Source organism: Mesorhizobium sp. 01N446 (genome assembly GCF_056399285.1).
The window spans coordinates 54,394-109,666 of sequence record NZ_JBFTRA010000014.1 but is presented as its reverse complement, the minus strand read 5'-3'; the positions used below and the strand labels follow the sequence as shown (position 1 = coordinate 109,666).

57 protein-coding genes (2 of these 57 running past the window's edge) are annotated in these 55,273 nt (G+C 63.5%); 32 read left to right on the top strand and 25 right to left on the bottom strand.

Annotation, left to right across the window (positions count from 1 at the left end; genetic code table 11):
* Together rnc and era are read left to right on the top strand one after the other, a co-directional pair.
* Positions 1–599 carry the 3' portion of a ribonuclease III gene (gene rnc / locus AC1DPX_RS32910; protein WP_202355112.1) on the top strand. It extends 115 nt beyond the left edge of the window, so the window shows 599 of its 714 coding nt (coding positions 116–714); its start codon lies off the left edge, out of view; it ends in the stop codon at positions 597–599.
* The gene (era, locus tag AC1DPX_RS32905) at positions 584–1,516 is read left to right on the top strand and encodes a GTPase Era (RefSeq protein ID WP_202355111.1); all 933 of its coding nucleotides are present in this window, start codon (positions 584–586) and stop codon (positions 1,514–1,516) included. Before rnc ends, era begins: the two co-directional genes overlap by 16 nt.
* A gap of 68 nt (positions 1,517–1,584) precedes the next feature.
* On the opposite strand, the gene AC1DPX_RS32900 is transcribed toward era, so the two are convergent.
* Positions 1,585–2,376 carry a CPBP family intramembrane glutamic endopeptidase gene (locus AC1DPX_RS32900; RefSeq protein WP_477242036.1) on the bottom strand — a complete coding sequence of 264 codons (792 nt, stop codon included), beginning with the start codon at positions 2,374–2,376 and terminating at the stop codon, positions 1,585–1,587.
* Between the two features lie 90 nt (positions 2,377–2,466).
* Positions 2,467–2,670: a hypothetical protein gene (locus AC1DPX_RS32895; protein WP_477242034.1), complete on the bottom strand. Its 204-nt coding sequence runs from the start codon at positions 2,668–2,670 to the stop codon at positions 2,467–2,469.
* Positions 2,671–3,081: 411 nt separating this feature from the next.
* Between AC1DPX_RS32895 and AC1DPX_RS32890 the strand changes: the two genes are divergently transcribed.
* The 8 genes from AC1DPX_RS32890 to AC1DPX_RS32855 all read left to right on the top strand — a co-directional run bounded on the left by AC1DPX_RS32890 (position 3,082) and on the right by AC1DPX_RS32855 (position 12,622).
* The gene (locus tag AC1DPX_RS32890; protein ID WP_477242032.1) at positions 3,082–4,248 is read left to right on the top strand and encodes a porin; all 1,167 of its coding nucleotides are present in this window, start codon (positions 3,082–3,084) and stop codon (positions 4,246–4,248) included.
* A 135-nt stretch (positions 4,249–4,383) separates the two neighbouring features.
* Positions 4,384–5,145: a DNA repair protein RecO gene (recO, locus tag AC1DPX_RS32885; RefSeq protein ID WP_477242030.1), complete on the top strand. Its 762-nt coding sequence runs from the start codon at positions 4,384–4,386 to the stop codon at positions 5,143–5,145.
* Between the two features lie 193 nt (positions 5,146–5,338).
* Complete coding sequence (locus AC1DPX_RS32880; protein ID WP_477242028.1) at positions 5,339–8,074, top strand: DUF2339 domain-containing protein; 2,736 nt, start codon at positions 5,339–5,341, stop codon at positions 8,072–8,074.
* A gap of 174 nt (positions 8,075–8,248) precedes the next feature.
* On the top strand, positions 8,249–8,767 hold the full coding sequence (locus tag AC1DPX_RS32875; protein ID WP_202355105.1) for an RNA polymerase sigma factor: 519 nt from the start codon (positions 8,249–8,251) through the stop codon (positions 8,765–8,767).
* On the top strand, positions 8,764–9,555 hold the full coding sequence (locus AC1DPX_RS32870) for an anti-sigma factor family protein (protein WP_477242026.1): 792 nt from the start codon (positions 8,764–8,766) through the stop codon (positions 9,553–9,555). The genes AC1DPX_RS32875 and AC1DPX_RS32870 overlap by 4 nt, the downstream gene beginning before the upstream one ends.
* A gap of 206 nt (positions 9,556–9,761) precedes the next feature.
* Positions 9,762–10,868, top strand: a complete 1,107-nt coding sequence (locus AC1DPX_RS32865; RefSeq protein WP_477242024.1) for a peptidase C39 family protein — start codon at positions 9,762–9,764, stop codon at positions 10,866–10,868.
* Entirely contained in the window at positions 10,865–12,331 is a 1,467-nt protein-coding gene (locus AC1DPX_RS32860; protein WP_202355102.1) for a RimK family protein, read from the top strand. The genes AC1DPX_RS32865 and AC1DPX_RS32860 overlap by 4 nt, the downstream gene beginning before the upstream one ends.
* A gap of 18 nt (positions 12,332–12,349) precedes the next feature.
* Complete coding sequence (locus AC1DPX_RS32855; RefSeq protein WP_202355101.1) at positions 12,350–12,622, top strand: DUF3303 domain-containing protein; 273 nt, start codon at positions 12,350–12,352, stop codon at positions 12,620–12,622.
* 12 nt (positions 12,623–12,634) lie between these two features.
* Here the strand turns inward: AC1DPX_RS32855 and AC1DPX_RS32850 are convergent, their stop codons facing one another.
* Complete coding sequence (locus tag AC1DPX_RS32850) at positions 12,635–13,552, bottom strand: LysR substrate-binding domain-containing protein (protein ID WP_477242022.1); 918 nt, start codon at positions 13,550–13,552, stop codon at positions 12,635–12,637.
* 112 nt (positions 13,553–13,664) lie between these two features.
* Between AC1DPX_RS32850 and AC1DPX_RS32845 the strand changes: the two genes are divergently transcribed.
* Positions 13,665–14,555, top strand: a complete 891-nt coding sequence (locus tag AC1DPX_RS32845) for a fatty acid desaturase family protein (protein WP_477242020.1) — start codon at positions 13,665–13,667, stop codon at positions 14,553–14,555.
* A 12-nt stretch (positions 14,556–14,567) separates the two neighbouring features.
* Here AC1DPX_RS32845 and AC1DPX_RS32840 read toward each other — a convergent pair whose 3' ends face one another.
* From AC1DPX_RS32840 to ygfZ, 3 genes are all read right to left on the bottom strand, one after another.
* Positions 14,568–16,709 (bottom strand): putative bifunctional diguanylate cyclase/phosphodiesterase, encoded by a 2,142-nt coding sequence (locus AC1DPX_RS32840; RefSeq protein WP_477242018.1) that lies wholly within the window; start codon positions 16,707–16,709, stop codon positions 14,568–14,570.
* A 65-nt stretch (positions 16,710–16,774) separates the two neighbouring features.
* Positions 16,775–17,410, bottom strand: a complete 636-nt coding sequence (locus tag AC1DPX_RS32835; RefSeq protein ID WP_477242016.1) for an HD domain-containing protein — start codon at positions 17,408–17,410, stop codon at positions 16,775–16,777.
* On the bottom strand, positions 17,410–18,270 hold the full coding sequence (gene ygfZ / locus AC1DPX_RS32830) for a CAF17-like 4Fe-4S cluster assembly/insertion protein YgfZ (RefSeq protein ID WP_477242014.1): 861 nt from the start codon (positions 18,268–18,270) through the stop codon (positions 17,410–17,412). The genes AC1DPX_RS32835 and ygfZ overlap by 1 nt, the downstream gene beginning before the upstream one ends.
* A 75-nt stretch (positions 18,271–18,345) precedes the next feature.
* Here ygfZ and AC1DPX_RS32825 point away from each other — a divergent pair, with 75 nt between their 5' ends.
* A complete protein-coding gene (locus AC1DPX_RS32825; protein WP_477242012.1) occupies positions 18,346–19,677 on the top strand; it encodes a dihydroorotase in 1,332 nt (443 codons plus the stop codon).
* Positions 19,678–19,790: 113 nt separating this feature from the next.
* Here the strand turns inward: AC1DPX_RS32825 and AC1DPX_RS32820 are convergent, their stop codons facing one another.
* The 4 genes from AC1DPX_RS32820 to AC1DPX_RS32805 form a co-directional block, all read right to left on the bottom strand.
* Positions 19,791–20,582 (bottom strand): hypothetical protein, encoded by a 792-nt coding sequence (locus AC1DPX_RS32820; protein ID WP_477242010.1) that lies wholly within the window; start codon positions 20,580–20,582, stop codon positions 19,791–19,793.
* A 71-nt stretch (positions 20,583–20,653) separates the two neighbouring features.
* Entirely contained in the window at positions 20,654–20,911 is a 258-nt protein-coding gene (locus AC1DPX_RS32815) for a hypothetical protein (protein WP_008874920.1), read from the bottom strand.
* Between the two features lie 355 nt (positions 20,912–21,266).
* Positions 21,267–21,644, bottom strand: a complete 378-nt coding sequence (locus AC1DPX_RS32810; protein WP_202355093.1) for a TIGR02301 family protein — start codon at positions 21,642–21,644, stop codon at positions 21,267–21,269.
* A 62-nt stretch (positions 21,645–21,706) separates the two neighbouring features.
* A complete protein-coding gene (locus AC1DPX_RS32805; protein ID WP_202355092.1) occupies positions 21,707–22,141 on the bottom strand; it encodes an NUDIX hydrolase in 435 nt (144 codons plus the stop codon).
* A gap of 126 nt (positions 22,142–22,267) precedes the next feature.
* Between AC1DPX_RS32805 and AC1DPX_RS32800 the strand changes: the two genes are divergently transcribed.
* Positions 22,268–23,029: an SOS response-associated peptidase gene (locus AC1DPX_RS32800; protein WP_202355091.1), complete on the top strand. Its 762-nt coding sequence runs from the start codon at positions 22,268–22,270 to the stop codon at positions 23,027–23,029.
* A gap of 63 nt (positions 23,030–23,092) precedes the next feature.
* Here the strand turns inward: AC1DPX_RS32800 and AC1DPX_RS32795 are convergent, their stop codons facing one another.
* Positions 23,093–23,248 (bottom strand): hypothetical protein, encoded by a 156-nt coding sequence (locus tag AC1DPX_RS32795; protein WP_202355090.1) that lies wholly within the window; start codon positions 23,246–23,248, stop codon positions 23,093–23,095.
* Positions 23,249–23,665: 417 nt separating this feature from the next.
* Between AC1DPX_RS32795 and cysS the strand changes: the two genes are divergently transcribed.
* The 7 genes from cysS to rarD all read left to right on the top strand — a co-directional run bounded on the left by cysS (position 23,666) and on the right by rarD (position 30,050).
* Positions 23,666–25,099: a cysteine--tRNA ligase gene (gene cysS, locus AC1DPX_RS32790; protein WP_477242008.1), complete on the top strand. Its 1,434-nt coding sequence runs from the start codon at positions 23,666–23,668 to the stop codon at positions 25,097–25,099.
* Positions 25,096–25,482 carry a VOC family protein gene (locus tag AC1DPX_RS32785; protein ID WP_202355088.1) on the top strand — a complete coding sequence of 129 codons (387 nt, stop codon included), beginning with the start codon at positions 25,096–25,098 and terminating at the stop codon, positions 25,480–25,482. Before cysS ends, AC1DPX_RS32785 begins: the two co-directional genes overlap by 4 nt.
* A 6-nt stretch (positions 25,483–25,488) precedes the next feature.
* Positions 25,489–25,980, top strand: coding sequence for a GFA family protein (locus tag AC1DPX_RS32780; protein WP_096459066.1), 492 nt, complete (start codon positions 25,489–25,491; stop codon positions 25,978–25,980).
* On the top strand, positions 25,977–26,453 hold the full coding sequence (locus AC1DPX_RS32775) for a GFA family protein (RefSeq protein WP_477242006.1): 477 nt from the start codon (positions 25,977–25,979) through the stop codon (positions 26,451–26,453). Before AC1DPX_RS32780 ends, AC1DPX_RS32775 begins: the two co-directional genes overlap by 4 nt.
* Positions 26,450–27,415, top strand: a complete 966-nt coding sequence (pip, locus tag AC1DPX_RS32770; protein WP_477242004.1) for a prolyl aminopeptidase — start codon at positions 26,450–26,452, stop codon at positions 27,413–27,415. The genes AC1DPX_RS32775 and pip overlap by 4 nt, the downstream gene beginning before the upstream one ends.
* Positions 27,412–29,034, top strand: coding sequence for a citramalate synthase (gene cimA, locus AC1DPX_RS32765; RefSeq protein ID WP_477242002.1), 1,623 nt, complete (start codon positions 27,412–27,414; stop codon positions 29,032–29,034). Before pip ends, cimA begins: the two co-directional genes overlap by 4 nt.
* An 83-nt stretch (positions 29,035–29,117) precedes the next feature.
* Positions 29,118–30,050, top strand: a complete 933-nt coding sequence (gene rarD / locus AC1DPX_RS32760; protein WP_477242000.1) for an EamA family transporter RarD — start codon at positions 29,118–29,120, stop codon at positions 30,048–30,050.
* On the opposite strand, the gene AC1DPX_RS32755 is transcribed toward rarD, so the two are convergent.
* The 4 genes from AC1DPX_RS32755 to AC1DPX_RS32740 form a co-directional block, all read right to left on the bottom strand.
* The gene (locus tag AC1DPX_RS32755) at positions 30,028–31,023 is read right to left on the bottom strand and encodes a transporter (protein WP_477241998.1); all 996 of its coding nucleotides are present in this window, start codon (positions 31,021–31,023) and stop codon (positions 30,028–30,030) included. The two genes, rarD and AC1DPX_RS32755, sit on opposite strands and share 23 nt — an antisense overlap.
* 151 nt (positions 31,024–31,174) lie before the next feature.
* Positions 31,175–33,880: a class I SAM-dependent methyltransferase gene (locus AC1DPX_RS32750; RefSeq protein ID WP_477241996.1), complete on the bottom strand. Its 2,706-nt coding sequence runs from the start codon at positions 33,878–33,880 to the stop codon at positions 31,175–31,177.
* Between the two features lie 57 nt (positions 33,881–33,937).
* A complete protein-coding gene (locus AC1DPX_RS32745; RefSeq protein ID WP_477241994.1) occupies positions 33,938–35,026 on the bottom strand; it encodes a glycosyltransferase in 1,089 nt (362 codons plus the stop codon).
* 145 nt (positions 35,027–35,171) lie between these two features.
* Entirely contained in the window at positions 35,172–35,462 is a 291-nt protein-coding gene (locus AC1DPX_RS32740) for a muconolactone Delta-isomerase family protein (protein ID WP_202355080.1), read from the bottom strand.
* A gap of 108 nt (positions 35,463–35,570) precedes the next feature.
* Between AC1DPX_RS32740 and AC1DPX_RS32735 the strand changes: the two genes are divergently transcribed.
* Positions 35,571–36,455, top strand: coding sequence for a LysR substrate-binding domain-containing protein (locus AC1DPX_RS32735; protein WP_477241992.1), 885 nt, complete (start codon positions 35,571–35,573; stop codon positions 36,453–36,455).
* A gap of 101 nt (positions 36,456–36,556) precedes the next feature.
* Here AC1DPX_RS32735 and AC1DPX_RS32730 read toward each other — a convergent pair whose 3' ends face one another.
* Complete coding sequence (locus AC1DPX_RS32730) at positions 36,557–37,168, bottom strand: LOG family protein (RefSeq protein WP_202355079.1); 612 nt, start codon at positions 37,166–37,168, stop codon at positions 36,557–36,559.
* Between the two features lie 115 nt (positions 37,169–37,283).
* Here AC1DPX_RS32730 and AC1DPX_RS32725 point away from each other — a divergent pair, with 115 nt between their 5' ends.
* A complete protein-coding gene (locus tag AC1DPX_RS32725; protein ID WP_477241990.1) occupies positions 37,284–38,834 on the top strand; it encodes a LysM peptidoglycan-binding domain-containing protein in 1,551 nt (516 codons plus the stop codon).
* Positions 38,835–38,847: 13 nt separating this feature from the next.
* Here AC1DPX_RS32725 and AC1DPX_RS32720 read toward each other — a convergent pair whose 3' ends face one another.
* Complete coding sequence (locus AC1DPX_RS32720; RefSeq protein WP_477241988.1) at positions 38,848–39,645, bottom strand: NAD(P)H-dependent oxidoreductase; 798 nt, start codon at positions 39,643–39,645, stop codon at positions 38,848–38,850.
* Between the two features lie 93 nt (positions 39,646–39,738).
* Between AC1DPX_RS32720 and AC1DPX_RS32715 the strand changes: the two genes are divergently transcribed.
* The 4 genes from AC1DPX_RS32715 (at position 39,739) to AC1DPX_RS32700 (ending at position 43,430) form a co-directional block, all read left to right on the top strand.
* Positions 39,739–40,653 (top strand): LysR family transcriptional regulator, encoded by a 915-nt coding sequence (locus AC1DPX_RS32715; protein WP_477241986.1) that lies wholly within the window; start codon positions 39,739–39,741, stop codon positions 40,651–40,653.
* An 85-nt stretch (positions 40,654–40,738) separates the two neighbouring features.
* On the top strand, positions 40,739–41,086 hold the full coding sequence (locus tag AC1DPX_RS32710) for an ArsR/SmtB family transcription factor (RefSeq protein ID WP_477241984.1): 348 nt from the start codon (positions 40,739–40,741) through the stop codon (positions 41,084–41,086).
* A gap of 25 nt (positions 41,087–41,111) precedes the next feature.
* Positions 41,112–42,995, top strand: a complete 1,884-nt coding sequence (locus tag AC1DPX_RS32705; protein ID WP_477241982.1) for an ABCB family ABC transporter ATP-binding protein/permease — start codon at positions 41,112–41,114, stop codon at positions 42,993–42,995.
* A gap of 87 nt (positions 42,996–43,082) precedes the next feature.
* The gene (locus AC1DPX_RS32700; protein ID WP_202355073.1) at positions 43,083–43,430 is read left to right on the top strand and encodes an antibiotic biosynthesis monooxygenase family protein; all 348 of its coding nucleotides are present in this window, start codon (positions 43,083–43,085) and stop codon (positions 43,428–43,430) included.
* Positions 43,431–43,502: 72 nt separating this feature from the next.
* On the opposite strand, the gene AC1DPX_RS32695 is transcribed toward AC1DPX_RS32700, so the two are convergent.
* Positions 43,503–44,369, bottom strand: coding sequence for an SMP-30/gluconolactonase/LRE family protein (locus AC1DPX_RS32695; protein ID WP_477241980.1), 867 nt, complete (start codon positions 44,367–44,369; stop codon positions 43,503–43,505).
* A 235-nt stretch (positions 44,370–44,604) separates the two neighbouring features.
* On the opposite strand from AC1DPX_RS32695, the gene AC1DPX_RS32690 reads away from it, so the two are divergent.
* Both AC1DPX_RS32690 and AC1DPX_RS32685 read left to right on the top strand, forming a co-directional pair.
* On the top strand, positions 44,605–45,303 hold the full coding sequence (locus tag AC1DPX_RS32690; protein WP_202355070.1) for a phosphatidylserine decarboxylase: 699 nt from the start codon (positions 44,605–44,607) through the stop codon (positions 45,301–45,303).
* A 3-nt stretch (positions 45,304–45,306) separates the two neighbouring features.
* Positions 45,307–46,125 (top strand): CDP-alcohol phosphatidyltransferase family protein, encoded by an 819-nt coding sequence (locus AC1DPX_RS32685; RefSeq protein WP_202355069.1) that lies wholly within the window; start codon positions 45,307–45,309, stop codon positions 46,123–46,125.
* Positions 46,126–46,152: 27 nt separating this feature from the next.
* Here the strand turns inward: AC1DPX_RS32685 and AC1DPX_RS32680 are convergent, their stop codons facing one another.
* Complete coding sequence (locus AC1DPX_RS32680; protein ID WP_477241978.1) at positions 46,153–48,375, bottom strand: AMP-binding protein; 2,223 nt, start codon at positions 48,373–48,375, stop codon at positions 46,153–46,155.
* Between the two features lie 170 nt (positions 48,376–48,545).
* Here AC1DPX_RS32680 and parS point away from each other — a divergent pair, with 170 nt between their 5' ends.
* Positions 48,546–49,031 carry a type II RES/Xre toxin-antitoxin system antitoxin gene (gene parS / locus AC1DPX_RS32675; protein ID WP_477241976.1) on the top strand — a complete coding sequence of 162 codons (486 nt, stop codon included), beginning with the start codon at positions 48,546–48,548 and terminating at the stop codon, positions 49,029–49,031.
* The gene (locus tag AC1DPX_RS32670) at positions 49,028–49,534 is read left to right on the top strand and encodes an RES family NAD+ phosphorylase (protein WP_202355066.1); all 507 of its coding nucleotides are present in this window, start codon (positions 49,028–49,030) and stop codon (positions 49,532–49,534) included. The genes parS and AC1DPX_RS32670 overlap by 4 nt, the downstream gene beginning before the upstream one ends.
* A 6-nt stretch (positions 49,535–49,540) precedes the next feature.
* Here the strand turns inward: AC1DPX_RS32670 and AC1DPX_RS32665 are convergent, their stop codons facing one another.
* On the bottom strand, positions 49,541–49,948 hold the full coding sequence (locus tag AC1DPX_RS32665; RefSeq protein ID WP_202355065.1) for a tautomerase family protein: 408 nt from the start codon (positions 49,946–49,948) through the stop codon (positions 49,541–49,543).
* A gap of 112 nt (positions 49,949–50,060) precedes the next feature.
* Here AC1DPX_RS32665 and AC1DPX_RS32660 point away from each other — a divergent pair, with 112 nt between their 5' ends.
* The gene (locus AC1DPX_RS32660) at positions 50,061–50,924 is read left to right on the top strand and encodes a LysR substrate-binding domain-containing protein (RefSeq protein ID WP_477241974.1); all 864 of its coding nucleotides are present in this window, start codon (positions 50,061–50,063) and stop codon (positions 50,922–50,924) included.
* Between the two features lie 199 nt (positions 50,925–51,123).
* Here AC1DPX_RS32660 and AC1DPX_RS32655 read toward each other — a convergent pair whose 3' ends face one another.
* On the bottom strand, positions 51,124–52,032 hold the full coding sequence (locus tag AC1DPX_RS32655) for a DMT family transporter (protein WP_477241972.1): 909 nt from the start codon (positions 52,030–52,032) through the stop codon (positions 51,124–51,126).
* Positions 52,033–52,093: 61 nt separating this feature from the next.
* Positions 52,094–52,981: a DMT family transporter gene (locus AC1DPX_RS32650; RefSeq protein WP_477241970.1), complete on the bottom strand. Its 888-nt coding sequence runs from the start codon at positions 52,979–52,981 to the stop codon at positions 52,094–52,096.
* 219 nt (positions 52,982–53,200) lie between these two features.
* Here AC1DPX_RS32650 and AC1DPX_RS32645 point away from each other — a divergent pair, with 219 nt between their 5' ends.
* Positions 53,201–53,707 carry an OsmC family protein gene (locus tag AC1DPX_RS32645; protein ID WP_202355062.1) on the top strand — a complete coding sequence of 169 codons (507 nt, stop codon included), beginning with the start codon at positions 53,201–53,203 and terminating at the stop codon, positions 53,705–53,707.
* A 50-nt stretch (positions 53,708–53,757) separates the two neighbouring features.
* On the opposite strand, the gene AC1DPX_RS32640 is transcribed toward AC1DPX_RS32645, so the two are convergent.
* From AC1DPX_RS32640 to AC1DPX_RS32630, 3 genes are all read right to left on the bottom strand, one after another.
* Complete coding sequence (locus tag AC1DPX_RS32640) at positions 53,758–53,976, bottom strand: hypothetical protein (protein WP_027045347.1); 219 nt, start codon at positions 53,974–53,976, stop codon at positions 53,758–53,760.
* Positions 53,977–54,147: 171 nt separating this feature from the next.
* The gene (locus AC1DPX_RS32635; protein WP_477241968.1) at positions 54,148–54,789 is read right to left on the bottom strand and encodes a hypothetical protein; all 642 of its coding nucleotides are present in this window, start codon (positions 54,787–54,789) and stop codon (positions 54,148–54,150) included.
* Positions 54,790–54,906: 117 nt separating this feature from the next.
* A protein-coding gene (locus AC1DPX_RS32630; protein WP_284278328.1) for an SDR family NAD(P)-dependent oxidoreductase crosses the window boundary here: on the bottom strand, positions 54,907–55,273 show its end. 374 nt of this gene lie beyond the right edge of the window; 367 of the gene's 741 nt are visible here — the last part of the coding sequence; its start codon lies off the right edge, out of view — the gene reads right to left on this strand; it ends in the stop codon at positions 54,907–54,909.

Sequence of the window (55,273 nt, the reverse complement as noted above, 5' to 3'; positions counted from 1 at the left end):
CCCGCGGCGCCAATGCCGGCACCGACTACGAACGTTTCGAATTTCTCGGCGACCGGGTTCTCGGCCTGGTCGTTGCCGACATGCTGCTGGCCGCGTTTCCCGATGCGGCCGAAGGCGAATTGTCGCTGCGGCTCAATGCGCTGGTCAATGCCGAGGCGCTTTCCGAGATCGCCGAACATATCGGGCTGCCGGACCTGATCCGCGCCGGATCGGATGTGCGAGGGCTGGAAGGGCGCAAGCGCGTCAATCTGCGCGCCGACGCGTTGGAATCGCTGATCGCCGTGCTCTATCTCGACGGTGGGCTGGAGGCGGCGCGCGCCTTCATCCACAAATATTGGCAGCCGCGTTCGCAGGCTTCCGGCGCGGCGCGCCGCGACGCCAAGACCGAATTGCAGGAATGGGCGCATCAGGCGGCGAGTGCCGTTCCGGCCTACCAGATCGACAGCCGCGAGGGGCCGGACCACGATCCGTTGTTCACCGTCAGCGTCAAGGTTGGCGCATTTCAGCCGGCGACCGGCAGCGGCCGTTCCAAACGTGAAGCGGAGCAGGCAGCCGCGGCTGCCCTTCTGCTGCGCGAAGGTGTATGGAACGCGGCATGACCGATATTGAAACTGCAGAAACCCCCGCCACGCATTCCGGCTTCGTCGCGCTGATCGGCGCGCCGAACGCTGGCAAGTCGACGCTGGTCAACCAATTGGTCGGCGCCAAGGTGTCGATCGTCACCCATAAGGTGCAGACGACGCGCGCCATCGTGCGCGGCATCGCCACACATGACAATGCGCAGATCGTCTTCGTCGACACGCCGGGCATCTTCAAGCCCAAGCGGCGCCTCGACACCGCGATGGTTACCACCGCGTGGGGCGGCGCCAAGGATGCCGATATCGTTTTGCTGCTGATCGATGCCGAGCGTGGCATAAGGGGTGATGCCGATGCCATCCTCGAACGGCTGAAGGATGTGCGCCAGCCGATGGCGCTGATCCTCAACAAGGTCGATCGGGTCAAGCACGAGACGCTTCTGGCCCTGTCCGCGGCAGCCAATGAAAGAGTGCCGTTCAAGCGCACCTTCATGGTTTCCGCACTGACCGGTTCCGGCTGCAAGGACTTGCTCGAATATCTGGCGCAGGCGCTGCCGGCCGGCCCCTGGTACTATCCGGAAGATCAGATTTCCGACCTGCCGATGCGCCAACTGGCGGCCGAGATCACCCGCGAAAAACTCTATCTGCGGCTGCATCAGGAACTGCCCTATTCCTCGCATATCGAGACCGAGAAATGGGAAGAGAAGCCGGACGGCTCGGTGCGTATCGACCAGACCATCTATGTCGAGCGCGACAGCCAGAAGAAGATCGTGCTCGGGCACAAGGGCGAGACCATTCGCGCCATCGGCCAGGCGGCGCGCATGGAGATCGCGGGTATCCTCGAGCAGAAGGTGCACCTGTTCCTGTTCGTCAAGGTGCGCGAGAACTGGGGCGACGATCCCGAGCGCTATCGCGAGATGGGGCTGGAGTTTCCCCACTAGGATAGTTCACCGTTTTGGTGCTCGCCGATCACAAGCATCGGGCGTGATCGGCGAATCCAGCACATGGCTCAGGCGGCGAGCGCAGCCATCCGCCGCCGGGCGAAGTTCTCCGCTCCGTAATAGACGACGATGGCGACCGCGATGATTGCCCAGATCGCCACGGCGATCCACTGCTGCTGCACATAGTCACCGCCGGTGAACACCTTGCCCAGGAAGCGGACGCTGTTCTGGTGCGTGACGTGCATGATGATGGCGAGAAGCACGCTGCCGGTGTTCTGATAGAGCCAGGTGAACACGACGCCCGCCAGTACGACGTTCAGGGTGCTGTACAAGCTGAGGTCGCCGACAAGGCCGAGCGGAAAATGCCAGATGGCCCAGATCACGCCGAGAATCAGGCTGCCGGTGAGTGCCGGCTGACTGGCAAGCAGACGTGGCGTCGCAAAACCGCGCCACCCCGGCTCTTCGCCGAGCGGGCCGCTGAAGACGGCATAGAGCGCGATGATCGGCAGCATCTCGGAGAGAGCCGGGATGTTGCTCCAGGCCGGTGCCGCGGTGCCAAACAGCGGATTGATCAGGATAGAGGCCAATTGCGTTGCGAACGGCAGGCCGAACGCCACCAGGTACCATATCGGACGAACCCGCCACCTCACCATCGCGCTGAGAATGGCCTTGACCGAACTCCAGCCGCCGGAGACAGCCGCGACGATAAAGCCGGAGACCATCGGACCGAACGTGAACCAGGGAATGCTGTCACCATGCGACTGGTAGAACGGAATGAAGGCCAGCCAGGTAAGGCCAATCGTCAATGAAAAGAAGGCGGTCAGCTGGTGCCTTCGCACCAGGCTCAACAAGGAAGTCATCTCAAGTCCTCTCAACGGGCAGCGTCTATGAGAGGTCGCCGGACTGCCCGATCGGTCGACATGCCTCAGGAAACGAGCCGGCCGAATTGTTCAGCGGGCTGTGTCGACCACATCGGCCGACCCCGGGACTTTTGGCGTCTTTGCGGCCAGAAATCCCGAGCGCTTTCTGAAGGATTTCTGATTTTCTTGCGGCCGATTCTGTTTTCCGTGCCCGGTCTGCTCCATCACGCAATCATCGATGCGGCCCAGGCGAGTTTGGCTTGCCCCGGCAAAGCCGATCGGCTGCGCGGGCATCGTCGCAGCATTGGCGTACTCTCAAAAGAGGATGAGCTGCAACTGTCATTTCCGCGAAAATAGTAAGGATATCTTCGAAAAATCAGAGTTATATTACCGGTTTCAGCGAATCTTTCGAAATATAGAGCCTTGAAAATATAGTTAGTCGGGAAATTTCCAAGATATGTATTTATTTTGTGACGTTGTGCCGATTGTGCCGTCTCGAGTGTTATTTGTGCAACACAGCATAAAACTGTTCGAGGAATCGCTGTTATTTCCAAAACCGTCATTGAAGGCGGAAGATTGATGGGTATGTTCGCCGCGAAAAGGGGACGCGGTGCGCGCCTTTTCGTTGTGGGGGTGAGGCGGGACAACATATCCGCCAGCCACAAATCCGAAGCCATTTAAAACTATGACTGGAGAGGTCAGAAAATGAACATCAAGAGCCTCCTTCTCGGCTCAGCCGCGGCCCTGATCGCGGTCTCCGGCGCTCGCGCCGCGGACGCTGTCGTCGTCGCCGAACCGGAACCGGCCGAATACGTCAAGATCTGCGACGTCTACGGCGCCGGCTACTTCTACATCCCGGGCACCGAAACCTGCCTGCGCATCGGCGGCTATGTCCGTTATGACATTGGTGCCGGCGATGTCGGCTCTTTCGATGGCGTCAACCATGTTACTGACAGCATGGGCGATGGCGATCACTCGACCTGGTACAAGAACACGCGCTTCACGCTGAAGACGTGGACTGGCCAGGAAACCGAACTCGGCACTTTGAAGACCTATACCGAGACTCGATTCAATTTCGGCAACAAGTCTGGCGACTACTCGGATCCTGATGGTGCAGGCCCCAAGACTGCGAGCACCGATTGGCAGGCGGTTAACAAGGCTCTCTCGCTGCGTTACGCCTGGATTCAGCTTGGCGGCTTGCGCGTCGGCAAGGACGATACGGCTTTCGATACGTTCACCGGCTATGCCGGTAGCGTCATCCAGGACACGCTGGTTCCTTATGGCGGGCAGGAGAGCAACGTCGTTCAGTACAACTTCGACGCAGGCAATGGCTTCTCGGGGGTTGTCTCGCTCGAAGAAGGCGCGGGCGCCAATACAATCGACAGCTACATCCCGCATGTCGTCGGCGGCTTGAAGTACAAGGCCGACTGGGGTGCGATCACCGGCGTCGTCGCTTATGACAGCAACTACGAAGAAGTCGCTGGCAAGGTTCGCCTTGACGTTAAGGCAACCAGCGAATTGTCGCTGTTCTTGATGGCCGGCTACGGCACGGACGACAACCTCAACGACTCCGCCATCGCCAAGGGTCGCGGCTACTACAAGCAGTGGGGCGGCAGCTGGGCAGTCTGGGGCGGCGGTACCTACAAGTTCAACGACAAGACCGCGTTCAACGCCCAGGTCTCTTATGACGACTGGAAGAACCTCGGCATCGCCGCCAACGTTGCCTATACCCTTGTGCCCGGCTTCACGGTCACCGCTGAAGTTGACTACCTCAATGCCGGTAAGTTCGGCGACCCCGACTTCAACAACTGGACCAAGGCTACCAAGAAGAGCAGCCTCGGCGGCATCCTCCGCTTCCAGCGCTCGTTCTAATAGATCGACAGATACCACCGAGCCGCCCGCAGCATATTGCTGCGGGCGGTTTTTTTTGTGCGTTGGTGCGAGGGCCGGCCCAGGCGCCAGGCCCATACCTTGATTTCGCCACCCGATCGGTGAAAAGCTCTAGGCATGGAATGGCGCGACGAGGGAATCATTCTCGGCACCCGCAAGCATGGCGAAACCAGCGCCATCCTCGAGGTGATGACCCGCGCGCATGGCCGCCATCTCGGTCTCGTGCGCGGCGGTCGTTCGCGCAAGCAGCAGCCCGTTCTCCAGCCCGGCAATCGCGTCGACCTGTTGTGGCGGGCCCGGCTTGACGAGCATCTTGGCACATTCCAGGCCGAGGCGATCGAGATGAATGCCGCCAGGCTTATGGACAGCGCCGTCGCCGTCTACGGCCTGCAGACGATGGCCGCGCATTTGCGCCTCTTGCCAGAGCGTGACGCCCATGGCGGCCTCTACGAGGCACTTTCCGTGATGATCATCCATCTCGACGATGCCGATGCCGCCGGCGAACTGGTGGCGCGCTTCGAGCTCCTGATCCTCGATGAACTCGGTTTCGGCCTCGATCTCAGCCATTGCGCCGCCACCGGCACAAGGCAGGATCTGGCCTATGTCTCGCCGAAGTCGGGCCGCGCGGTGTCGCGCGAAGCAGGCTTGCCATGGCGCGACAAGATGCTGGCGCTGCCGGCCTTTTTGCAGCGCGGCTCCGGCCTGCGCGGAGATCCGGCCGCGATCGAGGATGCCTTCCGGCTCACCGGTTTCTTCTTTACCCGCCACGTCTACGAGCCGCGTGCCATCGAACAGCCCGATGCTCGCGCCGGCTTCCTCGCCGCCTTGCGCAAGCATCACGCGACGCGCAAGGCCATTGCCGGAGACAATGCCGCATGAGAGAGGTCGAACCTTATTCACGCTGGGTTCGTCGTTTGGAGCCAAGCACTTGGCTTTCGGTGCCAAGACATGTTCGATATTTCCAGCCGCCAGTCTGGTGGCACGTTGAGTTTTTCCAGCCGTTTAGCCGCCGTATTTGGATGTCAGTGAGATAAAACGTCAGTGAAAACTGGCCTGGTTTGGGGGAACCGCCATGTTTGAAAGCCTGATCGGCCTTGTCGCCATCATCGCCTTGTTCGTCATCATTTCGCGTCAGCAGAGCCGCATCGGCCTTGTCGAGCGTGAGCTTGGCGCGCTGCGCAGTCTCGTCCTTTCAGGCGCGGTGCCGCCGGCAGCGAAGCCGGCAGAACAGATGGCGGCCGATGGCAAGGCGGAAGCGGCGCCTTTCGCTGCGGCAGCGGCCGATATCGCCTCGCCAACGGTGAGCGAACCGGTCGCGCAGGCGCCGGCTACAGAAACGGAAGCTCCGGCCGGCGAGGCTGTGTCCGGCCCCTGGTCCGCGGTCGAGGCTCCCAAGGCAGCAGAACCTGCCGAGCCGGCTGCGGCCCCCAAGACTCCCGGCAAGCCGGACATCGAAACTGCGCTCGGCACCCGCTGGGCGGTCTGGGTCGGCGGTATCGCGCTGGCGCTGGGTGGCCTGTTCCTGATCCGCTACACCATCGAGGCGGGCATTTTTGGCCCCGGCGTGCGGCTTACCATGGCGGCGGTACTCGGGCTGGTGCTGGTCGCCGGCGGCGAGTTCATTCGCCGCACCGGGTTCAAGGTGCCCGTGCAAGGCGTTGCCGGTGCCTATATTCCGGCGATCCTGACGGCGGCTGGTGCCTTCATCCTGTTCGGCACCGTCTATGCCGCGCATGGAATTTACGGCTTGATCGGCCCGGCGCTTGCCTTCACGTTGCTCGGTGCCATCGGCGTGGCGACGATCGCAGCCGCCCTGGTCCATGGCCAGGCGCTGGCCGGCATCGGTCTGGTTGGCGCCATGGTGACGCCGGTGCTGATCGCCTCGCAGGCGCCCAACCCCTGGGCGCTGTTCGGCTATCTCGCCATCGTGCTCGCCGCCGCCGGCGTCATCGCTCGCATGCGCGACTGGAAGGCGCTGATGGCGGCGGCCTTTTTCGGCACCGGCATCTGGACAATCCTCTACATGAGCGACGCGCCGGGCGCTAACCTGTCTGCCATCTTGTTCATCGACGCCGTCACCCTGGCTGTGCTCGCTTTGGTCTGGCTAGGCGGCCATCGCGACGAAACCGCCAGGGTCTTCGACTGGCCGTCCATCGTGCCTGGCCTGTTCGTTGCCTTCTCGGCGCTGGGCCTGTCGGTCGACCCGGCCTTCGCCACGGCCGGCTACGCCTTGCATGGCGCCGCGATCCTGGCCGTAATGGTGGCCGTCGCGCTCTATCGCCCGCTGGCGCTGCCGCTGCTTTATGCCGCCGGACTGGCGACGGTCATGATCTATCTCGGCATCATCCCGCCAGCTTCGATCGCGTCCGACTTTTCGGCCGGTGCTCTCGGTGTCGATGGCTTGCCCGTGGCCACGTCCAATGCCTTGACCTTGCGCATCGGCATCGCACTCGGCCTCGTCTTCATCGGCGCGGGCCTGTGGGGCGCCCGCAAGTTCGCGGCGTCGTCCCGGCCGCGATCCGCCTCTTGGGCGGCATGGGGTGTCGCCGTGCCGCTGGTCATCCTGCTGGCGCTCTGGTTCACCTTCGGCAATCTCGACCGCGACTTTGTCTATGCCGCCGTCGCCGCGCTGCTGGTCATGGTTTTCGCCGCCGGCGGCGATTGGATCGCGCGCGCCGAAGAGCCGCCGCTCAAGGGCGGGGTGGCCGTGTCGTTTGCCCTCAGCGGTGCGGCGCTCGCCGGCCTTTTGATGCTGCACATGGCTTTCAACTCCGGCTGGACCACCATTCTGCTCGGTGCGGCAGTCATCGTGCCGGCGCTGGCCACGCGCTGGCGCTCTTATCCCGTGCTTGGCTGGATTTCGGTTGGTGCCGTGATCGCCGTGCTTGGCCGTGTCGCCTTCGATCCGACCATCGTCGGCGCCGAGTTCCTGTCGACGACACCGGTGTTCAACTGGCTGCTCCCGGGCTATGGCGTTCCGGCGCTCGCCTTCGGCTTCGCCGCCTGGCAGCTCGCCCGCACCACCAATGGCCGGCCGCGCCTCGTCATGGAAGCGGCGGCGGCGCTGTTTGCGCTGCTGACACTTGCCATGCTGGTGCGCCACGCCATGCATGGCGGCGTCATCGACACTGGTCCGATGACGCTCGCCGAGCAGGCGATCTACACGCTGATCGCCATCGGTGCCGGCGCCATCCTTGTCGCCATCGACATGCGCTCGCCAAGTTCGGTGCTGCGCTATGGTTCGATGGCGGTGGGCGTGGTTTCGGTCGCCTTGATCGTCATCCGGCATTTCGTGGTGCTCAATCCGCTGTTTACGGACGAATCGACCGGCCGAATCCCGGTCTTCAACCTGTTGTTCCTTGCCTATCTCCTGCCGGCCGTCGCCGCCGGCGGACTGGCGCTCTATGTCAGAGGCAAGCGGCCAAAATGGTATTCGGCAATGCTGGCACTGGTCGCGGCGCTGCTTGCCTTTGCCTATGCCACTTTGTCGGTCAGGCGCCTGTTCAAGGGCGAGTTCATCGGCCTGTGGAGCGGGCTTGGCCAGTTGGAGACCTACTCCTATTCGGCGCTCTGGCTGGTGATCGGCGTGGCGCTGCTCACCGCCGGCGTCTGGCTGAAGTCGCAGGTGCTGCGCATTGCCTCGGCCGCGTTGATAGCGATCGCCGTGCTGAAGGTCTTCCTCTTCGACATGTCGGAGCTGGAAGGCGTGCTCAGGGCGCTGTCCTTCATCGGCCTCGGTGCGGTGCTGATCGGCATCGGGCTGTTCTACCAGCGGCTTTTGACGAGGGCGGCGAGGGAAAACGGATAAAGGCAAGCAAGAACAACAAGATTTCAGTCTGGTCGGGAATAATTTGACCAATCCTCTCGTTATCTCATTGCTTGGGTGACCGGGGCGGCGGACCGCTTCGCGCTGGCCGCTTGCGTCGCGCTCGGAAGGCGCGTTGAATCGGGTTCAATAAGGGCGATTTCAGAACCAGCGGTCATGGACGAAAAGAAGGCAGCAATCCTCGGCGAAATACCGCGCCTGCGCCGCTACGCACGCTCGCTGTTGCGCGACCGCGATTCTGCCGACGACCTCGTTCAGGACTGCCTCGAGCGCGCACTGATGCGGCTCGACAACTGGCAGACGGGAGAAAGCCCCAGGAGGTGGCTGTTTACGATCATGCATCATTTGTTCATCGACCAGATGCGCAAGGTGAACCGTCGCGGCGAAGCGGCGATGCTGCCCCTGGAAGCAGGCGAGGCGGTTGCCCAGCCAGCCGAGCAGTTGGAGGGCATCGCCTCGCGTGAGATCATCGACGCGCTGCATGCGATCAGCCCCGATCGCCGCGCGGCCCTTGTCCTGGTCGCCATCGAAGGCTTCTCCTATGCCGAGGCCGCCAACATGCTGGGCGTGCCCGCCGGCACGCTGATGTCGCGCATCGCACGCGGACGTGAGGAACTGCGCGGCTTGCTGGATGACACGGCGCGCCGCCGCGCCATAAGGATCGTCGAGAAATGATCCGCCGCGATTTTTCAGAACGTGACATCCACATGGCGCTCGACGGCGAACTGCCGGCCGACGAGCGTGCCGCCTATGATGCCTGGCTCGACGCCAACCCCGAGATGAGGGCCAGGAGCGCCCGCTTCACAGCCGACCGGGAGGCATTGCGCTCGGCCTTTGCCGGCGTGCCGGATGAGCCTGTTCCCGCGCGCTTGCGCAAGGTGGTGCTCGGCGAGGCGCCCGTTAAGGCTGCGGCGCCGCGCTCGCGCTGGTGGCTTGCCGCCGCAGCGGCCGTGCTTTTGGCCACGGGCGGTTTTGGCGGTTATTTTGCCGGCATCGACGGCACCGCACAGGAGGATCCGGCGGAGGATCGGCTTGCCGAACAGGCGATTGCCGCCCATGTCATCTACGCCGCCGAGAAGCGGCATGCTGTGGAAGTGCCGGCCAGCGACAAAGATCATTTGCAGACCTGGCTGTCCAATAGAGTCGGGCTGAAGCTGGTGGCGCCGGACCTGACCGCGAACGGCTTCCAACTGATTGGCGGCCGGTTGCTGCCCGCCGGCGACAGCAAGGCCGCGATGCTGCTCTACGAGGACGACAAGGGTGAGCGCGTATCGCTCTTCGTCACCGCGGAATCAACGGAGAACGCCAAGGGCACCTATGCTTCGGCGCAGGACGGTCCGCAGGCGGTCTACTGGCTGGACAAGGGCTATGGCTGCGCCGTCGTCGGCTCGCTGCCGCGCGAGCAATTGGCGGCCGTGGCCAAGAGTGCCTATGGCCAGCTTCTGGCTGGCCTCGCAAGCTGAGCGGCCGCAATTATTCGCGGCCGGTGGTCCGTCAAAACAGCGATCCTGTTCAAAGCTCGCGGGCTTCCTTGCCGCCGCGGAAACTGTCACAATTCGGCCCTAATCAAGGAGCGATAGCGCTTGATGAATACCGGCGCTTCGGCCGGTGTTTGCGACGCTTTTGACCGGGCCGTTTCCGCAACGCAATCGAGGTTTTCTCAAGTCGCATGCCTGCCGAGATCCGTACGGCCCGCGYGTCTGACGTCGATGATCTCGCCGCCATCGAGAAAGCCGTTTTCTCGAGCGATCGCATCTCCCGTCGCTCCTTTCGCCTGTTCATCGAGCGCGAGACCGCCGAGACGCTGGTCGCCGAAGTCGATGGCCGCGTCGCCGGCTACGCGATCGTGCTGTTTCGCAAGGGCAGTGGCGTGGCGCGGCTCTACTCCATAGCCGTCGGTCCTTTTTTCGGCGCGCTCGGCATCGGGCGCCAGCTTTTGACGGCGGCGGAGGAGGCGGCCTTCGAGCACGACCGCATGATGCTGCGCCTGGAAGTGCGCGAGGACAACGGCCGGGCCATCCGCATCTACGAGCAGGCCGGCTACCGCAAGATTGGCCGCGAGCCGGGCTATTACGAGGACGGTGCGACCGCGCTTCGTTATGAGAAAACCCTGCGCGGCGACCTTCCGGTGGCCACAAGAGTGCCGTTCTACCAGCAGACCTGCGAATTCACCTGCGGCCCGTGCTGCCTGATGATGGCGATGGCGAATTTCGACCGGGATTTCGTGCCCGATCCGGTGATGGAAATTCGCCTCTGGCGCGAGGCGACGACCGTCTTCATGATGTCGGGGCCGGGCGGCTGCGAACCATTCGGCCTGGCTGTTTCCGGGTATGAAAGCGGGCTCGCGGCGGAGATCTTCGTTTCCTTCTACGGCGCACTGTTCCTGCAGTCGGTGCGCAGCGAGGACAAGCGCCGGGTGATGGAACTGGCCCAGGTCGACTTTCGCCGCCGCGCGGAACAATATGGCATCCCGGTGAATTATCGCCCGTTCACCATCGACGACATCAAAACCGCCATCGCCGCGGGAAAACTGGTGCTGGTGCTGATCAGCGGCTTCCTGATGTTCGGCAAGAAGGTGCCGCATTGGGTGCTGGCCATCGGCGATGACGGCGATCATATTCTGATCCACGATCCCTGGGTCGAGGACGAGAGGCAGGAAACCATCCTTGATGCCGCCAACATTCCCGTGCCCTACGGCATCTTCATGAACATGGCGCAGTTCGGCCGCGACGGACTGCGTGCCGCCATCACTCTGGGGAAGCGCGACACAAAATGACCTGGGTCATCCTTACCGGCCGGCAGAGCGATCTCGACCAGGTGGCGACACCGCATAAGATCATCACCAACCGCGACTATCTCGCGCATCCTTCGCTGTTTCGTGGCCAGCGGCCGAAGGTCATCAACCTGTCGAACAATTACGGCTACCAGAGCCGCGGCTACTACGCCTCGCTGCTGGCGAGCTCGCGCGGCCACAAGGTCATCCCGACCGTGGAGACGATGATCGACCTGTCGGAACGCAAGCTCTACGAGCATGCGCTGCCGGAGCTGGAACTGGCGCTCAACAAATGCCGCAAGGACCTCGGCGGCGCCTTTCCGGCCAAGGTCTGCATCTTCTTCGGCATCGGTCCCTCCAAGGTGTGGGACCGCTTCGCCAAGCTCCTGTTCGACTGGTTTCGGGCGCCGGCGCTCGAAGTCCACATCAAGGACAGCGCCGAATGGGCGTCGATCCGCAAGATCGGCTTCCATCCGCTGGCGCGCATGACCGAGGACGAAGAAAAAAACTTCATCCAGTGCCTGGAGACCTACACCAACCGCGAATGGCGCGATACCAAGGGGCGCACGCCGGCGCGCTACACCTTCGCCACGCTGGTCGATCCGCATGAGGAACTGCCGCCGTCGGAAATCTCGTCGCTGCGCTACTGGGCCAAGATCGCCGAAAAGATGGGGGTCGAAATCGAGCCCATCACCAAAAAGGATCTCGCCAAGCTCGCCAACTACGATGCGCTGTTCATCCGCGAGACCACCTCGATCTCCAACCACACCTATCGTTTCGCCCGCCGCGCCCAGCAGGAAGGCATGCCCGTCATCGACGATCCGCTGTCGATGATCCGTTGCACCAACAAGGTCTATCTCAACGAGCTGATGGCCTACAACAAGGTGCCGGTGCCGCCGACCGTGATGATCGCCGGCACCTCCGATTTCGAACTGGCCGCGCAGACACTGGGTTTCCCGCTGGTGCTGAAGATCCCGGATTCGTCCTTCTCGCGCGGCGTCAAGAAATGCGAGAATCTCGAGGAACTGACACGGCTTGCGACCGAGTGGCTGGAAGATTCCGACCTCCTCATCGCGCAGAAATTCATTCCGACCGAATATGACTGGCGCGTCGGCGTGCTCGGCGGCCAGCCGCTGTTTGCCGTGCACTATCTGATGGCCAAGAAGCACTGGCAGATCGTCAACCACAAGGCCAATGGCAAGCCCGACCAGGGCGGCATCAAGACCTTCACGCTGAAGGAGACGCCGCCGCATGTCGTCGAGACCGCGGTCAAGGCGGCACGCTGCATCGGCGACGGCCTTTACGGCGTCGACCTCAAGGAGACCAAGGACGGCGTCTTCGTCATCGAGGTCAACGACAACCCGAATCTCGACCACGGCTGGGAGGACTCCGGCGAGAAGGACGAGGTCTGGGTGCGGCTGACGCAGTGGTTCCTGGAGCGGCTCGACCGGCCGGGGCGACAGTAGTTCAGCCAAGGGGAAAACATGCAGTTCATCGTGATCGAGGATTTCACCGGCTGCGACCGCAAGGATATCTACCGTCGCTTCCGCGATCGGGGCCGCCTGAAGCCGGATGAGCTGGTCGTGCACCACAGCTGGATCGCCGCGGATATGAGCCGCTGCTTCCTGCTGGTGGAGACGGACGACGTCACGCTCCTGCAGCGCTGGGTGATCGAATGGGCTGATCTGGTCGAGTTCGAGATTGTTCCAGTGGCGACGAGCAAGGACATGGTGGCGGCCTTGAGCGGGCACCTCTGACCATCGCCATCGTCAGGTCAGCKCCGGCGCGCCCACGGCGCGCCGGCATTCCTCGATCAGCCAATCGCGGAACGCCACCACGACATCGCGCCTGGCGCTGCGTTCGGGAATGGTCAGGCAATAGGGCTGGCGCAGCGCGATCGCCCTGGCAGCGGGCCGGACCAGCCTGCCGTCCTCCACCGCTTCGGCACAATAGACCCCTTGCGCCAGCGCCACGCCCAGCCCCGAAATGGCGAGGTCGAGGGCGGCGCGCGACGAGTTGGCCGACAGGCCGCGCTGCGCCCCCCGGCCGGGCTGGACGCCTTCCGCCTCCAGCCAGTTTCGCCAGGACGGAAACGAGGCGCCGGTCGGTCCCCAATCGGTGTGGATCAGCGGCAGCCCTGCGAGTGGACCGCCGTCAGCCTTGATCCTGCTGGCAAGTTTTGGCGCGCAGACGGGATAGACGGCGTCCCGGGCGATGTCCTCGGTCGGGTGCTCGCGATAATGCGGACCGTAGGAGAGCCTGATATCGATCAGCTCACGGTCGAACGGCACCGGGTCGTCATCGCCGCGCAGCGATATGTCTGCGGCGCCGTGGCTTGCGACGAAGCCGGCGAGGCGCTGCGAAAGCCAGCCCATCGCCATCGAAGGTGGCACCGATACCACCAGGCGCGGGCGGAAGGCATCGCCGCCCAATTCGCGCGAGACGCTGCCGATTTCCTGGAAGGCCATGGTCAGTCGGGGTAGCATTTCCACGCCGGCCTCGGTGAGGACAACCTTGCGGTTGACCCGGTGGAACAGCTTGCGCCCCATCTGTTCCTCGACGGTGCGGATAAGCTGGCTGACAGCCGCCGCCGAGACCGAAAGCTCTTCCGCCGCCGCGGCAAAGCTGCCCGTGCGCGCCGCAGCCTCGAAAGCCTGAAGTCCTTTCAGCGATGGAGATGTGACCATAGTCGCCAGATAGATAAGATGAACTTATCCAAATTGCAGGAATCGTCGTTTTTGGAAAGCTTTTTCATCGACTAGAGTGGGCTCACCAAATCGCCAGACTGGATCGAAGCCGATGGACCATCGCGATATAATCGCGTCACTGACCCCGGAAGAGCGCAATCGCCTGACCGCCAAATCCGACGTTGCGGGTCTCGCTCAGCTCGGCGCCCATTGGGGTGCGATTGCGATCATCGGATCGCTGATTGCGGCCAGGGTGCCATTCTGGCCGCTGCTGATGCTGCCCCAAGGTATCCTGATCATCTTCCTGTTCACGCTGCTGCACGAGACGGTTCATCGCACGGCCTTCGAGACACAGTGGTTGAATGACGTCGTGGCGCGGGTATGCAGCCTGGCGCTCGCGCTGCCGGCCGACTGGTTCCGCTATTTCCATTTCGCCCATCACCGCTTCACCCAGGATCCCGAGAACGATCCGGAACTGGCCTTTCCCAAACCGGAAACGCTGCGGCAATATCTCGTGCATGTGTCCGGCATCCCGCTGTGGTGGGGCCATCTCAAGACGCTCTACGCCAATGCAGTTGGCGGCGGCCAGGAAAGCTATGTGCCGCCGAAAGGCCGACCCAAGGTGCGGGCCGAAGCGCGCGCCATGATCGCCTTCTATGCCGTCGTCATTCTGCTCGCCGTCTATTTCCGGCTCACTGTGCTTGTCTATGTCTGGATCATTCCGGCTCTGCTCGGTCAGCCCTTTTTGCGCCTCTATCTGCTGGCCGAGCACGGCCGCTGTCCGTTCGTGGCCAATATGCTGGAGAATACGAGAACCACGCTGACCAATTGGCTGGTGCGCAAGCTGGCCTGGAACATGCCGTTCCATGCCGAGCATCATGCCTATCCCGGCGTGCCGTTCCATCAGCTGCCGCAGTTTCACGCGCTGATCGAACGGCACCTGAAGGTGGTCGAGCCCGGCTATGTCAGCTTCCACGAGAAATATCTGGCAACGCTGAACTGACCGCCGATGCCATCAGCCAGTTTGGCTGTGCAGGGCGCGCGACTTCAGCAGGCGCTGGATGTCCGCCGCCTTCGACGGCACGCCGATCAGATAGCCCTGGGCCTCGGCACAGCCATTGTCGCGCAGCAGGTCGAGTTGCACCTCGGTCTCGACGCCCTCGGCGGTGACAACAACGCCAAGCTCGTTGCCGAGCCCGATGATGGTACGCACGATCGCCGCCGTGTCGCGATTGCCCATGTCATGGATGAAGGAGCGATCGATCTTGATCTTGTCGACCGGGAAACTCCTGAGATAGCCGAGCGAGGAATAGCCGGTGCCGAAATCATCCAGCGCGATGCGGATGCCGAGATCGCGCAACTGCCGCAGCGTCTTCAGCACGGCCTTGCTCTCGTCCATCAACACGGTTTCGGTGATTTCCAGTTCCAGCTGTGCGGCCGGCACACCTGAAAAGGCCAGGGCCGATATGACGCTGCGGGCAAACCCGCCGTTTTTGAGCTGCACGGCCGAGACATTGACCGCGATGCGCAAACCGGGAGGCCAGCTGGCCGCCGCTGCGCAGGCCTTTCTCAGCGCCCATTCGCCGAGCGGCACGATCAGCCCGGTTTCTTCGGCGACCGGAATGAACGTGTCAGGCGCGACGGTGCCGCGCGCCGGCGAATGCCAGCGCATCAAGGCCTCGGCGCCGATGATCTCACCGGAGGCGATGTTCATGATGGGCTGGAAATCGAGATCGAACTCCTGGCGCGGCAGCGCCGCGTCGAGGTCGACTTCGAGCGCCCGCCGGGCCTGCACGATGGCGTCCATCGCGGGCTCGAAGAAGCGATAGAGGTTTCTCCCTTCGCTCTTCGCCCGATAGAGCGCCGTATCGGCGTTTTTCAGCAGCGTATCGGCGTCCTTGCCGTCTTCAGGGAATACGGCAATGCCCAGGCTGATGCCGATATGCATATCCCGGCTCTTGTCGCGAAACGGTCTTGCGATGGCCTCGACGATGCGCTTCGCCAGTTTTTCAGCATCGGCGATGCCCCTGGAGTTGAACTGCATGACGACGAACTCGTCGCCGCCGAAGCGGGCGACGACGTCTGTCTCATTGCTCAGGCAGCGCTGCAGCCGCTCGGCCACGCTTTTCAGGAGCCAGTCGCCGGCGGGATGTCCCCAGGTGTCGTTGACGGCCTTGAAGCGGTCGAGGTCGAGCGAGAAGATCGCCAGAGGCGGTGCCGCCGCATCTTCCAGCGCCAGGTCGAGCCGTTCGCGAAACATCGAGCGGTTGGGCAGTCCGGTCAGCGTGTCGTGATGCGCAAGATGGATCATGCGCTCTTCGGTGCGTCGACGTTCGGTGACATCATCGAAGGTCACCACCCAGCCGCCGCCGCTCATCGGCTGGCGTGTGACCAGAACCGTCCTGCCGTCGGTAAGATAGCGATAGGCCGAATGCATTTTCGCCGCCACCAGGCAGGCTTCGGTCTTGGCGACTTCGCTGTCGACGTCGATCTGCTGATAGATGCCGAGTTCCAGCAGTTTTTCGAGTGCGTCGCGATGCGTCGTTCCGAGCGGAAAGTCCGCCGCGGTGACCTTGTAGAGCTCCAGAAAACGCCGGTTGCGTACGATCATCTTGCCGTCGGCGTCGTACATCAGCAGGCCTTGCGACATGTTGGCGAGCGCTGCGTCGAAACGGCGATGCTGCTCCTTGAGGTCCTGCTCGGCGCGCCGCTGTTCGGTGATGTCCTCGTAGATCGAGACCCAGCCGCCCACGGCCAGCGGCCGGTGTGAGATGTTGATAATGCGACCATCCGACAGCGTCTCTTCGTAGGTCGAGGGTTTCGCCTGGTCGATATAGGGTTTGCGGATGGCATAGAGCTCGTCGGCGCTTTGCGAGGCGATGCCGATGTCGACGCTGTGGCGCAGGATGTCGATGAAGTGGATGCCCGGTCGTACCAGCTTGGCGTCGAGGCAGAAGAGTTTGATGTAGTTGCCGTTGCAGATGATCATGCGTTCGTCGGCGTCGAACATGCACAGCCCATGCGACATGTTCTCGACAGCGGCTGAAAAGCGTTCGTTCTGTTCGCGCAGCTCATTTTCCATGCGACGAGAGCGCTCCACGCCTTCGGCCACCCGCTCCGGGACGATCGAACCATCCTTGACATCCACGACGGGCATGAGGCGCGCCTGCGGTGCGTGATCGAACACCACAGTGTTGCCGTTTCCGGTTAATTTAGCGTTCTCTACCCTAACGCCGACGTCGCAACCGGGTGTCGCGACTTCTCAAGCGCCGAAAACCGCTTCAAGAACGCATCCTGCGCCCAGGTTACCGAGCGTGGTGTGAAATCGAAGCGCTCGGCGGAGAAACCGCGCGGGCGGCCGAAGAATTCGGTCGCCTCGGCGGTCGAGAAGCCGGCAAGCAGCGTTGCCTCGAAATAGGCGGCGATCTGGTCGGCGCGCTTGATGTCCCTGCGCAGCGCCGCGGCCGGTTCAGGAGGCAGCGAAAAGCGCAGATGGATGGCGCGCTGCAGGCGCAATTCGCAGTCCTTGTAGCTGCCGCCCATCACCGACTTGAACGGTGAGATCATGTCGCCGATGACATATTCAGGCGCATCGTGCAGAAGCGCCGCGAGCTGGTCGGTGGCCGAAGCCTGCGGCACCAGATCGTTGAACAGGGCCTCGACCAGCAGCGAGTGCTGAGCGACCGAAAACGCATGCTCGCCCCTGGTCTGGCCGTTCCATCGCGCGACGCGGGCAAGCCCGTGGGCAATGTCCGAAATCTCGATGTCGAGCGGGGAGGGGTCGAGCAGGTCAAGCCGGCGGCCCGACAGCATGCGCTGCCAGGCGCGCGGCGGCGCGCCGGTGCGGTCCGCCGCCATCAGGCTTCCTCCGCGCTGACTGTTTCCTGCGGAAAACTGAATTTGGCCCAGGCGGGAATGGCCACCGTCACCGGCACATCGCCAGCCAGGATCGGTTGGCCGGCGTCGAGCGCCACCTTGACCCTGTCGATGCGGGCAATGGCAAGCCCGATATCGCCGGCGCTCGAACCGAGCGTGCCGACAGGCCGTCCTTCGACGGTGAGTTCGAGGCCGGAAGCGGGCAAGGCAAGCCCGGCCTGGACGATCAGCACGCGTCGCCTTGCCGTGCCGCGATGCTGCATGCGCGAGACGACTTCCTGGCCGACATAGCAGCCTTTCCTGAAGCCGACGCCACCGGTCTCGTCGAGCAGCACGTCATGCGGGAAGGCGTCGCCCAATGCATAATCGGCGCCGCTTTCGGCGATGCCGTACGCTATGCGGAAGGCCTGCCACGCGGCGATGTCGCCGGCGTCGGCAACGCCGGCATAGGTGCGTGTGACGCTTTCGTCGGGAAAGCGCCTGTCGGCAACCGCGGTTGAATCATTTTGTGAGGCGATTGACTCTTTTCCCCACGCAACAGCGACAAGCGCCTGTTCCGACTTCGCAATCTCGACCTTGGCGCGAAGCTTGTAGAGCGTCAGCCGGCGAATGAAATCATCCGAAATATCGGCCCGGCATTCCAACCGGAAGGCGTTTTCGCCGGCGCGCGAGATCAGGAAGTCGAACAGGATCTTGCCTTGTGGCGTCAACAACGCGCCGGGCTTGGCTTCGCTGGTGCCGAGTGTATCGAGATCGGTAGTCAGGATATTTTGCAGAAAGTGCTCGGCATCAGGGCCGGAGACGGAGATGAGCGCGCGGTCTTTCAGCAGGGCAAAGGGCATGGGGAGGATAAAAGCCTGATCTTGCAAAACGGTTGGTCATTACGTAAGCCGCTGACACTCCCCCCGCAAGAGAGCATGGCCATGACCTACGACCTCATCCTGACAGGCGGCACAGTGGTCAACCATGATGGCGAGGGGCCGCGTGACATCGGCGTGAAGAATGGGCGCATCGCGGCGATAGGCGATCTCCGCCAGGCCTCGGCCGGCGAGACGATCGACTGCCGCGGCCTGCACATCCTGCCCGGTGTCGTCGACAGCCAGGTGCATTTTCGCGAACCGGGGCTGGAGCAAAAGGAAGATCTGGAAACGGGCTCGCGGGCGGCGGTGCTCGGCGGTGTCACCGCCGTGTTCGAGATGCCCAACACCAACCCTCTGACCATCAGCGAGGCAACGCTTGCCGACAAGGTCCGGCGCGGCAGCGGCCGCATGCATTGCGATTTCGCGTTCTGGGTCGGCGGCACCCGCGACAACGCCGGGGATGTCGGAGAACTCGAGCGGTTGCCCGGCGCTGCAGGAATAAAGGTCTTCATGGGATCGTCCACCGGCGACCTGCTGGTCGAGGATGACGAGGGTGTTGCCTCGATCCTGCGCAACACCCGCCGACGTGCCGCCTTTCATTCGGAGGACGAGTTCCGGCTGCGTGAGCGGCTTGGCGAACGCATCGAGGGCGATCCGTCATCGCATCCGGTCTGGCGAGACGAGATCGCCGCCTTGCGCTGCACTGAACGGCTGGTGCGCATAGCGCGCGACGCTCGCGCCCGCATCCACGTCCTGCACATCTCGACCGCCGAGGAGATCCTGTTCCTCGAACAGCACAAGGACGTCGCGACCTGCGAGGCGACGCCGCACCATCTGACGCTGAGCGCCGACGACTATCTCAGGCTCGGCACGCTGATCCAGATGAACCCGCCGGTGCGCGCCTCTCGCCACCGCGACGGCGTCTGGCACGGCATCGCGCAAGGCATCGTAGATGTGCTCGGCTCCGATCACGCACCGCACACGCTGGCCGAAAAGGCAAAACCCTATCCAGCCTCGCCCTCGGGCATGACCGGTGTGCAAACGCTGGTGCCGATCATGCTCGACCACGTCAACGCCGGACGGCTGACCTTGCAGCGCTTCGTCGATCTCTCCAGCCACGGCCCGCAGCGCATTTTCGGCATGGCCAGAAAAGGCCGCATCGCCGCCGGCTACGACGCCGACTTCACGGTTGTGGATATGAAGCGGCGCGAGACCATCACCAATGCGCAGGCCGGCTCGAAGGCAGGCTGGACGCCTTATGACGGCAAGGAAGTGACCGGCTGGCCGGTCGGCACAGTCATTCGCGGCCGGCGCGTCATGTGGGAAGGCGAGATCGTCACACCGGGCCAGGGCAGGGCGGTGGAGTTTTCCGAGGCGTTGCCGGGGTAGCCTCTGCCTCCCCCTTGTGGGGAGGTCGGACCGAAGCTCCGGGTGGGGGCGGCGCCGCACCCCCACCCCGATGCTTCGCATCGACCCTCCCCACAAGGGGGAGGGTAAGGGGCTCAGTCCCCGGCGACAAAAAATGTCCACTGCCCGGCGGGCGTGATGCCGACGCGATAGAAGATATAGGCGCCGAACTGTTTCATGTCGTCGAAATCGCCGGCGGTGACGATCTTGAACAGCTCGACCCGCTGCTTGGCGTCGAGCTTGTCCAGCGGCAGCGCGAAGAAATACGGCCAGACATAGAGTTCCTGCGGCGTTCCGGCGTCGACATGGACATAGCCGGCGCTGAGCACCTCCTCCAGTATGGCCAGGATCTCCTGGCCGTCAGGGTCGCCGGACAGACCTTTGAGGAAGGCGATGGCGTCGCCGTCGATGTCGGCCAGCGACAGCTGGGTCATGCTGTCGCCCTGGCCGATCAAGGGCCGGAGCTTTTCGATATCGCCGCCCTTGCAGGCTTCGATGATCAGATCATGCATGCGCCGCACGGGCTCGGGCAGCTTGGCTAGGTCGTAGACCACCTCAGGCAAGGGCGCCTCGGGATCGACACGCGGCCTGTTGGTGCCTCCATCCGCTGGACTGTCGGGCTCCGCAGCGTCCGGAGCGGCCGGCTGCTGGCCGGTCGAAGGCGGTGTGCCCACCGGCTCGGGCATGGGAATCGCGCCGCCGGGCGGCGAAACGTCGTCGTTCGTTGACGGTGTGATCGGGGAGGGAAGCTCTTCGCGCTGAATTTCACTCAGCGCATGGGCCGGGCTGCTGGCCAGGCACGTCACGAAGGCAATCGCGGCACAGCAAGTAGCGAGGCGGATGTGGAGGACCAGGCCCTTCGGCCGGCCTGACATCGGAAAATTCACTGCCCGTATCTCCTTGGCTCCCGGGCATGATGCCCAAACGGCACTCGATCGTCAAAGAACCGGATGTCGGTTCAGTGCCGCAGCCGTTCGGGTTCGAAGGCGCCAGCGATCACCTTTTCACGCATGCGGTCGAGCAGGGCAAGGGCCGATGTCTCGCCGTTGGCGCGCAGCATTTCACCGAATGCGGTCTCGAGCGCGGCTTCGGCAATGATCTCGGGCTCGATGCCGGCCGAAAGCCCTTCGGCCCAGGCTTCGCTGTGGCTTTCCACCGCCGTCAGGCGCTTTTCTTCCCTGACCAGCGCGTCGATGTCGTTGACACCATGTTCCATAAGCGATGTCCACCCTTTCAAGCAGCAATCCATCAATAGCGCGGATCAAGCTTGATTTGTTCCGTTTACACGCAGCCCTAAGTAAGTATCTGTAAATACGACATTTTTTTGATCGTCTTTTACAGTAGACGGCTGTGTCTGGCGAAGCTGCGTTTCAACCCGGATCAAACTTAGCCGATTAGGCCGGCCTGCGGGGTGAAAACCTTCAGTTTGAGTTAATTTCGCATTCTTGCGGTAACGTTTGATTAACGTTGTTGCAGAAGTGCAACATCAGAATTGCATCAAGACACAGGCCGCTACAAGCCAGATTTGTCCGACATGCCCAGCGACGGCTCGGATATCTGTTGATGGACGCCTAGTTGCCGTAGCGCGAGGCGATATCGCGCGACAGCGTCTCGCCTTCCTTCATGTAGCGGCTGATGGCTTCCGCGGCTGAAGCGGTGCACTGCGTATAGGTACCGCCGAAGGAACGATAGCCGCGATTGAAGCTGGCGATGAAGCGGGCGCGACGCTCCGGATCCGGATTTTCCGAATCGAGCAGTTTTTCCATCTCGCCACGCCACTGGTCGCCCTTCTCGCCGCACAGGTTGCGCAGGAAATGCAGCGACCCCAGCACCTCCGCGAGTCGCATCAACCCTGGTTCGAACGGCGACTCGGCGCTGAATGCGGGCGGCACGGCCACGGCCGTAGTCACAGCAAGGCACAAAGCGACAAGAAGAGGAGCGCGGCTCATGAGTCTATGTGGCCAAACAATTTGTCGCCTGCAAGGCGTTTCCGGCGAGGCGGTTGGGGATTTCAGCGGCTTTCAGGAGAACCAGCAAGTCGGCCAAGCAGATCTTCCGCCACCGCGAACACCGAGCCGGCAAGCGGCAGCGCCGCCATTTCGCGGAGCGTGTAGAAGGCGGCTGTCTCGGCATCGTCGCTGGCCACGGCCTCGCCGCCTGTATAGGCGGCGCCGAAGACCGTGAGGCGGTAATCGACCGGGTGGGAATCGTCCCTGCCGTCGATATGGATTTCGCGAAGCGGGCGGAAACCGGTGGCACGCAGACCAGTCTCTTCCAGCAGTTCGCGCCTGGCGGCATCCTCCAGAGTCTCGCCGGCCTCGACCTTGCCGCCGGGAAAGGCATAGAGACCCTGTGAAGGTTGCCGCGCCCGCTTGACCAACAGCACGGTGTCGCCACGCACCACGGCCACCGAGACCGCCGGCAGTATCTTTCGTGTATCGCCCATGGCTTCCAACCGTTCGATCGCCGCAGCCCGCTGTGGACGGCCGTTGCCGGACAGCTTTAGCGGTTGCAGTGCCGCTGTTCCATCGCCACTTTCTGGCGGAACCATTCGAAGGCGGAGCAATCGATCATGTGCGGACGTTTTGCCTTGACGGCCACACCGGGTCAGACCGCCGCCTTTCTCGGCCTGGCGGAGCTGGAGGATTTCCCGGCGCGCTACAACATCGCGCCGACGCAGCCGGTGCTGATGGCGACCGCCGGTGTGCCGCGCGCGCCGGGCTCCAATTTGCCAGACCGTCAGCCGATGCTGGTGCGCTGGGGGCTCATTCCCGCCTGGGTCAAAGACACCAGGGAATTTCCGCTGCTGTTCAACGCGCGCTCGGAAGGCGCAATCGAAAAGGCCTCGTTCAAGGCCGCCATGCGCCATCGCCGCGCGTTGGTGCCGGCATCTGGCTTCTACGAATGGCGGCAGAGCGGGGGCAAGAAGGGGCAGCCTTACTGGGTCCGGCCCAGGCATGGCGGCCTGGTCGCCTTCGCCGGCCTGATCGAGACCTATGCCGAGCCTGGCGGTTCGGAAATGGACACCGGTGCCATCCTGACGGTCAACGCCAATGCCGACATCGCCCATATCCACGACCGCATGCCGGTGGTGATCGATCCCAGGGATTTCGCCCGCTGGCTGGATTGCCGCACGCTGGAGCCGCGCGACGTCGCCGACCTGCTGCGGCCGGCGCAGCTCGATTTCTTCGAGGCTATCCCCGTCTCTGACCTCGTCAACAAGGTCGCCAATACCGGCCCGGAGATTCAGCAGAGGGGRGAGATCGGGCCGGATCCCGAGAAGGCCCGGCGCCAGAAGCCCGGCGCGGACGAGAGTCAGATGACGCTGTTTTAGAGGTTTTTCGAGGCACGTATGAGCGCCTCATTCCGGTGCCATTGGCACCGGCGGCGCACTGCCTCAGGCAGCGCGCGGCGATACGATCTTCGGTGCCGGCTTCTTCTTCTTCGCGGTGTGAAGAAGAGCGGCGACGATCGCGGCCGGGCCGATGGCGCGATAGTGGTTGGTCAGCGCCGGTTGCTTGGCGCGGGTGGCTTCCTGCTTGCTTCGAGGCATGTTTCTCTTCCCAGGTAACGTTTTCGTGTTCGCGTTTGACCGTTGATTCCGACCAAATCGTGACGCGTGGTGATCTAGCCGGCGAATGTTTCATGACTGTGCCGACATGTTTAATAAAATGTTTCACTGCCTGATTCCGCGTGACCGAGCGACGCGTTTGCCAATCTTTACGGCGTTTTTCTCCGAAGCAGCGACTTGACGGCAACACTGGCCAAGGCGATAAAGCCGCCCATGAAAACGTCTTTCGCCATTTGTGGCATTTGCATTATTGGCTAGCCTCGCGCTGGTCCGGACGTTTTCGCCTCATCTTTCCCCAGAGTGGACAAACGCCCCGGCCAGCAGGCTGGAGCCTGATTTGCGCCTCGGCGCAGGGCTGGCTTCATCCACATAAGAAGTTCTGAACCGGGAAGGCATGGAATGTCCGACGCATCGCAGGGCCTGCGCCTCTACAACACGCTGACGCGCACGAAAGAAAACTTCGTTCCGATCGATGCGCTCAATGTGCGCATGTATGTCTGCGGCCCGACCGTCTATGACTTCGCCCACATCGGCAATGCCAGGCCGGTCATCGTCTTCGACGTGCTGTTTCGCCTGCTGCGCCATCTCTACGGCGAGACGCATGTCACCTATGTGCGCAACATCACCGACGTCGACGACAAGATCAACGCGCGTGCGCTGCGCGATTTCGGTGGCGAGATATCAGCTGGGAAACTGTCGCTCAACGAAGCGATCCGGCGAGTGACCGAAAAGACCGCCGACCAGTTCCACAGGGATGTCGCCACGCTTGGCTGCCTGGAGCCGACGGTCGAACCGCGCGCCACCGAATTCGTCGAGCCACGCGCCGACGGCAAGGCCAACATGATCACCTTGATTCAAAGCCTGATCAAACGCGGTCATGCCTATGTCGCGGCAGGCGAAGTTCTGTTCGATACGGCGTCGATGCCGGACTACGGCCAATTGTCGAAGCGCAATCTCGACGAGCAGCAGGCCGGCGCCCGCATCGCCGTCGATGCGCACAAGAAGAACCCGCAAGATTTCGTGCTGTGGAAACTGTCATCGCCGGAAGAGCCGGGCTGGCAAAGCCCGTGGGGCAGGGGTCGGCCGGGCTGGCACATCGAATGCTCGGCGATGTCGGCGGCCTATCTCGGCGAGGTTTTCGACATCCACGGCGGCGGCCTCGACCTCATCTTCCCGCATCATGAGAACGAGATCGCCCAGTCGCGCTGCGCCCACGGCACGTCAGTCATGGCCAATGTCTGGATGCACAACGGCTTCCTGCAGGTCGAGGGGCAGAAGATGTCGAAGAGCCTCGGCAATTTCTACTCGATCCACGAACTGCTGGAGACCGAGACCTTCGGCGGCCGCAACTGGCCGGGCGATGTTCTGCGGCTGGCGATGCTGATGACGCACTATCGCGAGCCGATCGACTTTTCCGTGCGCAAGCTGGAGGAGGCGGACAACACGCTGCGCAAGTGGAAACGCGCGGCGGATCTGGCGCCCGAGGCAGGGCAGCTGCCGGTGGAGGTCATCAATGCCTTGTCGGACGATCTCGCCACCTATGCCGCCTTCCAGGTGCTGACGCAGTTGGCCGGCGAGGCCGCGGAAGGCAACGAAGCCGCCGCCGCGCTGAAGGCGTCGCTGCTGTTCCTCGGGTTCGATGTCGGCGCCGCCAAGGTGAACGAGGCAGCGGTCGCCACGGCTATCGCCAACCGCCTGGCGCTGATCGCGGCCAAGAACTGGGCCGAGGCCGACCGGGTTCGGGATGAGCTTCTGGTGCAGGGTGTGCAGCTGAAGGACGGCAAGGATCCGGTGACCGGCGAGCGTATCACCACCTGGGAGGTAAAAAGATGATCGACCATCTCGGCATAACCGTTACCGATTTCGAGGCTTCGAAGGCTTTCTACGACAAGGCGATGGCGCCGCTGGGCGCCTCTCTGCTGTATATGGTGCCCGCCGAATACACCGTCGGCGCCAAGGTTGGCGGCTATGGTCGAGACCGGCCGGTGTTTTGGTTGAGTGCCGGCAAGGACAAGCCAAGGGATCATCAGCATGTCGCCTTCACCGCGCGCAGCCGCGCCGAGGTCGATGCCTTCCATGCCGCGGCCCTTGCCGCCGGCGGCAGGGACAATGGCGCGCCGGGCCTGCGCCCGCACTATCACCCGAACTACTACGGGGCCTTCGTCTTCGATCCCGACGGCAACAATGTCGAGGCCGTCTGCCATGATCCGGAGTGAGACATGATGAGCCTCGACAATCGGCCGGTCTACACAGGCGGCTGCCAGTGCGGCGCGGTGCGCTTTCGCGTCGAGGGCACGCTTGGCGACGCCTCGATCTGCCACTGCCGCATGTGCCAGAAGGCGAGCGGCAATTTCTACTTGCCGCTGGTCTCGGTGCGTGGCGCCAAGGTTGACTGGACACGCGGCGAGCCCAAGCGTTTCCGTTCCTCCAACGCCGCCTGGCGCGGCTTCTGCGCCGAATGCGGCACGCCGCTGACCTTCGAGGCCCCGGACGGCATGGCGCTGGCGATTGCGGCCTTCGACGATCCGGCCGGTATTGCGCCGACCATCCAGTGGGGCACGGAGGCAAAACTGCCTTATGTCGACACCATTCCGCAACTGCCGGGCGAGGACACAATGGCGGATATGGGTTCGGCTCCCTATCTCGCGGAGCTTGTCTCCTACCAGCATCCCGATCACGACACAGACCAATGGCCGCCGGAGGAAAGACCATGACCGAGACCGTCCGAACCGGCGGCTGCCAGTGCGGCGCCGTGCGCTTCCGCATCAAGGGGGYGCTCGGGCGCCCGTCCATCTGCCACTGCCGCATGTGCCAGAAGCAGTTCGGCTCGTTCTTCGGCGCGCTGGTGACGGTGCCCAGGGGCGGTGTCGAATGGACGCATGAGGAACCGAGCTATTTCCAGTCGTCGGTCAACATCGATCGCGGCTTCTGCGCCCGCTGCGGCACACCGCTGACCTACCGCCAGCCCGGCGGGCTGGAGATCGCCATCGGCGCTTTCGACGATCGCTCGGATCTGGCGCCGCAAATCCAGGTCAACTATGCGGCGAGGCTGCCCTGGGTGGAAAAAATCTTCGAGGCGCCGGTCCATGACGACCCCGATTTTTACGCGAGGCAGGAGCAGATCATCTCCTTCCAGCATCCCGATCACGAAACGGCCAACTGGCCGCAACAGGGCCTAAAACTATGACTGTTCACAGCACCTCCTTGCGCACCCTCTACCCGGAGATCGAACCGTTCGACAGCGGCATGTTGGATGTCGGCGACGGCCACACGGTCTATTGGGAACGTTCCGGCACCAAGGGCGCCAAGCCCGCCGTCTTCCTGCATGGCGGTCCGGGCGGCGGCTTTTCGCCCAAGCACCGGCGGCTGTTCGACCCAAAACTCTACGACGTCATCCTGTTCGATCAGCGCGGCTGCGGAAAATCGACGCCGAATGCCTCGCTGGAAGCCAACACGACCTGGCATCTTGTCGCCGACATGGAGCGGCTGCGCGAAATGGCCGGCTTCGACGCATGGCTGGTGTTCGGCGGCTCCTGGGGCTCGACGCTGGCGCTCGCCTATGCCGAGACGCATCCCGATCGCGTCAGCGAACTGGTGGTGCGCGGCATCTACACGCTGACCCGCGCCGAGCTCGAATGGTATTATCAGTTCGGCGTCTCCGAGATGTTTCCCGACAAGTGGGAGCGTTTCGTGGCGCCGATCCCCGAGGCCGAGCGCGGCGACATGATGGCCGCCTACCGCAAGCGGCTGGTCGGCTCGGACCGCAAGGCGCAGCTGGAAGCAGCCCGCGCCTGGAGCCTGTGGGAAGGCGAAACCATCACGCTGCTGCCGGAACCGGAAACCAGCGGCAAGTTTGGCGAGGACGACTATGCCATCGCCTTCGCCCGCATCGAGAACCACTACTTCGTCCATGCCGGCTGGCTCGACGAAGGGCAGCTGCTGCGCGATGCCTGGAAGCTCAAGGATATCCCCGGCACCATCGTCCACGGCCGCTACGACATGCCGTGTCCGGCACGCTACGCCTGGGCACTGCACAAGGCCTGGCCGAAGGCCGATTTCCATCTGATCGAGGGCGCCGGCCACGCCTATTCGGAGCCCGGCATTCTCGACCGGCTGATCCGCGCGACGGACAAATTTGCAGGCAAATGACCATGACCCGCGAGCGCCTCTATCTCTTCGACACCACATTGCGCGATGGCCAGCAGACGCCGGGCATCGACTTTTCCGTCGAGGACAAGATCGCGATTGCAAAGCTGCTCGACGAATTCGGCATGGACTATGTCGAGGGCGGTTATCCCGGCGCCAATCCGACCGACACGGCATTCTTCCAGCAGAAACGCACCGCACGCGCCAAATTCGTCGCCTTCGGCATGACCAAGCGGGCAGGGGTCTCCGCCTCGAACGATCCAGGCCTCGCGGCGCTTGTACAGTCGGCGTCGGACGCCATCTGCTTCGTTGCCAAGAGCTGGGATTATCATGTCCGCGTCGCGCTCGGCTGCACCAACGAGGAGAATCTGGAGTCGATCAAGACTTCGGTCGAAACCGCTGTCGCTTCTGGCAAGGAAGCACTGGTCGACTGCGAGCATTTCTTCGATGGCTTCAAGGCCAATCCCGACTATGCGCTGGCCTGTGCCAGGACGGCCTACGACGCCGGTGCGCGCTGGGTGGTGTTGTGCGACACCAATGGCGGCACGCAGCCATCGGAGGTCCGCGCCATCGTCGGCAAGGTCATCGCCTCGGGTATCCCCGGCGATCATCTGGGCATCCACGCCCATGACGATACCGGCCAGGCGGTGGCGAATTCCCTGGCCGCGGTCGAGGCCGGCGTGCGGCAGATCCAGGGCACGTTGAACGGCATCGGAGAACGCTGCGGCAACGCCAATCTGATCTCGATCGTGCCGACGCTGGCGCTGAAGCCGGCCTTCGCCGATCGCTTCGAGACGAGTATTTCGGCCGAGGCGCTGACCGGCATTTCGCGCCTCTCGCGCGCCTTCGATGAATTGCTGAACCGTGCCCCGGAAGCGCAGGCGCCCTATGTCGGCGCCTCGGCTTTCGCCACCAAGGCCGGCATCCACGCCTCGGCGCTGGCCAAGGAGCCGGCGACCTATGAGCATGTGCCGCCGGAATCCGTCGGCAATCGCCGCCGCGTCATGGTTTCCGACCAGGGCGGCAAGGCCAATTTCCTCGCCGAGTTGAAGCGGCGCGGCATCGAGGTGCCCAGGGACGATCACCGGCTCGACGCGTTGATATCGGTCGTCAAGGAGCGTGAGGCCGAAGGCTACGCCTATGAGGGTGCCGATGCATCCTTCGAGCTCTTGGCCCGCAAGATGCTGCACGGCCTGCCGGAATTCTTCAACGTCACCTCGTTCCGTTGCATGGTCGAGCGCCGCTTCGACGCCAACGGCCAACTGAAGACGGTTTCGGAAGCGATCGTGAAAGTCGAGGTCGACGGCGAGGAGAAGATGTCGGTGGCGGAAGGGCATGGCCCGGTCAACGCGCTCGACATCGCGCTGCGCAAGGATCTCGGCAAATACCAGGGCGAGATCGTCGACCTCGAGCTCGCCGACTTCAAGGTGCGTATCCTCAATGGCGGTACCGAGGCCATCACCCGCGTCCTGATCGAATCGCATGACGGCACCGGTGCGCGCTGGTGGACGGTCGGCGTGTCGGAAAACATCATCGATGCTTCGTTCCAGGCGCTGATGGATTCGATCATCTACAAGCTGATGAAGAACCGCGACATGGCTGGGCTGGTTGCGGCCGAATAAGGTTGAACCATCAGCGGAAGTCCATTGATCCATCAGAACTTTGTGATGGTCTTGCCAAGATTACTGGGCCATAGCGTTGGGCCATGGTCACTGAAGCAATTACCCTGGACGCAGAGTCAAAGGCCCGTCGCGGCTTCCTGCTGGCGCTGGGCGCCTATCTCTTGTGGGGGTTGCTGCCTTTCTACATGAAGGCGGTGGCGCATCTGCCGCTTGCCGAGGTGATCGCGCACCGCATCGTCTGGTCCGTGCCGATCGCCGCCGCGGTTCTGGTCTGGGCCGGTCGCACGGCGGACTTCAAGGCTGCAATCCGGTCGCCCCGCACCATTGCCATGGCGGCGCTGACGGCGGCGCTGATCTCGGTCAACTGGGGCATCTATGTCTGGGCGATCGCCGTCGACCGCACCGTCGAGACCGCGCTCGGCTATTACATCAACCCACTGGTCAGCGTCGTTGTCGGCGCGCTGCTGCTTGGCGAGCGGCTTGACCGTCTGCAGATCGCGGCGGTGGTGCTGGCGACGGTCGCCGTCACGGTGCTGACAATCGAGGGCGGCAAGCTGCCCTGGGTGTCGCTGGCGCTGGCGTTTTCCTTCGCCGCCTACGGCTTCTTCCGCAAGACGCTGCCGATCGGCCCAAGCCAGGGCTTTCTGCTCGAAGTGCTTTTGCTGTCCGTGCCGGCCCTTGGCTATATCGTCTACCTGATCGGGACGGGACAGGACCACATCGTGTCCAGCACCGGCATCGATACGGCGTTGCTGATCGGCTGCGGCCCGGTCACGTCGGTGCCGCTGCTTTTGTTCGCGTTCGGCGCCAAGCTTTTGCGCCTCTCCACCATCGGCATCATGCAGTACATCGCGCCGACCATGGTGTTCCTGATTGCGGTTCTGATCTTCGACGAGCCGTTCGGCACGGCACAGGCCATCGCATTTGCCCTGATCTGGACGGCGCTGGCGATATATTCCTGGTCGATGCTGGTCACCGCCCGCCGGGCGGCCGCTACATCCGTCCGAGCCGCCTGACGAACAGGTAGGTCACTCCGGCGATCAGCAGCGAGACCGCCGTCACCACCCAGAAGCCCATCGGCGTGTCGACCAAGGGCAGCCCGCCGACATTCATGCCGAACAGGCCCGAGATGATGGTCATCGGCAACAACACCGCCGTCATGACGGAGAGAACATAGAGAAGCTGGTTCGACTGCATCGTCAGTTTCGCCATCAGTTCGTCCTGCAACAACCTCGTGCGTGCCTGCAACTGCTCGCCGTCATTGTAGAGGGTGAGTGCCCGATGCGAGAGTCTGGCCGCCATGTCATTGATCGGTTCAGGCAACTCGTCGCGATGCGAATGGTCGAGATGCCGGAACAGATTGGTCAGCGTCGCCATCTGCCTGTGGATCACCACCAGTTGCCGGCGCGCCTCGACCAGCGATTGGCGTTCATTGTGCCACGCATCGCGCACGACGCGATCCTCGATGCCGTCGAGCGTGTCGCCGAGCTTGCTGAGTTCGCCCGCCATGCCGTCGAGCGACTGACCAATGACCGCCTCGATCAGGTCCGCCGGCGAGCGGAATTTCCGCGATCCATTCTCCACCGCCTTGCGGACCGCATCGACCGATTCCAGAGGCTGCTTGCGGGCGCCGATCAGCATCGTGTCGTTGAAGGCGAAGCGGAAATGGACGAGTCCGCGCGCCTCTGAAAAATCGTGCCTGAGGTCCGGCAGGTCGCCAAAGAGCCAGTCATCCTCGTAGTCGATGTGGCAGCCATGGCTGGGGGCGAGGAAAGCATCGCGCGCTGGGGCCGGCAGAGCCTTCTCGGCGGCAATTTCCTGGCGGGCATGCAGATCGGTGATCTGGTAGCTGCGCCATGTCCAGTGCGCGGCGCCGGCGTCCTTGGTCCGCAGGCCCTCGGTGGTGAAATGATAGGTGAAGAACAGCCCGTGCTCATCGGGAAGATAAGGCGACAGGTCGGTGCCTTCCGGGGCGAGGGCGGTATCCATGGGCAATGCCAGATGCGGGTTTCGGACGCAGCGCCGCACGGCGGCGCCTGACCGAAATTTCTAGCACGCGCGAACCCGGTTCCGTGTGACGGTTTCTTGACAGCCGATCACAGTCTGTCGAGCAGGGGGAGGCCTCGAAGCGCAGTTGACGTCATTTTCGGCGCATGAACGGGCGCTGCAGCCACCGCAACGGGGCTGTCAATCGCCAGCTGGACGACGCCAGCAGCGCCGTGCGTTCGGCAATGAGATTGTCCCGATCATGCACCAATGCGTTTCGTTCGAGGTCGAGCTCGTGGTAGGCGCCGCTGATTGCATCGCGCTCGCCGCGCAAATGTTCGGCTTCGGCGGCCGCCGCGGCGCCCGCGACAGTGCATGCGTCATCGAATCTTGCCCGCATCAGGTCCAGCTCGGAGCGCAATTTCTGGCTGTCGCCGTCGTCCGCCATGGCGCATAGAATGTCGTAGGCGGTGCGGATCAGCGGTGTCACATCCGGATGGCTCTGCAAGTCCCCGGCCGTTGCCCGTTCGCGATGCAGGTCCGCTGTCAGGAAAAGTTCTATCTCGGTTTCCGCCGCGTCGGAGCGTGTCGGCCAGGCAATGCCGGTCTTCTCTGCCGCGCGCTCGACATGATGTCGCCAGTCGATCAGGAAACGTTCGTGGCGAATGAAACAACGCGGCATGTGTCGCGAATGAAATTCCGCCTCGAGCACGTGCCTGAGCCAGAGCAAAAGCGATTTCGCCAGCGGCAATCCATCCCGCCGTTGCAGCGAGTAGGCGACCTCGAGGGGATTGCGCAGCGGAAGCAGTGCTACCGGGTCGACCTCCATCTCGGCAAGGATCGACGACAGGAATGGAACGAACCGGCAGATCCGGGGATCCTTGATGAAGAACAGCGGTTCGTCGCCGAACTCGCTTGCAAGGATCGCCTTGATCTTGTGGCGGTGCCGCTCCGCCGCCCGCGATTGCAGCCATTGCGGATCGAGTGGCCGCCAGTCATGCCACGAAGAGGCGGCCTCCGCGAGCAACTCATCGTTGGCGAAATTGAGCGGGGTGCTTTCCCAGTACCCCTTGGGATTGTTGTCGTCGGCGCGCAGTGGCTTTTTGGGATGGGCCGACCCCAATGCGGCCAGTGTGCCGGCAAGCATCGAGGTCCCGCTGCGGTGCATTCCAAGCACGAGGATCGCTTTTCTCCGGGAACGGCGCTCGCGGCCCGGTATCGGCGTTACAGGCGGCGGGGTCTCGCGCAACGGCAACCTGGCTTCGAGCCATTCGCATATTCCCGCAGGCAGCGCCAACGTTCCGTCCAGGATCGGGTTCGGGGCGGCTGAATCCTCGCTAAACAGTCCATGGTAATGAATATGAGCCAGCCGGGCCGGGTCTGGCGCCGTGGCTGGGTTGAAGTTGTGAAGCGGAAAATTATGGGTTGCCGGCAAAAGCCGCACGGAGTGGTTGCCGGCAACGGCCGCCAGCGAGAAGGCAGCCTGGCTCGTGCCCCAGAAGGCGGTGGCCGCTCCCTGCAGAATGCCGGTCCCGGTGTTGTAGGTCGGTTCCGCGCCGGCCCATGGCTTCATATTGGCGGAAACCAGCTTCCTGAAGATATCCTCGGTGCGCTGGAAGAGGCCGCTCGCCCTTCTGGCGGCGATGAGCCCGCCATTGTAGCTGGCACGCACAGCCAGGCCGTTGTCGCTCGTGCGCACGATGGGCAGGTGCTCGTAGTCGACACCGGCTAGGGCGCATAGCTGCCTCCAGTACGGATCGAATGGATCATCAGGGCCTGTCGTGCACATTCCCTTGCTGTCCACCGGGCGGGCGGCGGCGGAACATGTGCCCAACGAAAAATCGGGCTCGGCGATGAAGACCGCATCGCTGTCAAGCTGGATAATGACCGGCGGCCCGGGCCGTTTTTCGGCATGAGCCAGGGAATGTATCCGGTACGATGGACCATATTGCGGACAGCAGCTGTCGATCTCGATGGCCAGATACTCCACGCCCAACTGCTCGAACCGGTCTATCGTCGACGGCGAGGGACGATGGCTGCTTCTGGGCGAAACCGCCGTTATCTGGGACCGTGAAAAAGAGCCGGCGAAACACCTGATGCTCTCGCAAAGCAGCAGGGCCTGTGCTTCGAGAATGCCCGCTTCGGCAACGAGCACAAACTCGACTTTGCTTTCAGTCTGGGGTCTGTTGACGGGTTCCTCGCGCGGGACAGAAGATGGTCGATGAGGAATTGCCGGGCGCTCACTTCTGGCGACGCCGATCTTCTGGATGATGATTTGTTCTCCTCGGTACAGCTCGCGGTACTGGCCGGCATGCACCGAAAGGAAACTGTCGATCCCGAGTTTTGGACGTGCGACTTCGTCGGCAAAGAACGTCCATTCGTAATCATCGAAAATGACGATCCCGCCGTCCCGCACCATCGGCCAGGAGAACACGGCATCCGACTGGACGTCGGCACTGTGATGGCTGCCGTCGACATAGACGAGGTCGAAACGCCGCTCGTCGGTGATCAGGCGGGCCAACGCCTGGGACGAGGGACTTTTGATCTTCTCGAACCGTTTGCCGAACGCGGCGAGATTGCTGTCGAAGCGCTGCTCGACATGCGCAAGCTGGGCGCTCCATTTGTGGCGCAGGGCATGTTCGGGACTGCCGGCGAACGTATCGATGCACGTCAGCCGGCATTTGCTGAAATAGTTGAGAAAGAAGATCGCCGACCGGCCTTCCCAGGAGCCGATTTCCAGAATGTCGAGGGCTTCGTCGCGTCGCGGCTGGAACAGTGTAGCCCAGAGGGAAAAGAAGCGCGAAGTCCAATCGGTCGAAAGGCTCTTGCCGGCAAACCACGCGGAATAGTCAGGATCCATAATTCTCACTCTTTGCGGCAGGGACGGCGCCTTCGGTTTTCAGAATCCTGCTCCTCGTCAATTGGTCCGGGACCGGTTGAGTTTGGGCAACCACGCCTTGAGCTCAATCGCCAGCCATCTTGTCACCGCACCGGTTACGCCGCGCCAGTCGAGCGGCCAGCACAGACGGCAGATCCGCAGCATCTCCTTGGGACCTGCCGGCGGGTTGGCGAGCATGCGCGCGACAATATCATGGGCCAGCTGCCTTGCCGCAACCGCATCCTCCGTGCGCGCGAAGGGCCGTGACGCTGCGAGAAAGGCCTTGAGCACGCCAACCAACTTGCCGTAGGCGACAGCGCGTCGGTCGACGGCGATGACGTGCCCGCGGATAAATCGGGTCAGGTCCTGGGCCAAAGCGTCGTCATAAAGGTCATAGGTCAGGCCGAGGCGTGCCCATGATGCCTGGCGAATCGAATGCGTGCGATTGCGGGCATTCGTTGCATTTGTCGCGGTCAGCCCGAGTGTGTTCAGTCGGTAGCGCGTCAACGGCTCGGCAAGATTTCGCGCCCGGCACAAAGGCAGCATGTCGAACCAGAGATAATGGTCCTGCGAGACCAGCTCATCGATCCTGTAGCGCCCGGCGGCCTCGAAGCAGCCGCGGCGGTAGGCAATCGTGGAATGATAGAAGGGGTTGTGGAAGAGGATCGTCCACCGGATCTCTAGATCCGTCTCCGGCATGTGCTGCGCACCGACGACGCGGTCGGTCTCGTCGATCAGCATCACCGCGTGTCCGACGAGGCCAAGTTCGCTGTTCTCGTCCAGCGCCGCGACCAGTCGCCCGACATGCGCGGGCTCGGCGATATCGTCCGCGTCAAGGCGCAGGATGATCTCGCCCCGGGCCGCCTCGATCCCCCGGTTTGCGGCAGCGGCGGTGCCGAGATTGGTCGGATTGATGACCAGCCGGATGCGCCGATCGCGACGTGCCAGCGCCTGGAAGACCGCGTCCTCGCCGGTCCCGTCATCAACGATGATGAGCTCGAGATCGTCGAATTCCTGGGTCAGGACGCTGTTGACCGCGGCATCGAGAAAGCGCTGGTCCGTATAGACGGTCATGACGACGGATGCGCGTGGAACGCGCTCCGCATCGCCGCCTCTTCTGTCCGCCACCGTCAACTCCCCTTTGCCCATCTCCCCGATAACCAATCAGGAAACTCGTCGCAAATGGAAATCGCCGGAGCGTCCCCAAGGCCCCGAACCGCCGCTCGACCGGCGGCCGGCCCAGAGCGCCGCCGGCCACGCCGTCCGATGCGGTTCAGCGCTTCGGCCCAAATCCGGGGTAGGGGTTGAGCGGCACGATGGCGGCGATGTCCATCATACCGGCCTTGACCAGCGGCAAGGTGGCGAGATGGCCGCGCACTTCGGCGTCGTCGACCGCCTCGAACATCATGCCACTGCCGGGAATGTCGCCACGGTTCCAGACCTGGCGTACCGCGCCTTCGGCGTAGAGGGTGCGGCGCTGTTCGGCCTCGCCGGGCAGAAGCGGCGCAAAGTCGGCGTCGCCGAACTTCGCGGTGTTGCGGGCGAGAAGGGCAAAGAATTGCATGTCGGTCTCCTTTGGTTGGATGGCCGACTATCCCCGTCGCTGGTCAGACTGTCCAAGACTGATTAGGCTAAAGTTGAGACCCTTAGGGACGCAAAGCCTGGGATAAAAATGTTCGACCTGCGCCAGCTCCGCTACTTCATCACCGTCGCCGAAACCGGCAATGTCGGCCGTGCCGCCGAAATCCTGCATATTTCGCAGTCGCCGCTCAGCCGACAGATCATGCAGCTCGAGGACCAACTGGGCGTTGCCCTGTTCGAGAGGGCAAAGCAGCGGGTTCATCTCAACGCCGAGGGCCGCGCCTTCCTCACCGAAGCCCGCGCGCTGCTCGCCAATGCGCAACGCGTGGAGGAATTCGGCCGCAACCTCGCCAGCGGCGCGGTCGGCCGTCTCGCCATCGGCTATGTCGAGGGCGCGGTGCATGCCGGGCTGGTCGCCGGCATGCTCAGGCAATTCCGCCGAGAGCGGCCGCAATTGCATCTCAGCCTGATGAGCCTGCGCTCCGCCGCGCAGCTGGAAGGGCTGCGTCAGCGCACGCTCGACCTCGGCCTGGTCTATTCGCCGCCGCCGGCCGACTATCCCGAAATTGCCTCGGTGCTGGTCCGCCGCGAGCCGCTGGTGCTGGCGATACCCGAGGGTGATGCGCTCACGGCTGTCGCCGACATCAGCCCGCATCATCTCGACGGACGCACCTGGATCACCGTGGTGCGCCAGCCCGCCGACACCAACCGCGGCCAGTTCCTGGCCGCCTGCATCGAGGCCGGCTTCGTGCCCGACATCGCCTATGAGACAGCCGATCCCTTGACCTCGCTTGGCCTCGTCAGCGCGGGGCTGGGCCTGGCAACGGTGCAGGAAAGCCTGCGAAGCGCCGCGCCGCCGGGTGTAGTCTTCCGCGACCTTCCCTGGTTCAAGCGCAGCGTGGCGATCTATCTCGCCTGGCGCCGGCAGGACAAGCGTGCGGTGATTGGGGATTTGCGGAAGGCAGTAGGGCAGTAGGGCAGTAGGGCAGTAGGGCAGTAGGGCAGTAGGGCAGTAGGGCAGTAGGGCAGTAGGTGCTGTCTTTCGCTACCGCCTTACTGCCCTACTGTCTTATTCCCTTACATCTTGTCGATCACCGACTGCACGCCCTCGGTCGGGGCGTCGACGGAGGAGCCCGCCACCATAATGGCGGCGACGATGGCCTCCGGGTCGTTGACGACCAGCGGCTTGACCCGTTGCGCGGTGTGGATGAAGCCCTCTGCCGTCATGTGATCAAGCAACGCCGTCATCGGATCCCAGAATCCGTTGATATTGCCGAAGACGATCGGCTTGCGGTGATGGCCGAGTTGTGCCCAGGTCATGATCTCGACGATTTCCTCGACGGTGCCGATGCCGCCGGGCAGCGCCACAAAGGCGTCGGATTTCTCGAACATCTTGTGCTTGCGCTCGTGCATGTTGTCGGTGATCAGCAACTCATCGAGCCGGTCGAGCGCGGTTTCGGTTGCTTCCCTGTTGATCAGGAAGCGGGGAATGATGCCCGTCACCTTGCCGCCAGCTTTGAGCGCGCCTTCGGCGACGGCGCCCATAATGCCTTTGGTGCCGCCGCCATAGACCAGCCGCAGGCCCGCTCTGGCAATCGAGCGTCCGAGCAGGTGCCCGGCCTTCGCATAGATTTCATTACGGCCCGGAGACGAGCCGCAATAGACGCAGACGGATCGAATCGTGTTCATACGGATGATTGGTGATTGGGTCTGAAAGCGTGGTCAAGCCCCGGGGTGGGCTTTTTCTTGTCGGCTTTGGCAAAACACGCTAGACCGGCGTTAGGTGGCTAAGGGGTAGGGAAATATGGCAATTAATCCATTGAAGGCGTTCCTGTTCGCGGCGGGTGGGACCGTTGCGGCCGCGGGGACCGCCTATATATCGGGCGCACTCGACCCGTATCTTCATCCAACGCCGCCGGCGAAGGTCGCGGCCTTGACGCGGCCCGAGGCGCCGAAACCGGCCGACCCCGGCACGGAAGGGCGACTGCCGGCGCCAGCGGTACCGGCTGCTCCCGCCGCCGCGCCGCAGGCGACTGCTCCAGCCGCGCCCGCGACAGAGGCTCCGGCAGCACCTGCACCAGCCGCACCCGCGGCGGCCGGCCCGATCGCGCCGACTTTCGATGTCGTGCGCGTAGAGGGCAATGGTTCGATCGTCATTGCCGGAAATGCCACGCCCAATTCAAAGGTCGAGATCCTGAACGGCTCGACCGTGCTTGGCTCGACCGTGGCTGGCCCCGATGGCGCTTTCGTCATCGTGCTCGACGATCCACTGAAGCCTGGCGACTACACAATTGCCCTGCGTTCGGCGGTCGGCACGGTGGTGACCGTCTCGGTGCAGACCGCCGTCGTTTCGGTTCCCAAGAATGCCGCCGGCCAGGTACTGGCCATGGTCGAGGAGCCGGGCAAGCCGGCCGAACTGCTGACGGTGCCCGCGCCCGAGACCAAACCGGCGGCACCTGCCACCGGCGATCAGGCCGCCGCTCCGGCTGCTCCGGCGGCTGAAGTGCCCGCAGCTCCGGCGCCCGCCGCACCGGCCCCGGCCGTCGTCGAGGCTGCTCCGGCTCCCGCCGCGCCGGCAACACCGCCCGCCGCAGTCGTGGCCGAGCCAAAAATCGTCGTCGAGGCGGTCGAGATCGACGGCAACAAGATCTTCGTCGCCGGCCTCGCCGATCCGGGTCGCAAGGTGCGCGCCTATGCCAATGACATCCTGCTCGGTGACGCGCAGACATCGCCGGACGGTCATTTCCTCGTCGAAGCGAAGCGCGACATTCCCGTCGGCAGCTACACCATCCGTGTCGACGGTCTCGATGCCGACGGCGTGAAGGTTGTGGCCCGCGCCGCCGTGCCGTTCGAGCGCGAGCCGGGCGAAGCGGTCGCCGCCGTGGCGCCCGGCGGGACCAAGCCGGCAGAAACCAAGCCGGCCGCACCGGCGGCCGCCGAAGCGCCTGTCGCTCCGGCACCTGCCCCTGCCGCACCGGCGCCGGCCGTTGCCGCCGCACCCGCCGGGACGGCACCGGCGACGCCGGCCGCACCCGCCACCGAGGCTCCTGCCGTCGTCGCCGCGGCCACGCCGCCAGGCGACGTGCCGGAGGTCGTGGCGCCCAAGCTCGAACATGCCGACGGCGCCGTCATCATCCGTCGCAATGACACGCTGTGGCGGATTTCGCGACGCGTCTACGGTCATGGCGTGCGCTATTCCACCATCTACCTCGCCAACCAGGACCAGATCAGGGATCCCGACCGCATCTGGCCCGGCCAGGTGTTCAAGGTCCCGCAAAAGTCCAAGGAAGGCGAAGCCGCCGACCTCAAGGCAATGGGCGAACAGGCGACGACGGCGCCGGCCAAGACGAAGTAGAAGCCGACATCGATCAACTGGCGTCGCCTGCCTGGTTGGAGTGAAGCGCGAAACCGTTTGCACCGGGATCGCCGAGTTCAGGGCGGAGATTCATGCTCGGGATGAGATAGTCTCCGCCATTTTGCCGACGGTATGGGATGGGCGGCGTCGTCGCCAATGTCCGCATCCTGTCACGTAGTTGTGCAGCCACGGGCTCGAAGCCGGTCTCGTCGAGACGATCGACCTTGTAGACCACGAACGGCGGAAGCACGTCGTATCCGGGGTAGTAGAGGATCCCGTGATTGATCGGGAACAGCAGGTCGTCGATAGGCCCGTTGATCCCGCGCGGTGTAAAGTGCTCTTCCCAGCCCCCAGCGGTGACGATCAGCATCGCGCGTTTCCCAACCAGGGTCCCCTCGCCATAGCGATCGCCCCAGCGCCGATCGCTATGCTCTCCAACGCCATAGGCGAATCCGTAGGCGAACACCCGGTCGACCCAGCCCTTGAGGATCGCCGGCATAGCGAACCACCAGAGCGGGAATTGCAGGATCAAGGTGTCGGCCCACAGCAGCTTCTCGATCTCGGCCTTGACATCTGCGGTCAGCGTGTTGGCCTCGAACCCGTTCTTGGAAGCCGCGACCGGGATGAAGCGCGCACCGGGTTCCAGTGATGGGAAGTCGGCGCGATCGACCTCGGACTTCCAGCCATCGGCGTAGAGGTCCGATACGCGCACCTCATGCCCTTGAGCCTCGAGTTCCCTTATGGCGACGTCGCGAAGAGCGCCGCTCAGCGAGCGTGATTCAGGATGGGCGAAGACAAGCAGGACTTTCATGGGTCAGATCCAATATTGAGGAAGCTGACGGGAAGGTAGCCAAAGGCTGGTCAATCCACTATATGCAGGTAATGCATAATATTATGCCGAATAATGGATAAGTCAGACATTACATTCGAGCGCATGCGCACCTTCATTCGCGTGGCCGAGCGGGGCAGCCTGTCGGCGGTCGCGCGGGAGTTTGGTGTCGGGCAGTCGACGATCACGCGGCACCTGCGCGAGCTCGAGGAGGCGGTCGGCGTGCCCTTGCTCAGCCGGACGACCCGGCGGGTCACGATGACCGCCGAAGGCAGCCGCTATTATGCCAACAGCGTCCAGATCCTGCGCCTCGTCGAACAGGCCAGCGACGAGGCCCGGGGCACGCGCGGCGCGCCCGCCGGCACGATCCGGATAAGCTGCACGGCGGCTTTCGGTGTCTTGCACGTCAGCCGGCTGATCTTCGCTTTCCAGGACCGTCATCCCGACATTGGGGTCGACCTCAGCCTCACGGATGAGCGGGTGGACCTCGTCCGCGAGGGCGTGGATATCGCGCTTCGGCTGGGGCCGCTCACGGACAGCTCGTTGAAGCTGCGGGCCCTCGGCCAGTCGCGGCGCCTCCTCGTGGCCTCTCGGGATTATCTGGCGGCGCGGGGACGACCAGCCGTTCCCTCCGATCTGTCTCGGCATGAGGGCATCCGCATGTCGAACGTGGCGGGCAGCGAGACGCTTGTTTTGCAAGGCTCTGGCGGCGAACGCCATACGGTACCTTTCGCGGGGCGGCTGCGTATCGATCACGGACTTGCCGCAAGGCAGGCCATGATCGCCGCTCGCGGGATCGCGCCGGCGCATCGATGGCTGGTTGACGATCTTCTGGCGGCGGGCTTGCTCGAGACGATCCTGGAGGATTATGCGCTGCCGTCCGTTCCGCTGAACATGTTGATCGTCCCAGAGCGTGCGGGCGTCGCAAGGGTCCGTCTGCTGGTCGAGTTTCTGGGGGAACAGGTTGCCGCTATTCCAGGGATCGAGTGATCCGTCCCTGAGCACGAGCCGCCGTCCGATCTACCCGGAAGAGTAGCTTGCGGCGATGCCATCCATCGTCTATCGCCGATGAACGATGACAGAATCCACCCTTGAACCAGACCGCGCGGCCAGCGCTCCACCCGGCCGCATCTCCGACAGCCGTGCTGTCGCAGCGCGATTTGCGGCGTTGTCGCATCCGGCACGCATCGAGATACTGAAGCACCTCTCGGCCAGCAATTCCTGCTGTTGCCGCGAGGTCGTCGACCGTTTCGATCTGGCGCAGTCGACCGTCTCGCAGCATCTGAAAATCCTGGTCGAGGCCGGTCTGGTCCGCTTCGAGCCCGACCGCCAGCGCTCCCGCTATGCCGTTGATCGCGCAGCCCTTGCCGATGTATCGGCATCGCTGAACGCCCTCGTCAATTCCTGCTGCTCCGGCCGCTGACCCTCTCACCCAAAAGGCAAGAAAAGTGGCCGAAAAAACCGTCTCCGCCGACACCTCAACCCTCACCACATTGCGCAACCTCTGGCCGTATATGTGGCCAGCCGACCGTGCCGATCTCAGAGCGCGAGTCACCTGGGCAACACTGCTGCTGGTCGTTGCCAAGCTGACGCTGGTTACCGGTCCCTATTTCTTTAAATGGGCAACCGATGCATTGGCGGGTGGCTCAAAAACGCCCCCGCCGCTGCCGTCTTTCCTGCTTGCTCCTGTCATGCTGGTCATCGCCTACAATGTGCTCAGGCTCGTCCAGCTCGGTTTCAATCAGCTGCGCGATGCGCTGTTCGCCCGCGTCGGCCAGCATGCGGTGCGCCAGCTTGCGTTCCGCACCTTCGTTCACATGCACCAGCTGTCGCTGCGCTTTCATCTGGAGCGCCGCACCGGCGGCCTGTCGCGCATCATCGAGCGCGGCACCAAGGGCATCGAGACGATCGTGCGCTTCATCATGCTCAACACCGCGCCGACCATCCTCGAATTCGCGCTGACCGCCGGCATATTCGGTTTCACMTATGGCTGGAAATATGTGGCCGTGGTGGCAGTCACCGTCTGGCTCTATGTCTGGTTCACGGTCAAGGCGAGCGACTGGCGCATTTCGATCCGCCGCGACATGAACGACAGCGACACCGACGCCAACACTAAGGCGATCGACTCGCTGCTCAATTTCGAGACGGTCAAATATTTCACCAATGAGCGCATGGAGGCCGACCGTTTCGACCGCTCGATGGCACGCTACGAGGTCGCCGCCACCAAGACCTGGACCTCGCTCGGCTGGCTGAATTTTGGCCAAGGCGTCATCTTCGGCCTCGGCACGGTCGTCGTCATGTGCATGTCGGCGCTGGAGGTGCAGGCCCACACCCAGACCGTCGGCGATTTCGTCTTCATCAACGCCATGCTGGTGCAGCTTTCCGTGCCGCTCAACTTCATCGGCTTCATTTACCGTGAAATCCGCCAGGGCCTCACCGACATCGAACACATGTTCGACCTGCTCGACGTGCCGCAGGAGATCGTCGACAAGCCCGACGCCAGGCCGCTTACCGTCGGCGCTGGCAAGGTCGAGTTCCGCGACGTGCATTTCTCCTATGATCCGAACCGCAAGATCCTGAAGGGTGTTTCCTTCGAGGTGCCGGCCGGCAAGACGGTTGCCATTGTCGGGCCATCGGGCGCCGGCAAGTCGACCATTTCGCGGCTGCTGTTCCGCTTCTACGACGTGCAGGCGGGCCAGGTGCTGATCGACGGCCAGGATATCCGGGATGTCACTCAGGACAGCCTGCGCGCGGCGCTCGGCATGGTGCCGCAGGACACGGTGCTCTTCAACGACACCATCGCCTACAACATACGCTACGGTCGCGTCGGCGCGAGCGAGGAGGAGGTCCGCAAGGCCGCGGAAYTCGCCCAGATCGGGCCGTTCATCGAGAAGTTGCCGGACGGCTACAAATCGATGGTGGGCGAGCGCGGGCTGAAGCTCTCGGGCGGCGAGAAGCAGCGCGTGGCGATTGCCCGCACCATCCTGAAGGCGCCGCCGATCCTGATGCTCGACGAAGCCACCTCGGCGCTGGACAGTCACACCGAGCAGGAGATCCAGGCCGCGCTCGATCTGGTCAGCAAGGGGCGCACCACCATCGTGATTGCCCACCGTCTGTCGACGGTGATTTCCGCCGATGAGATCATTGTGCTGAAGGACGGTCAGATCGCCGAACGCGGCACCCATGTCGAACTGATGCGCAAGCACGGCCTCTATGCCTCAATGTGGGATCGCCAGCGCGAGGCGACCGAAGCCGAGGAGCGCCTGCGCCTAGCCCGCGAGGGCGACGAGCTTGGCGTCATCGTTCGCCGGCGGACGTCGGAGGTAAATTGATTTTTCTGCTTGACCTCAACTTAAGTTGAGATTGTACGCCGTTCCTGGAGCCCGAAAACACCATTATCCAGGAACGGAACAATCGAAATGAACGACATAAATCAGACTGTTGACGGCGGCAGCGTGTTCAGGGTGGACAAGTTCGTCGTCCCGGCCGCCGCCCGCGAGGAGATCCTCGTCAAGGTCAGGACGACTCATGAATTGCTGCGCCAGCAGCAGGGCTTCGTACAGGATTTCCTGCTCGAGCAATTTTCGGGGCCGGGCGAATTCAACCTGGTGACGATCGTCGAATGGGAGAGCCAGGCGGCCGTCGACAAGGTCGTGCCGATCGTCAAGGCAGCACATGAGCGCGTCGCCTTCAACCCGCAGGAGACGATCGCGCGCCTGGGCGTGCGCGCCGACATCGCCAACTATCAGCGGATTCCCGAGGCTTGATGCACGTCGCCCAAAGGCGGGTAACGGTTTTGGGATGACGACATGGACAAAAGCGCGCCGACGCGGCGCGCTTTAACGGGGCCAGCCGACGCCAGGTGCAGGCGTTTCGACGCCGAGCACCTGGCCGGTTCTGATATCGCTGACCATGTGCTCGAAGCCGCGCCACTCGGCGGCGACGATGAACAGCGTTTGCCTGTCCGCGCCGCCCAGCATGCAGGCAAAGCAGCCGCGATCGGCGGTGACAGTCTGCAGCACCTCGCCGCCTTCGCGCACGCGCACGCAGTGCTTGTTGGGAACATCCGCATACCATATCGCGCCTTCGGCATCGAGGCAGATGCCGTCGGGGTAGCCATCGAGTTTGGCCCAGACGCGTCGGTTGGACAGGCTGCCGTCGGCGGCGATATCGAAGGCGGTCAGCTGGTTGGCGTGGGATTCGGCAAGGATCAGCGCCCTGTTGTCCGGGGTCACCGCCATGCCATTGGCAAAGGCAATGTTGTCGGCCACTTGCCGTACCGCGCCGTCCGGTGTGATCAGCACGATGGTGCCCGGGCCGAGATACGCACCGGCAGCCGGCGCCGGCCCACCGCCATTGACATAGATGTTGCCCCGCGCGTCGACGACGATCTCGTTCCACGGGCTCTTCGACAGGCCGCGCAGATCGGCATGGGTGACGAGCTTGCCATCGGCTTCCTGCCGCAACAGCAGGCCCTCCCGGCCCGAGACGACCAGCAGCCGTCCATCCGGCAGCCAGTCGATGCAGTAGGGCAGGACGGCCGGCACGGTGAGCATGATTTCGCGATTGCCGTGCACATCGACCGCGATGATCTCGCCGGTGCCCCAGTTGCAGACCCACAGCCGTCCGCTATGCCAGCGCGGCGATTCCCCGAAGGCGAGGCCAGCGGTGACTAGATGTGGTACGGAGACCGATTGTATCGGCATTGAGGAACTCCTTGTGGATCTGTCTCACCAAGGACGGGCGAGGGGTCTTCTTTCCGACAGCCGCTTTGTTATTTCGTTCAGGAAAGATTGCCGGTAGGGCGTTGGCGCCGCGTGACGACGACTTGTCGTCGCGCCCGCCAGCCGCAGCCAATGCGGCTTTGCCGATTGTTGCGTTGCGGCGAAGGGGGCTTTCAGTTATTGAGGCCGGACCTGAAACAGGGACTGCTCCCACTCCATGAGCCTTGTCGACACGGTCAAGAACGCGTTCGTACCGATCCATCGCGAAGGCTATCCCTTCATCGCGGCCTTTGGCGCGGCGACGCTTTTCCTTGGCTATTTCTCCTCGGTCCTGTTCTGGATCGGCCTGATCCTGACGGCCTGGTGCGTCTATTTCTTCCGCGACCCCGAACGCGTCACGCCGGTCGATGACCGCCTGGTGGTGAGCCCGGCCGATGGCATCATCTCGGCGGTCGGCCCGGCCGTGCCGCCGCGCGAGCTCGGCCTCGGCAATGTCGAGATGACGCGTATCTCGGTGTTCATGAACGTCTTTTCCTGCCATGTGAATCGCTCGCCGGTACGCGGCCGCATCGCCAAGATCGAACATCGGCCCGGAAAATTCCTCAACGCCGAACTCGACAAGGCCAGCACCGAAAACGAACGCAACGGGCTGGTCATCGAGAGCCCCAATGGCACGGTGGCGGCCGTCCAGATCGCCGGCCTGGTGGCGCGGCGTATCGTCTGCTGGGCCGAGGCCGGCTCTTCGATCGGCACCGGCGAACGTTTCGGCCTGATCCGCTTCGGCTCGCGCGTCGACGTCTTCCTGCCTTTGGCCGCGACCCCGCGCGTTGCCGTTGGCCAGACGGCGGTCGGCGGTGAAACCGTGCTCGCCGAATTCGGCGTCGTCGCCGGCACTCCTCTGGTCAGGATTTCCTGAGCCTTGGGCGCCCCCTTCAAGAAGTTCGAGGCCCATGCCAGCGGTGGTCCGCGCATCCGCGAGATCCCGATGCGCATGGTGCTTCCCAACCTCGTCACCGTGCTTGCCATCTGCGCCGGCCTGTCCGGCATCCGCTTTGCTTTCGAGGACCGCTTCGAGACGGCGGTGGTGATGGTGCTGCTGGCCGCCTTTCTCGATGGCATCGATGGCCGCCTGGCGCGCATGCTGAAGGCGACCTCCAAATTCGGCGCGCAGATGGATTCGCTGGCCGACATCGTCAATTTCGGTGTCGCGCCGGCCCTGGTGCTTTATGCCTTCCTGCTCGACCGCGCCGGCTCGCCGGGCTGGATCGCCGCCCTTCTGTTCGCCATCGCCTGCGGGCTCAGGCTTGCCCGCTTCAACGTGCTCGACGACGAGAAAGCCGAGCGCCCGCTGTGGCAGTCGGAATATTTCGTCGGCGTGCCGGCGCCTGCGGGCGCCGTGCTGGTCATGCTTCCGATGTACCTGTTTTTCCTGCGGCTCGGGCTGGAGCCAAGCCGCCCGGCCGCCTTCGTCGCCACCGGCTTCACCATCCTGGTCGCCTTCCTTCTGGTCAGCCGGCTGCCGGTCTATTCCGGCAAGAGCATCAAGATCCCGGGCGATAGGGTCCTGCCGGTCATCCTGGCCGTGGTGCTCTACATCCTCTTGCTGATGACCTATCCCTGGTACACGTTGACGGCATCTGTCGCGGGCTACCTGATCTTTCTGCCGTTTTCCGTGCGTGCCTACTCCAAGCGCGCCAAGCTCGAAGGCGAGAAGGTGCCGCCTTCGGACATAGGTTAGAAGGTTCGCCGAAGTCCTTGATCTGACTCAGGCCGCCACGCCCAGCCCCAGCCTGTCGATCGCCAGCTTCCTGGTCGAGACATAATCGGTCTTGCCGGAACCCAGCACCGGGATTTCCTCCACCTTGACGATGTCGTTGGGCACCATCAGTTCGGCCGCCCCAGCCTTCTTGCCGAACTGGCGCAGCTCTTCGGGATTGGCATCGTCGGCGGTGGTGACCAGCACGATGCGCTCGCCGCGCCTTTTGTCCGGTACGGCCACCGCCGCATGGCGTTCTTCCGGCCACAGCGACTGCACCAGCATCTCGACCGCGCCCAGCGACACCATCTCGCCGGCGATCTTGGCGAAGCGCTTGGCGCGGCCGCGTATGGTGATGAAGCCTTCGCGGTCGACGGCGACGATGTCGCCGGTGTCGTGCCAGCCGCTCAGCGGCTGCAGCTCACCTGGACGATCCGCGGTCATGTAGCCCATCATCAGGTTGGGTCCGTCGAGCCACAACTGGCCGGCGTCCGAGATGCCCTCGACCGGCTCCAGCCTCATGCGCATGGCCGGCAACAGCCGGCCGACCGTACCGTCGCGCCCATGGATCGCGGTGTTGACGGCAACCACCGGTGCGGCCTCGGTCAGCCCGAAGCCTTCGATGATCTCGGCCTGGAAGCGCTCGCGATAGACACGGCGGGTTTCCGGCTTCACCGCCTCGGCGCCGGCGACGACGAAGCGCAGGCTGGAGAAGTCGCCGTCCTTGGCGGTGYGCGCATAGTTGGCGAGGAAGGTGTCGGTGCCGAACATGATCGTCGGTTTCACCTTGCGCGCAATCTCGGGGATGATCTTGTAGTGGAGCGGCGAGGGGTAGAGGAACAGCTTTACCCCGGTGACCAGCGGCAGGATGGTGCCGCCCGTCAGGCCGAAGGAATGGAACACCGGCAGTACGTTGAGCAGGATATCGGCCGGCGAGATGGTGATGCGCGCCTCGGCCTGCATGGCGTTGGCGAGAAGGTTCTTTTGCGACAGGACAACCGCCTTCGGCGTTCCCTCAGAGCCCGAGGTGAACAGGATCACGCCCGGCTTGGCCGCATCCTGCCGCTGCAGCGGGAAACGCCACAGCAAGGCGGCGGCCAGCTTGTCCAGCGCGGTGACGCTGGTCCGGACATCTTCCAGCCACAGCAGCCTGGCGCCGCCCTTTTCGACAGCGGCGACGATATCGGCAAGATCGGCCTTTTCGACGAAGGCGCGCGAGGAGATGACGGTGCGGATGACGGCGGTGCGCACGGCGGCCGTGACGCTCGCAGGCCCGGCCGTGTAGTTGATCATCGCCGCCACCCGGCCCGCCGAGAGAAGGCCGACCAACGACAGCACCACGCCATTGGCGTTGGGCAGCATTATCCCCACCGCTTCGCCCGGCGCGGTCACGGCCTCGAAGCGCCGGCCCAGCACGCGCGCGCCTATGAACATCTTGCGGTAGCTCAGCGCGCCGGAGATGACATCTTCGACTATGGGGTGCGAGGCGCCAACCCTGGCTGCGGCATCGCGCATGGCCAGGAACAGGCCACGGTCGAGATCGTTGCCGAAAAGCCGTGCCTCGGCGACGCGGTCGAACAGCGCATTGGTGTTCGAGGCCTGATCCGGATTGCGCGCCAGCAGTTCGGCGATGGTCATTGGCTCCAGCACGCTCATCGAGAGCTGCGGAAACCAGTGCCGCGGCGCCCTGGCTGCCGGCGTCAGCGACACTGTCAGGCTGCGCGCGCCGGCGACAAAGATCGGCACGATGCGGGCGTCGGCCTGCATGGCAATGCGGGTGACGGCGCGAAACAGCCGAAACGTCTTGACGTCAGGCTCGACCGCATCCGGCAGATAGACGGCGAGCCGGCCCTTGCCCTTCAGCACGCGCACCAGCCGGCGGCTGACGAAAAGATGTTCGGCATTGAAGGCAATGGTGCGGCCAAGCTCACGCCAGGGTTCGAGCCAAGGCGAACGCGCCGAGACCTCGTCGAGGATGTGCAGCGTGTCGTCCGGCAGCAGTGACAGCATCAGCGCCGGTTCGAAGCGCGACTGATGCGAGATGACGTAGATGACGGGAGCCTGCGCCTTGCGCGCGATCCTGATGCGCTTGTCGCTGATCCGGTAGGCGAGCTTGAACGGCACATAGAGCATCGCCTGGCTGAAACGCAGGCCGAGGCGGAATTTTTCCACCACGCCAATCAGCAGCCAGGCTAGGACAAGACCAGCAAGCAGGGCCAGTGTCAGGATCATGCCGCGTCTCTCCCAACGATTTTTGTCATCGCGGCTCTGCGGCCGCTTCAGAAGCAGAGGGTAGCGGAAGTGCGCTCGAGGTCAATGCGGACTGATGCGGTGCTTCGATCGCCACTTGAAAGACTGCGACAGATGTCGTAAATAAAATGACACATGACGGATAAGTGAGCATGGCCAGTTTCCCAACGGGATTTGCCGAAGCACCACACATGGAGCCGGAGTTCGAACGGCTGGTCGACCTGTTCGGCGGGCCGAAGGTTCTTGGATCCTCGGTATCCAGCCCGCTTGAGGCCCATGAAATGATCTTGCATGGAATACCAAGCCAAGCCTTGGAAAGCCTTGTCAGGCAGCTGACCGTTATTGGCGCTGATGCCTTCGAGGCTGCATTCGGCATGAGTGAGCGGACATTTCAGCGTCACAAATCGGATCACTCCAGGACGCTCAATCGGGAGCAAGGCTCACGGACCTGGAATTTTGCCAGGGTCCTCACCAAGGCCACGTCCGTTCTGGGAAGCCAGGAAGCGGCTGAAAAATGGATGATTGAGCCCGCCATGGGCTTGGACAACCGACGACCGATTGATCTCTTGGCCACGGCGGCGGGCACCATCCTTGTCCAGGAATTCCTCGAGCGGCTCGACTATGGTGTCTACGCGTGACGCCTTTGCCGGGCTCTCTTGGGACGGGAGAAGTCCTCGGCTGGAGACTTGATCACAAACGCTTCCAGGCAAGTTGGGACAGCGGTGAGGGGGCCTTTAAACTTGGTGGACGATGGAACAGCAAAGGGGTCAGGGCCGTATATGCGTCCATTGACCCCTCGACCGCCATTCTCGAGGTGGCCGTCCACAAGGGGTTTCGGACGCTGGATACGGTTCCGCATGTGCTGACGGCCTTCGACATCACCGATCCGTCGAAGATTCATGTGGTGGAAATTGACGACATTCCCAATGCAAATTGGCTGCGCCCCGGCATTCCCAGCGCGGGACAGCAGCAATTTGGTGACGGCCTGCTGGCAAAACATCCCTTGGTTCTAATTCCCAGCGCGGTATCCCAGCACAGCTGGAACCTGGTGTTCGACCCCGGCCAAGCGGCCAGTCGCTACAGGCTGCACCTCCAGGAGGATTTCGCCCTTGATACAAGGCTTCATCCTCCTGCCAGGTAGCCGTCTTTACGCCGCCTTCAACCGCCCGCTGATGAAGCGGAATTCCTGCGTCTTGCCGCCATAGCCATAGGCCGCCGCAGGCACCTCATGGACGAAGGCATAGCTTTCCTCGTGCACACCGCCCAGCAGGCGGCCGAAGGCCTCGAAGAGGGCATTGAGATAGGCTTCCAGCTCGAGCTTGGTATTGGTGCCGTCAACCACCTTGATATCCAGCCAGAACGTGTTGGTGCCATGCTCGGCCAGGGACTTGCCGCCGGCGAACCAGTGCTGCGGGTCGATATAGGATACGGCGACGGCGGTGATCGTCGGATCCTTGCGCAATTGCGTGGCGGTGATCTCGGTGATTTCCCTGGCAATCTCGGCGGACAAAGCGGCGTTCGGCTTGCCGGTGACGCTGATGTTGATGATGGGCATTTTTCGTCTCCTGGGTTGAGCGGCGTCTCATCGCCGTTGGACAGACCATGTCATCATCTTTGAATCAAAAAAATCGAATTGTTTTCAACTGAAGATTCGATAACATCGAATTATGGAAACGCTCGATCCGGATCTGCTCAAAACCTTCCTCGCTTTCGTCGACAGCGGTTCGCTGGCGCGGGCAGCGTCGAGCGTCGGCCGTTCGCCGTCAGCGGTGACCGCGCAGATGCAGCGGCTGGAGGAGATCGTCGGCGAGCCGCTCCTGGCGCCGCAGGGCAGGGGGCGTGGGCTGACGCCGGCCGGCGAGGACCTCGTCGGTCATGCCAGGCGCATACTTGCCGTCCATCGCGAGGCGTGGCTGGCTTTGAAGGGGGCGCGGGCCGCCGGGCGTGTCGCTATCGGCACGACGCAGGATTTCGCCGACAGCGGTCTGCCGGACCTGCTGCGCGCCTTCGCCACCAGCCATCCGCGCGTCAGGATCGAATTGCGGGTCGGCCGCTCGGCCGAACTGGCGCAGGCGCTGCAGGCCGGCGGCCTCGATCTGGCGATCATCATGCGCCAGACCGCGGCGGCGGACGAGGTCGGCGTTCTGCGCGAACCGATGATCTGGCTGTGTTCGCAGAAAGGGCTGGCCTCCCGGCAGGAAGAACTCCCGCTGGCGCTGCTCGATCCTTATTGCGGTTTTCGAGAAGCGGCACTGGCGGCGCTCGATGCCGCCGGCCGCCGCTACCGCATCGCCGCCGGCAGTGCCAGCCTCGCGGGCTTGCGCACCGCGGTGAATGCCGGCGTCGCGCTGACCTTGCGAACGCCGCGCTTTGCTCATTCCGGCATTGTCGAAGCGCCGCGTGAGCTTGGCTTGCCAAATGTGCCTGTCGCTGAATTCGCCATCCGGCTGCGCGCCGGCGCCGATGCTTCCGCGGGCGATCTGGCGGCGCTGCTTGGCGGCAATCTGGCCCTGTCAGGGGCACCTGGCTGATCTGGCAGGGCGAGAAGCCTCGTTTCCAGCTTACAGGCGAAAGAGAAGCTGACGGTCGGGCCTATTTGGCAAAGAAAAAGCCGACCTTGCGGTCGGCTTGGGAGTAGGACGGGCCGAGGGGTTTGGGGGGACTAGGGGGGTGGCCCGTCGCACCAATAATGTCTGAGTCCGATGATGGTTCCGTGACTGTGTCACTTTTTTAAGAAATATTTGACGCCGCCTGCTGCGAGCGGGCCGCCAGCCAGTCGCGGCCGGCATGGGCGAACACGGCGCACAGCACGATGGCGCCGCCGACCATGCTGGCGACAGGCGGTATCTCGGCCAGGAACAGGAAGGCAAACAGGATCGCGAACGGCACCTCCGCCGAGCCAAGCAGGCCGGATTCTGGCGCCGGGATAAGCCGTGCGCCCTCCGTCCACAGGATGGAGGCCAATGCAAAGGACGCGCCGAAAGTGGCCAACAGAACGGCGTCCCTTGGCGTAATCGCCAGGGGATCGGTGACGAACCAGCCGAGAATGAACAGCAGGAAGGCCGAAACCGCGCCGGCCCACACCACCGGCGTGTCACGGAAGGCGCGTACCATGATCATGTAGAGCGCGCTGCCCGCGGTCATCAGCAGCGCCAGCCCGTCGCCGAACAGATTGCCTGTGCCGAAGCCCGACCAGACCATGATGCCTACACCGCACAGCGACACGGCGGCCGCGAGCATCGTCTGCAGGCGGAAAGGCTCGCGCACCAGCACCCAGGCCAGCACGGCGGCGATGAAGGGTGACGTCGCATAGATGACCGCGACATTGGCCACGTAGGTGAATTTGAACGCCGAGATGAAGGCGATGCTGGTCAGTGCGCCCTCAACCGCCAGCAGCCAGCCGCGCCAGCCAAGCCGCAGCGTGCCGCGATTGCCCGATCGGCGGCGGCGCCAAAGCACATAAAGGCTGATCAGGATCGAGCCGACGAAGCCGCGCCAGCAGGTGATCGTCAGCGGATCGGCATGGATCGACTTGGTCAAGACACCGGTCAGGCCGAACACGGCAGCCGATGACGACACCAGGATGATGCCAAGCGTGCGCTCGGTGGTTTCGGTCGTGGCGGCTGCGATGTCAGTCATGCCGGGCAGCCTACTCCGTCAGGTGCTGACATCGTAGTGTCAGCAAAGAGCCTCATCCCCATCACAGCCGCTTGCGGAAATGCTCGCTGCCGACGATCAGCAGCCCCGCGGCGATAATCAGGGCGGCGCCGAGAAACACTTCGCGGCGCGGCACGTCGCCCCAGATCGCAAAGCCGAGCGCGAACGCCCACAGCAGCGAACTGTATTCGAGAGGCGCGAGGATCGATGCTGGCGAGCGCTTCATGCCTTCGAAGAGGAGATATTGCGCCAGGCCGCCAAGCGCGCCGACGCTGGCGAGAAGCAGCAGCTGGGTCGGATCAGGCGTATGCCACCACAACAGCGCCGGCACCGCAGAAAACACGAGGAAATAGAAATTGTTGAGGACGAGCTGGATCATCGAGCGCTCGGCTAGTGCCGTCTTGCGCAGGAGCACGATGGCGATGGCCCACAAAAGCGCGGCCGCAAGCACCAGCAGCACCGGCACGGACAGGCCGAGATGGGTCGGGTCGCAAGCGACGAAAACGCCGGCAAAACCGATCAGAACCGCTAACCAGCGCAACATTGGCACCTTTTCGCCGAGCAGGAACACCGAAAGCACGGTGACGATGATCGGCGCCGCGTAATAGACGGTGGTCAGTTCGGCAAGCTGCAGGCTGCGGGCGGCGTTGTAGTAGCAGAGCCAGGCGGCAAGCGTGAAAGCGCTGCGCACCAGCATGGGCCGCACGATCGGCGAGCGCACCGTGTCGACGAACAGTTTTCGTCCACCGATCGCCGCGCAGGCGCTCAGAATGGTGATGCTGCGGAAGAACATGATCTGCCAGACCGTCATGCCGGCAACCAGCAGCTTGATCGAGGCGTCTTGCGTCGAAAACAAGAGATAGGCGGCGCCGGTCAGCAGGATGCCGGCGAGAACCCTTTCGCGTGTTTCGAGGATGGCGACATCGGCCATAGGCGCGGACCAAAGGTGCGGGAAGCAACAGGAATAGCTTGAGGCTCTGGGAAATCAGGCCTCGACTCCCAGCTATACGGGCGAAAGCTGACACCGCGCTACGCCAGCCCTGGGCTTGCGTTGGGGCAGGGATTGCGAGCTTGCTTCCAGGACGTGATCGGCACTTATATCTGACAAAGCCATGCAACTCGCTGGCCGCAAAAGCGAAAGAGGCAACGAATGGACGCCACCGAACTGAAGGCCATGCAGGCGCCGCTGAAGCAGGCCTATCGCGACGACGCCTCGCAAGCGTTGATCACGCTTCGAGCCAAGGGCTCCATCGACGACCAGGCGGTGGCCTGCAAGGTCGAGACGGGCAGGGCGATCGCCGTCGCCGGCCTGCATCCGGCAACCGGCGGCTCGGGACTCGAGCTCTGTTCCGGCGACATGCTGCTGGAAGCCCTGGTGGCCTGCGCCGGGGTGACGCTGAAGGCCGTGGCGACGGCGCTCGAGTTCAAGCTCGGCGCTGCCACGGTAGAAGCCGAAGGCGATCTCGATTTTCGCGGCACGCTCGGTGTCGCCAAGGACGCGCCGGTCGGCTTTCGCGCCATCCGGCTCAATTTCAGCCTCGATACGGATGAGCCGCAGGAGCGCATCGACTCCCTGCTGAAGCTGACCGAGCGCTATTGCGTGGTGTTCCAGACCATCAACCACAAGCCGGAGTTGACGGTGAGCGCCCGGCGCTGAAATCACAAGGCCCGCAGCCAGCGGGCCGCGAGCCTCACTATATCAAATCCTTACTGCGCGGCCGGCTCTTCGGCATCGCCCTCGTCAGTGAAAGGCGAGGCGCTCGGCACGCACTGCACCGACCAGCCAGTCGGTGTCGGCTGCTTCTGATATTCGGTGATGGCGGCGGTGCACTGTTCGCGCTTGTCGAAGGTACTGGGCAGCACCACCATGCCGCCCTGTGGGCCGGCGATTACCAGATACCAGACCAATGCTGCGGTCGTAGCCATGGGAGTTTCCTTGTTCTGCCCAGCTTGGGCTCTCGCTGTTGTGGGAGTCGCTACGATCCTAACAACTCCGGGGAAATGACGAAAGCATGACCGCAGCGCAGCTTTTCCCCCTCAGATCACAGCCGCGTGATGATGAGCCGATCTCTGAGAACGGGTTTGCGCCTACGCTGCTCAGTTGGTTGCAAAGCAGTAGAACAACCCGTCGCCGCCGGTGCCTTTCAGTGCTTCCTGGCTACAGCCGCCGCGTGAGGCATGCGAGGAGTTCCACGACTTTGCCGCCGCTGAATCGTCGAGCCCGGTGCGGTCGTGATGACCCATCATCGCCACCCCTTCGGCGCCGCTCATCGTCCAGTCGCCGCAGGTCTGGTCGGCGATCCTGGTGCCGTCCGGCTTCGAACCGGTCAGCATGTCATGCCGGTTCGGCGTGTCGCCGCGGCCATTGACCACTTCGCCCTTTTCGTTCAGTGCCGTCTGCTTGGTGATGCCGTTGGCATCGCTGTGCAAGGAGGCGACATCGTCGGCGATTTTCTCGCCCTTGGCGTTGAACCAGGGGCCCTTGCCGATACGGTCGCGGGCATCCTCGGCGCTGGTCGACAGATAGGCGTGCCAGGTCTTGCCGGTGACGCCGGCTGCTTCGGCCAGCGAAGCGCAATGCGCGTCGGCGCCCTTCAGACCGCCGAGATCGGCGCCCTTGCCGGAGCCGACGCTGGTGACGAAGAAACTCATCTTGGCATCTTGCGAGACGGCTACGCCTGATGTCGCGCCAAGAGCGGCTACAAAGGCGGTGGCGGCAACGAGAAGAAGTCTGCGCATATCGATCCTCCGGTTTTTCAATATCCTACGTTCGAAGAACGTAGCCGGAGGCTGTTTTAATCCCTGGCGGAGGCCACCCGAATGCGCGGGCGGTTCCGGGAGCCGTCAAAACCAAGGTTATTCGGGCTGCCTGTAGGCGACGAAGCGGTTGTGCTTGGCCTGGAAGATCAGCCCGGTCTCCTTCAACTCCGGGCTGGCCAGCGGCACGATGCGCTTAGCGATCTCGGAAGGGTGCGGCAGCGTCTCCGGGTCCTCGCCAGGCACGGCCTGGGCTCGCATGGCGGTGCGGGTGGCGCCCGGATCGGCGGCATTGACGCGCAGCGGCAGGCTTTGCGTCTCATGCGCCCAGGAGCGCATCATGGTTTCGACCGCCGCCTTCGATGCGGCGTAAGGCGCCCAGAACGCGCGTGCCGAGTGCGCCGCGTTGGAGGAGAGCAAAATGGCCCGGCCGGCATCGGAAAGCCTGAGCAGCGGGTCGACCGAG

What these genes read in the sequence shown, in the direction of transcription:
- ygfZ (WP_477242014.1), bottom strand. Translation starts at nt 18,270, where the DNA reads ATGCCCTTTGCCCTGCTGAAAGACCGCGCGCTCATCTCCGTCTCCGGC.
- AC1DPX_RS32645 (WP_202355062.1), top strand. Translation starts at nt 53,201, where the DNA reads ATGGACGCCACCGAACTGAAGGCCATGCAGGCGCCGCTGAAGCAGGCC.
- AC1DPX_RS32640 (WP_027045347.1), bottom strand. Translation starts at nt 53,976, where the DNA reads ATGGCTACGACCGCAGCATTGGTCTGGTATCTGGTAATCGCCGGCCCA.
- AC1DPX_RS32700 (WP_202355073.1), top strand. Translation starts at nt 43,083, where the DNA reads ATGAACGACATAAATCAGACTGTTGACGGCGGCAGCGTGTTCAGGGTG.
- cimA (WP_477242002.1), top strand. Translation starts at nt 27,412, where the DNA reads ATGACCATGACCCGCGAGCGCCTCTATCTCTTCGACACCACATTGCGC.
- AC1DPX_RS32650 (WP_477241970.1), bottom strand. Translation starts at nt 52,981, where the DNA reads ATGGCCGATGTCGCCATCCTCGAAACACGCGAAAGGGTTCTCGCCGGC.
- AC1DPX_RS32720 (WP_477241988.1), bottom strand. Translation starts at nt 39,645, where the DNA reads ATGAAAGTCCTGCTTGTCTTCGCCCATCCTGAATCACGCTCGCTGAGC.
- AC1DPX_RS32660 (WP_477241974.1), top strand. Translation starts at nt 50,061, where the DNA reads ATGGAAACGCTCGATCCGGATCTGCTCAAAACCTTCCTCGCTTTCGTC.
- AC1DPX_RS32840 (WP_477242018.1), bottom strand. Translation starts at nt 16,709, where the DNA reads ATGCCCGTCGTGGATGTCAAGGATGGTTCGATCGTCCCGGAGCGGGTG.
- AC1DPX_RS32710 (WP_477241984.1), top strand. Translation starts at nt 40,739, where the DNA reads ATGACAGAATCCACCCTTGAACCAGACCGCGCGGCCAGCGCTCCACCC.
- AC1DPX_RS32780 (WP_096459066.1), top strand. Translation starts at nt 25,489, where the DNA reads ATGAGCCTCGACAATCGGCCGGTCTACACAGGCGGCTGCCAGTGCGGC.
- AC1DPX_RS32785 (WP_202355088.1), top strand. Translation starts at nt 25,096, where the DNA reads ATGATCGACCATCTCGGCATAACCGTTACCGATTTCGAGGCTTCGAAG.
- parS (WP_477241976.1), top strand. Translation starts at nt 48,546, where the DNA reads ATGGCCAGTTTCCCAACGGGATTTGCCGAAGCACCACACATGGAGCCG.
- AC1DPX_RS32715 (WP_477241986.1), top strand. Translation starts at nt 39,739, where the DNA reads ATGGATAAGTCAGACATTACATTCGAGCGCATGCGCACCTTCATTCGC.
- AC1DPX_RS32860 (WP_202355102.1), top strand. Translation starts at nt 10,865, where the DNA reads ATGACCTGGGTCATCCTTACCGGCCGGCAGAGCGATCTCGACCAGGTG.
- AC1DPX_RS32730 (WP_202355079.1), bottom strand. Translation starts at nt 37,168, where the DNA reads ATGAACACGATTCGATCCGTCTGCGTCTATTGCGGCTCGTCTCCGGGC.
- AC1DPX_RS32805 (WP_202355092.1), bottom strand. Translation starts at nt 22,141, where the DNA reads ATGGGCGATACACGAAAGATACTGCCGGCGGTCTCGGTGGCCGTGGTG.
- pip (WP_477242004.1), top strand. Translation starts at nt 26,450, where the DNA reads ATGACTGTTCACAGCACCTCCTTGCGCACCCTCTACCCGGAGATCGAA.
- AC1DPX_RS32815 (WP_008874920.1), bottom strand. Translation starts at nt 20,911, where the DNA reads ATGGAACATGGTGTCAACGACATCGACGCGCTGGTCAGGGAAGAAAAG.
- AC1DPX_RS32695 (WP_477241980.1), bottom strand. Translation starts at nt 44,369, where the DNA reads ATGCCGATACAATCGGTCTCCGTACCACATCTAGTCACCGCTGGCCTC.
- AC1DPX_RS32825 (WP_477242012.1), top strand. Translation starts at nt 18,346, where the DNA reads ATGGCCATGACCTACGACCTCATCCTGACAGGCGGCACAGTGGTCAAC.
- rarD (WP_477242000.1), top strand. Translation starts at nt 29,118, where the DNA reads ATGGTCACTGAAGCAATTACCCTGGACGCAGAGTCAAAGGCCCGTCGC.
- AC1DPX_RS32835 (WP_477242016.1), bottom strand. Translation starts at nt 17,410, where the DNA reads ATGGCGGCGGACCGCACCGGCGCGCCGCCGCGCGCCTGGCAGCGCATG.
- AC1DPX_RS32870 (WP_477242026.1), top strand. Translation starts at nt 8,764, where the DNA reads ATGATCCGCCGCGATTTTTCAGAACGTGACATCCACATGGCGCTCGAC.
- AC1DPX_RS32750 (WP_477241996.1), bottom strand. Translation starts at nt 33,880, where the DNA reads ATGGATCCTGACTATTCCGCGTGGTTTGCCGGCAAGAGCCTTTCGACC.
- recO (WP_477242030.1), top strand. Translation starts at nt 4,384, where the DNA reads ATGGAATGGCGCGACGAGGGAATCATTCTCGGCACCCGCAAGCATGGC.
- AC1DPX_RS32690 (WP_202355070.1), top strand. Translation starts at nt 44,605, where the DNA reads ATGAGCCTTGTCGACACGGTCAAGAACGCGTTCGTACCGATCCATCGC.
- AC1DPX_RS32740 (WP_202355080.1), bottom strand. Translation starts at nt 35,462, where the DNA reads ATGCAATTCTTTGCCCTTCTCGCCCGCAACACCGCGAAGTTCGGCGAC.
- AC1DPX_RS32755 (WP_477241998.1), bottom strand. Translation starts at nt 31,023, where the DNA reads ATGGATACCGCCCTCGCCCCGGAAGGCACCGACCTGTCGCCTTATCTT.
- AC1DPX_RS32635 (WP_477241968.1), bottom strand. Translation starts at nt 54,789, where the DNA reads ATGCGCAGACTTCTTCTCGTTGCCGCCACCGCCTTTGTAGCCGCTCTT.
- cysS (WP_477242008.1), top strand. Translation starts at nt 23,666, where the DNA reads ATGTCCGACGCATCGCAGGGCCTGCGCCTCTACAACACGCTGACGCGC.
- AC1DPX_RS32665 (WP_202355065.1), bottom strand. Translation starts at nt 49,948, where the DNA reads ATGCCCATCATCAACATCAGCGTCACCGGCAAGCCGAACGCCGCTTTG.
- AC1DPX_RS32655 (WP_477241972.1), bottom strand. Translation starts at nt 52,032, where the DNA reads ATGACTGACATCGCAGCCGCCACGACCGAAACCACCGAGCGCACGCTT.
- AC1DPX_RS32875 (WP_202355105.1), top strand. Translation starts at nt 8,249, where the DNA reads ATGGACGAAAAGAAGGCAGCAATCCTCGGCGAAATACCGCGCCTGCGC.
- AC1DPX_RS32810 (WP_202355093.1), bottom strand. Translation starts at nt 21,644, where the DNA reads ATGAGCCGCGCTCCTCTTCTTGTCGCTTTGTGCCTTGCTGTGACTACG.
- AC1DPX_RS32795 (WP_202355090.1), bottom strand. Translation starts at nt 23,248, where the DNA reads ATGCCTCGAAGCAAGCAGGAAGCCACCCGCGCCAAGCAACCGGCGCTG.
- AC1DPX_RS32890 (WP_477242032.1), top strand. Translation starts at nt 3,082, where the DNA reads ATGAACATCAAGAGCCTCCTTCTCGGCTCAGCCGCGGCCCTGATCGCG.
- AC1DPX_RS32880 (WP_477242028.1), top strand. Translation starts at nt 5,339, where the DNA reads ATGTTTGAAAGCCTGATCGGCCTTGTCGCCATCATCGCCTTGTTCGTC.
- AC1DPX_RS32895 (WP_477242034.1), bottom strand. Translation starts at nt 2,670, where the DNA reads ATGCCCGCGCAGCCGATCGGCTTTGCCGGGGCAAGCCAAACTCGCCTG.
- AC1DPX_RS32900 (WP_477242036.1), bottom strand. Translation starts at nt 2,376, where the DNA reads ATGACTTCCTTGTTGAGCCTGGTGCGAAGGCACCAGCTGACCGCCTTC.
- AC1DPX_RS32725 (WP_477241990.1), top strand. Translation starts at nt 37,284, where the DNA reads ATGGCAATTAATCCATTGAAGGCGTTCCTGTTCGCGGCGGGTGGGACC.
- era (WP_202355111.1), top strand. Translation starts at nt 584, where the DNA reads ATGGAACGCGGCATGACCGATATTGAAACTGCAGAAACCCCCGCCACG.
- AC1DPX_RS32855 (WP_202355101.1), top strand. Translation starts at nt 12,350, where the DNA reads ATGCAGTTCATCGTGATCGAGGATTTCACCGGCTGCGACCGCAAGGAT.
- AC1DPX_RS32845 (WP_477242020.1), top strand. Translation starts at nt 13,665, where the DNA reads ATGGACCATCGCGATATAATCGCGTCACTGACCCCGGAAGAGCGCAAT.
- AC1DPX_RS32735 (WP_477241992.1), top strand. Translation starts at nt 35,571, where the DNA reads ATGTTCGACCTGCGCCAGCTCCGCTACTTCATCACCGTCGCCGAAACC.